We start from the raw sequence: 52,252 nt of genomic DNA, 5'->3' as shown, positions 1-52,252 counted from the left end.
GCCAACAACGCCCACGTGCGGTCACTGATTTCGTCTAATTGATTCACGAACGCAAAGCTAATTGTCCGTACAACCTAAGACATCCTCTGCCAGGCAAGAAAAGCTTGTCCCTGTCAAGCGATGTATGGTACTCAAAGCAGACCGCTGTCCGCGACTATTTGCAATACCAGTGCCGTAGCACCCAAAAGCAAAAACCCCTCAGCCTTGCGACTGAGGGGTTTTTCAATGTGGGGGATGTAGGGTTCGAACCTACGACCCTCTGCTTGTAAGGCATAGGAATTGCCGTTATTGACAATTACCAATATCCCTTAGCAGTAGAAAAAAGGCTGTTTCCTGCATCCTCTGCCTATTACGGCTTATTGTCGTTACCCCCCTTTCTACTACATTTGTTTAAACCAATGTTTAAACCAGCGTTGGAATAACCAGATATGGCAACGACGGAGCACAAGGAAGGTAAGGCCACGGTCAAGGTCGTTTACTACACTTACAAGACGCTGGCCGATGGGTCGCACCCGTTCATGGTGCGTATTACCAAAGACCGGAAGCTGAAGTATCTGGCCACCGGCCTGAGCTTGCACCCGAAGTACTGGAATCCGCTCAAAAAGGAAGTACGCAAAAGCTACCCCGACAAAGAGCGCGAAAAGCTGCTGACGAAACTGGCCGAATGGCAAGCCAAGTACAGCGGGGCCGCCGATACGCTGGCCGAAGCCGACGAGCAACACGACGCCCCGGCCGTAGCTGCCAAAGCCATTGAGGGTCGCAAGGCCACGCGCCGGGTGAAGCTGCTGGCGTATTGCGACGAACTGAGTACGGGCTACCTCAAAACCGGACAGGGAGGAAACTCCATTGTGTATCGCGACCTGCGCAACCAGCTGGCGAAGTTCATAGCAGCGGAGGCCAACGCGCCCGCCCCGCCCACCGGCCGGGGGCAAGCCGACGCCTGGGCTGATTGGCTGAGCAAATACGACATTCCCCTTGACCGGGTAACGGTTGCTTTCTGCCACGAATGGGAGGCCACGCTACGGGCCACGGGTGCCGAGGACACCACCTTATCCAACCGGTTCCGCACCTTGCGGGCCGTGCTGAATCGGGCCATAGCCAACGGCGTCAGCAAAGCAGAGCATTACCCCTTTGCCCGCACCGTGGCCGAAAAGCACAAGTTCAGCATCGGCAAGTTTGATGTGAGCACGGCGAAGCGGGCCGTAAGCCGCGACGAGCTGCGCCGCCTCGAATCGTTGGAGCCGGCCACCGACCGGCACCGGCTGGCAAAAGACGTGTTTCTGTTCTCTTTCTACGGGGGCGGCATCAACTTCGTAGACCTGGCTCAATTGCGTTGGCGCGACCTGAGCGGGGATGCCATAGACACTGGCCACGCCAACCGTTTGCACTACGTGCGGCAAAAGACCGGCGGCAAGTTTTCGCTGCGCCTGTTGGCCCCCGCTGCTGCTATCGTTGCGGCCTATAAGCCCCTCACCTTTGCTACGCCCGATAGCTACGTGTTTCCGGTGCTGGATTCAGCTAAGCACGTCAGCCCGGTTATGGTCAAGAACCGGCTACACAAAGTGCTGGGGCAAGTCAATAAGGACTTGAAAGAGCTGGGGCAACTGGCCGGCATTGCCACCCCGCTCACTACCTACGTAGCCCGGCACACCTTCGCCACCACCCTACGCATGAGTGGAGCCGGCACCGCCGTTATTGCGCAAGCAATGGGCCACAAGTCCGAGGCTGTTACGGCTGTTTATCTGGATTCCTTCGCGTCGGAGTTGGTGGATACAGCCTTTGAGGGGTTGCTGTAGAAACTAGACCCTGTTTATTACCCTTACAAAACCTTGCCCTTTTACCCTTGCAATCCGTGGCACATTTGAATCAACAGCACGAGTTACTTGCAAGTGCTTATAAGCGTGTGGACTATTTTCCGCAGTTGCTGTTAAGGCTAGCTCAGGCGCCCGTTTGGGACATCTTTGAAATCCTAACCAAGAGCTTGGCTAGCTACAAAGTTGGCGAGGGGATAGAACAGGGCCAGAAATTTGTTGGGCGCTTAAGGCACTACTTAGCGCAAATCCAAATGTCTGATGAAAACCGCGAGCAAATAAAAACGTGGGCATTCTGGACATATGAAAAGGAGCGCAAGCTGGTTGACGATACCATGAATCCGGAATGGAAGAAACAAGTTACGGAGGCTGACCGCGCCACTTTGGAGCGCAACCTATTATTCTATAAAGGCACCTTGCGTAGAATTGCAGCAGGCAATAAAGCATCCAATACCGCCGGGTTGTATGCTGCCACTGTAGAAACTGAGGTTGCCCATATCGAAAAGCATTTGGCTGAACTGAATGCCACAGTCCCGCAACTTGATATAACGACGAACGCAATTGAAGAACCGAAGTCGGCAAATGCCGAGGCTTCTACTTTACGTCCCGTCGCAAAAGCAAGAAGTAGAGAACCTAGAATAGCGAAACTAGCTACTGGTATCAGACCGGAAGAAATACGTGCACTGCTAAAAGTCGCGGGAGTGGGCGCGATATATACAAAGCCTGGCGAATGGGCTGCAGCGCTCAGGGCTTTGTTCAGAGCACAGATTTTGGAGGGCAATGCACCCGAAGTAAACCGCTGGGCTATTGAGCAGGGTTATCTTAAAGACTCAAAACGCGAAACAATACAGAAAGCTTGGTCAGGTGATTGGAACGAAGCTGTCCAGTATACGAACAATGACCAAAAATCCGTATTTCGGATTGCAACGAAATTGGCTGATAATTTATTGATTACAAACGGATTAAAGAAGAAGGACAACTGAGATAATTACCCGAAATACCTGAAATACCTTTTAGGTAATAAGCCCTGATAAACCCCGCTAACCTTTGACCTATCACCAACAGATAAGGTCATGTTAGACAACCCCTTTGAAACCATCAATGCCCGGTTAAGCAACTTGGAAGCATTGACGCTGGAAGCCCTGAGCTGCCTGCGCACCACGGCCATCGCCGCGCCCGAAGTGGGCGGCATAGAGTTGGCCCAAGAAATAACCCGCCTGAGCAAGCCGCGCATTTACGCGCTGGTATCGAAGCGGGGCTTGCCCGTAGCTAAGCGGGGTAACAAGTTGTACTTCACCCGCGCCGATTTGGTGGCTTGGGTGAACGCCGGCAAGCGGGGCGAAAACGAAACGGCCGCCAACGCATGAGCACGGGCGACCGCAACGCTTTGAACTTGCTGGGAGAGCAAGCCAAAGATAACACCCCGAACGCCACCAACCGGGTACGCCTTGCGGCCTTGCGCGGCTACCTGCGCGGGCTGCCGAGCCTCAATTTTTCGGAGAAGGGACGCGCCAACATCTGCGCACGGTTCATGCTGAGTGAGGCCGAACTGGGCGCCGCCATCGCCACATTGGAAGCCCGCCCTAGCCGACCCGCCGCCGCGCTGCTGCGCACCATTGGCGCGGCCGTAGCCGCCTCGCACCGCGCCAACGCCACGGGAGGGGCTGACCCATGCTGAGCAATACCTTGGCGACTGGCAGCTACAAGGCCCACCTGCTAGCCGATGCCGACCGCCTGGCTGACGAGCCCACCAACGAGCCCGCCGAACCGGCTACCCGCATCCGCACGGCGTCCCAACGCCTAACCGACGCCCGCAACGCCCCGCCGCTGCGCTCACTGTTTGGCTGCCTGTGGGAGAGCCCCGGCATTGTCATTCTGGCCGGGGACACGGGCGTTGGCAAAAGCGTACTGGCCGTGCATATTGCCCACCTTATTACGTCCGACACGCAGGCGCTGCTGGGCTTGCGCTGCGACGTGCGGGAACGGCTGCTGTACTACGATTTTGAATTGACCGACCGGCAGTTTGAAAAGCGGTTTGCTGGGTTCCCCTTCACCGACGAGCTGCTGACCGGCGACACCAACCCGGCTGCCGTAGACGTGGAAAGCTTCACGTTTGAGCATATCTGTGCCGACCTTGACCGCACCGGGGCGCGGATTGTCGTACTCGACAACATCACGGCCCTTGCCCTGAAAACGACTGCCGACGCCGATGTAAGTATCGGCATCATGAAGGGCCTGAAGCGGCTGCAGCTAGAGCGGGGCGTGTCCAGCCTGGTATTGGCGCACACCCCGAAGCTGCCACCCGGCGCGGCCTTGACCCTGAACCACCTGGCCGGCAGCAAGCACCTGTCCAACTTTGCCGATAGCGTGTTTTTCATTGGCCGGTCGGTGCAAGGCCCCCGCACCCGCTACCTGAAGCAAGTAAAAAACCGCACCGACGAGGAATTGCCCGGCGTGTTGGTCTGCGAACTGAGCGACGAAAGCGGGCACCTGGGCTTTACGCTGCGGGGCACTGACGACGAGGCCCCGCACCTGGCCGTGCCCGCCGATGAAAGCCCGACCACGCCCCGCAAAGCCCCGCTGGCTGACGTGCTGGCCGCGTTGCCAACGTGCCTGGCTCAGCCCCAACCGGCCGGCCAGCTCGAAACGCAACTAGCGGAACAATTCGATACCGACGCCCGCACCATCCGCAAGCGGCTGAAAGAGCTGACGGAACCGGCCGGCTACGTGCCCGACCGGAGCGGCCAGCTGTGCGCCGTGGTCAAAGAGCAACGGGGCCGGGAAGCCTGGTATTCGCTGCGACCGGTGCCCGTGCCTGCCTAATGCTGGAAACTGGAAATTTCCAACGTCAGCCCTTCCAATATCAACCATTCTAACTCCTGCCAACCGAACGTTGGACGTTGGAAATATGGAAAAAGCCCCTACAGGCAGATTTCCACCTTTCCAGTTTCCAACGTTCGCCCGGCGGCCTTTTTCTCCCCTCGCCATGCCAACGCTAACCGCCCACCGCTACACCCTGCAACCCTACGCCGGCCCGAAGTCGCGAACGACGTGCCCGGCCTGTGACAAGCCCCGCTGCTATACCCGCTACCTCGACACTGACACGGGCGAACTGCTACCCGATGCTTACGGCCGCTGCGACCGGGAGGCTAATTGCGGTTACCATCGCAACCCCTACCACACCGAGGGGGGCGGCACCAGCTACGCGCAACAAGTGCGCCTTGATGGCAAGCCGGCATTCTTGGAGCAGTACGTGCCCGCGCGCGCGACCCGCCCCCAGCCGATGCCTGTGCCCGTGCGGAGCATCCCGGCCGATGTGTTCACGGCCACGCTGGTCAGCTACGAGCGCAACACCCTGGCACAACTGCTACGGGGCCACTTCGGGCGGGGCGTTGCCGACGAGCTGTTGCAGCGGTTTCAGGTTGGCACCTCTGCGCACTGGCCGGGGGCCTGCGTGTTCTGGTTGCTCGACACGCACGGCCGGGTGCGGGGCGGCCAAGTGGTGCTGTACGATGCTACCGGCCACACCATAAAAGAGCCGCGCCGCTGCACGACGTGGGCGCACACGGCCCTGGCTCAGCACCACCAACGCCGGGGCCACCCCGCGCCGCCGTGGCTGGCTGACTACGCCCAACACGGCCAGAAAAGCCCGTGCCTGTTTGGCCTGTCTCAGCTCGCCACGGCCCCGGCTGCGCAACCCGTGGCCCTGGTAGAAAGCGCAAAAACGGCCATGCTGGCGACGCCCTACTTTCCCCGCTATGTCTGGTTGGCGACGATGGGCCTGAGCTACCTCACGCCCGACCGGATGGAGCCGCTACGGGGCCGGCGCATTGTCCTGTATCCCGACGCGGGTTGCCTCGCCAACTGGCAAGCCAAAGCCGCTGAGTTACGCCGCCTGGGCTTCAACGTGCAAGTATCCGACGAGCTGGAAAAGCTGGCGACGGATGACGAGCGCCGCGCCGGCCTTGACCTGGCTGACGTGCTGCTGAACGAATGGCCCGGCTACCCGCCCAATTGGGACGAATAACGTCGGCCGTACACTACAATGCTTGACATAATGCCCTACCCTTATTTTTCACTGTAAACAACAACAAAAAACAATCCCATGCCCTACGAATCTGGAACCAGCGACAACCCCATGGGCCGCCCCAAAGGAGCCGCCAACAAAGCCACGGCCGCCGCCCGTGAAACCATTACCGCCGCCCTAGCCGGGGCCGATGCCGTGAAGCTGGCCGCCCAACTCGACACCTTGACCGGCAAAGAGTATATCGATGCCTACGTGAAGCTAGCCGAGTTCGTAACCCCGAAGCTGCAACGCACGGCCCTGGCTGCGGAGGCTGGCACGGCCGGGCCAATACGTGTAACCCTGAACCTGGGACGGCCGGGTGAATCACTTACGCTCCCTGACCGCTTTGAGTAACCACCCTACACTTCCCCCACTATGGCATTTAAGAAAGGCATTTCCGGCAACCCCAACGGGCGCAAGCCGGGCACGGCTAATAAAACCACCCAAACAATCCGGGACAAATTCGCGGAACTACTCGCCTGTTACAGCCTGGAACAAATGAAAGCCGACCTGCTGGCAATCGAAAGCCCGAAAGAGCGGCTGAGCATCCTGGCCGGGTTGGCTGAGTTCGTAACGCCAAAGCTCAGCCGCACGGCCCTGAGCAATGACGCGGAAACCATGCCCTCCGTCGAAGATGCCCGCGCCGCCCTCTTACGCCGGCTGATTGAACAACGCGCCGCTGAATAATTTTGTCGGCTTAATGAAAAAGCCCTGCGTTCCTCAATCGAGGGCGCGGGGCTTTTTGATTTTTAATAAAGTTGCTTAATAAGCCGCCGGGCTCTGCTGCGGTTGTTGCGAAGCGAGTAACTTGAACCACCGTTTCGCTGAACGAGGTACGCCCGCAGGCGGTCGTTCCCCGGCGGGTCGACGAAGGATCGCCCCCCCGACACGAAGGATCGCTACTGCCAAAAGGAGTTATAGGCGAGTTATAGGTATGCCGAAAGGAGTTATAGGCACCTCAAAAGGAATTATAGGCGAGTGATAGGCACGTCGAAAAGAGTTATAGGCGAGTTATAGGTTGCGTTCTAGCCGAATAAGCGCCCCAAAAGCCGTTTTCTACGCAGTCTGGTGGCGTGTGCTCGTGCTTTTTCGCGGCCACTGGGTCACCCCAAGGCGCCCGAGACCGCTTTTCGCTTACTCCACAGTTTCGTTGAACCCGGCTGAGATTCGGATTTTAACCATTCATAGATGCCCTCTTGCGGTCCGCGTCCTTCCAGCGATTCCACGTAGCGGCTTTGCAACCGGACCAAGACGTGCACGCCACGAGTGCGGGGGAGCCCCCTCCCCACGGAAATGGAGGAAAGCGCCCTTAGGGCGCAACCACCCGCCGGCCGCCGGGCGGGGCTTTTTTCGTTAGGGCGTGAGTAGGACCAATGCCGCGCCCAGCACCAGGCACACGAGGAAGGAAACGTAGAGCACCCACTCGGGCTCCCGGGGGGACTCTTCGAAGTAAAAGGCAGTAATCCGTTGGGCATAACAGCGGGGAGAGAGAGGAATACAGCGCAAAACGTCCGAAAAATAAAAATTATTCGTCGATGGAAAAGGGGGTTGGTCGCTTTAAGGGAATAAACCCTCGTATAGAAATACGGCAAGCGTTTATGACACGACCCTTTCGGTGAACGAAAAGCGTAAAGCTTGCTTATCGAAAAACCGATTCATCTTGCGGGCCCCACGGGGGCATCGGTGTCCATGCAAGAAAAACAAGGCGGCCCACCCCGGCCAAGCGCGCGGTCGGCGGGACGGTGCTGTTCCTGGTTACGGCAGCGTGGATGGGGTATAGGCTATTCCCAGACACGGGGGCACATCGACCGGGCGGTGGTCAAGGGAACATTGAGCCCTACGCAGTAACGCGGTGGCGCTCTAGTACGTGCATCCATTGGACCAGTCAACGCATTCTCAGGGCACCGGCAAATCGATGCCGGCCTGGAACGACACCTACAAAGCAACCGCGAGAGGGTTGGGGTAACTTATTTGCGGTCCTCTCCCGACAACACCATCCTGCCCACCTTTGAAGGGGAACGGTCAATGTCCTCCGTGTTGGTCCTGCTGGTTATTGCGACCACCTCTTTTTTTTCATCGTCAAAGGCGACCTGATAAATCCGTTATTGTAACCGAGGCCCTTGCTTTGCGATTCGGACCTTTCAGCTTAATGCTCCGGTATATATCCCCGTTCCCTGTCTACTATTGTACTTGAATGGCGCCTGCGCACAACTCATCATCTAATTTCACCCCTCTTACTCTTGTTTGAACCCTTACATGATAAATGTTACCAAAACTTATCTGCCCCCCTTGGCGGAATATGTAGCTTATCTGGAGGGCATTTGGGAGCGGACTTTGGTAACCAACAACGGCCCGCTGGTGGTTGAATTGGAAGAAAAATTAAAAAGTTACCTAGGCGTCAAGCACTTGTTTTTTGTTGCCAACGGTACCGTTGCCCTGCAAATTGCTTTTAAAGCGTTAGCCCTGCGCGGTGAGGTCATCACGACGCCTTTTTCCTACGTGGCCACCACTTCCAGCATCGCCTGGGAAGGTTGCCAGCCCATTTACGTCGACATCCATCCCCAAACGTTGTGCCTGGATGCGACCCTACTGGAGCGCGCAATTACTGCCGAAACCACCGCCGTTGTGGCCACGCACGTGTATGGCAACCCCTGCGAGGTGGAGGCAATCCAGGTGCTGGCGGACAAGTATGGCCTTCAGGTCATCTACGATGCGGCCCATGCCTTTGGGGTGCAGCACCGCGGGCAGTCAATCTTAAATTTTGGGAACGTATCGGCGTTGAGTTTCCACGCCACCAAATTGTTTCATACCGGCGAGGGTGGCGCTATCGTGACCGACGACGACGAATTGGCGTTCAAGCTGGGGTACATGGTCAATTTTGGGCACAACGGGCCAGAACGCTTCTGGGGCCTCGGCATCAACGGCAAAAACTCTGAACTCCACGCCGCGATGGGCCTTTGCGTACTGCCCAATGTGGCGGAGCTCATCCGATGCCGCCAAGCATTAAGCAACCTCTACGACCAATTGCTGGAAGGACGCGGCTTGGCCAAACCGGTGATAAGTGCTGAAACCACTTACAACTATGCCTATTACCCGGTGCTTTTTCCAGACGAGGAAAAACTGCTCGCGGTGATGACTGCCCTCCGGGAGCAGCAAGTTTTTTCGCGCCGCTATTTCTATCCCGCACTTACGGACCTCCCTTACGTACGGCCCCAACAGGCTCCCGTGGCACAAAGTGTTGCTTCGCGAGTCCTGTGCCTTCCGCTTGCGCACGACTTGGCCCCGGCCACGGTTCAGCAAATAGCCGCCACGGTGATCAACTGCTTGTGAGATGCGCATTGCCGTCATGCAGCCATACATTTTTCCTTACCTCGGCTATTTCCAGCTGATTGCGGCCGTGGACAAGTTTATTCTCTTTGATGACGTGCACTTCATCAACAAAGGCTGGATAAACCGCAACCGCTTACTGCTGAACAACGACATCGTCACGTTTACCATTCCGTTAAGAAAAGCATCCCAGAACAGGCTCATCAAAGACCTGGAAATTTCGCGTGAAATAAAATGGCAGCCCAAGCTGTTAAAAACGATAGAGATGGCGTATGCCAAGGCTCCTTACTTTCGGCAGGTGTTTCCGATTGTAAATCACATATTAACGGCTGACGATACGCATATTTCCCGGCTGGTGCACCGCAGCCTACTGCACGTGTTGGACTACCTTGACGTGGGCACGGAGGTCGTAGCCAGTTCTGCCGGCTATGCCAACGGGCATTTGCGGGGCCAGCATAAAATTCTGGACATTTGCTGCCAAGAGCAGGCCGGCGAATACGTGAACCCCCTGGGCGGGGCCGCGCTTTATGAACGAGCTCTGTTCGACCAACACGGCGTGCATCTGCATTTCCTAGAACCAACCCTTATTGGGTACCCGCAGTTTTCTTCGACCTTTGTGCCCGGGCTTACCATCTTGGATGTGCTGATGCACAATTCCCCTGGGCAAGTTGGCCAAATGCTTCTGCACCCCCGCTTAGTGTAAAGGAATTACTCATGAGCGCCAGCGCATCAACTACGATCAGCCAAGAGCTGATTCCTTTGTCGGAGCCAGAACGGTGGCGGGCGGCACTCATGAACGTGCCGCATGCCTTTGGGCATACTTGGGAGAATTGCCAGGCCATGCACCTTACGACGGGGCATCCCACCAACCTCTACCTGTGGCAACGCGGCGAAGCAAAAGTGGTGTGCCCGCTGGCTGAACGGCTCTTTCTGGGCGCCACGGACGTGGTAACGCCTTATGGCTTTTCCGGATTTGTGGGCACGGCCCCGTTGCCAGATTTTATGGACGACTGGCATCGTTTTGCTGCGCAGACCGGGTACGTATGTGGGTACATTGGGTTGAACCCGGTGCTGTCGAACGGCCTGGTCCTGTGCCGGACGGAGGCATTCACCTCCAGCCGGCTGTACGTAATGGATTTGCAACTCAGCGTTCAGGCGCTTTACCAACAGCTGTCGCAGAACAGAAAAAGGCAGCTAAAGGGGTTTGCAGAACGACAACATCTTTACGCCGTCGAACAAGAAGCGCTAAAGCACTTCTTTATGGCGCAGTATCACACCTTTTTTTCTCAAAAAAACGCTGCGTCTACTTATAATTTTTCGTTGCCAACCCTTGCCTATCTGTTAAGCATCGACGAGGTTGTGCTCGTTGGCTACGCCGAAGCAAACGAAGTGAAAGCCGTAGCCGTGTTTGCTTACACTGATTACATGGGCGAGTATTTGTTTAGCGTATCACTGCCCGGCCACGAACACCACACGACGCCATTACTCTGGTATGGGGCCCTGCAGCTCAAGGAAAAGCAAGTTCGTTACCTGAACCTGGGCGGAGGCGCGAAGCCTGGCGACTCCATTGCGGCTTTTAAGCAACGGTTTGGCGCTTTGGACCTGCCGTTGACAGCCCTGAAACAGGTGTACCAGCAGGAGCAATACGTGGCGCTGTGCGAGCAGGCAGGAGTGGATCCCGCCGCCAAGCAAGGCTACTTCCCCCCCTACCTCCGGGCTGCGCGCACCTAGTGAGTTGAAACACAAGTCGTGGATAGGTTATTGAGTAATATTATCCTCAGAAGACAATGAGTGCGCAGAAAAAATACATGGAAATCGTAGAGCACTACGAAGCCTGCCTGCGCCAGCACGGCGATACGCACTTGGGCGTGGATTGGCCCATAGAAAAGGACACCCATCTCCGGCACCAGGTAATGCTCGACGTTATCCGTGAAAGCGGGGACACCGCCGTATCGCTGCTTGATTTTGGCTGCGGCACCAGCCATTTATACGACTACCTGCAGCGGGGCAATTATCCACGGGTAGAATACATTGGGCTGGATATTTCGGCGGAGTACGTGCGGGTAGCGCAGGCCAAGTACCCGCACCTTGCCTACCATTGCCTTGACGTTTTGGCAGCGGGCACGGCCATTCCCGATGTGGATTACGTCGTAATGAACGGGGTATTCACAGAAAAGCGCGGCTTGTCCTTTGAGGAAATGTGGGCCTATTTTCAGCAAGTGCTGATAGCGGTCTTTCCTCACGTCAGGCGCGGCTTGGCTGTCAATGTGATGTCGAAGCACGTGGACTGGGAGCGCGACGAGTTGTTTCACTTGCCCATGGATGTATTGGCCGCTTTTTTAAAAGAAAAAATCAGCCGGCACTGGGTGCTTCGGCACGAGTACGGGCTTTATGAGTATACGGTTTACCTTTACAAAGCTCCGGGTGGCGCAATTTTCTCATCCTAACCCTACGTTGGCGAGCAGTCAAGCGCATCGCTGCGAGCTTCAGTTGGAGACGGCCCGCATAATTTCACACCTTTCTATCTTGATTTCACGAGTCACATGTTTACGAAAACAGCCGAATACTACGACGCCCTGTATCATTTCAAAGATTACGAGGAAGCCGGGAATGCGCTGCACGCTCTTATTCAGCACCAGGCTCCGCAAGCAGCAAGCTTGCTGGACGTGGCCTGTGGAACGGGAAAGCACCTGGCGTACTTACATAACCGGTACGCCTGTGCTGGGTTGGACCTGAACCCTGAATTGCTGGCCGTGGCACAAAAGCGCTGCCTGACCGTGCCGTTCCACCACGCCGACATGACGGATTTTCAATTGCCCGAGACGTTTGATGTGGTGGCGTGCTTGTTTAGCTCGATAGGCTACGTGCAGACCGTGGAAAACCTGCGTAAAGCCGTGGCGTGCTTCACGCGGCACCTGAACCCTGGCGGCCTGTTGGTGATCGAGCCGTGGATCACGCCGGAGAACTATTGGATCGACAAAATCACGGCTAACTTCGTCGATCAGCCAAACCTGAAAATCGCTTGGATGTACACCAGCCAGCTGCACGGACTCACGTCGGTGTTCGACATCAACTACCTAGTGGGCACAGCCGAGGGCGTGACCAGTTTCACGGAGAGTCACATAATGGGCTTATGGACCGATGCCGAGTACCGGGAGGCCATCGAAGCCGCGGGCGTGGCGGTGAACTATGACCCTAAGGGCCTATTTGGTCGAGGCATGTATTACGGCACAAAGGCCTAATTGCGTTAGCTCAGGGTATTAAATAACTACTAATATTATGCAAGGGCATGGTTGACATAAGTGTATGGATTACCACCTTCAACCATGAGCAATTCATTGCCGAAGCCATTGAGAGCGTCTTGATGCAGCAGACCACTTTCACTTATGAGATAGTCATTGGGGAAGACTGTTCGACCGATGGCACCCGGGACATAGTACTCGAATATAAGTCCAAGTATCCTGAAAGGATTCGACTGTTACTACCTGAAAAAAACTTGGGAATGATTCCTATGACCTGGGCCTCATATAGCTACTGTGCAGGCAGATATGTGGCTTGGCTGGATGGGGATGATTACTGGACTGATCCTTTCAAACTTCAGAAGCAAGTAAGTTTTTTAGAGGACAACCCCGCATTCTCATTCTGTTTTCACAGGGTCCAAATTAAAGGTTCTAGATATTCATATATTTCTAAAGATCCGTCAATGAGCAACACTGATGACACGCTAGCTGCCATAGACTTTACACAAATTCGTAATCCTGCACATTCGTTGTCTGTTGTTCATCGAAGAATTCCAATAGCAGATTTGCCAGCGTGGGTTTTTAATTTACCCTTTCCAGATTTGGGGCTTCACTTTGTCTTTTGCAAATACGGGAAAGCGAAATACTTTAGGGACGTAATGGGAACCTACCGAATTCATGACTCAGGAGCACACTCAGGACAATCGGATTACTATAATTTTACCAAGGTTGTCGAGTTCTTTAAAATATTAAAGGCTGCAGATGGCAAAGAATACGCAGCTAATATTGATAAAATCCTAAAATACCACCATTATAGGCTAATAAAGCGTGGCTTCATGAGTGCTAAAGCCGTAAAATCAGTTTTATCAAAATTAAGATTTGTATATTTATATTTCAAAAAGTATAGCTAATTAAATTTATTATTTTTAACAATTAATATTTAAATCGACAACGGCCTTTAAATGCTTTGCTCATGGCAATAGGTCCGGCACCAAATTGATGCCAATGCCGAACCTAAGCCCCGCTTATGCCGTGCTGCCGATTTTCTCTGCCTGCATCCGGAGACCCTGCGAGTGGTTTGCATCGCGCATACTTTTCGACTTACTCTGCGGCCCTATTCGGTTAGTTGCGCCCATCGATCATGAATTCGCAATGGAAGTATACCGGCTGGCGGCGGAGAACAGATCCACGGCAAAATTAGTTATAACGAATGCGCTTGCGACAGCGCCTGATATTGCCCCTGGAGCCTTTGGAAGCAGAAGGTTGCACAGTCAGGACGAAGCCAGCGCGTCTACCTACGCCCCAAGCACACTTCGCTATCGCTTTTTCTTTTTACGGTGTGCTTAACGTGCAACTTTTTCCGGATGCCCGGACGGCAATCTGTCCTTACTTGCTTTTGGCACTGACGAAGGCTGCCCTATCGTCAGCGCCGAAACAGCGGATGCCGTTGACGTGCTGCTGCTGGGTCGAGGTTCACTTTGTTTTCCAGCTCATGATTGAGCGGCTTGTGCGCGGGCCCTGCTAACAGAACTTCAGCAGCCGGCTCAGGTGCGTGAGTTGAACAGCCTAACCAACCGCAGCCCTAGTGCAGAAGCGACACAGCCCGCGTGAAGAGTCATACCAATTCGAAGGGATTTTGGACTACATAACGTCTGCTAATGCCCAATTGGTGACTATTTCGATTTAAGACGCCCGTAGCTGTTGCAGAACTGTTAGACGTGCGTCCCAGCAGGGTAGCCAAAAGGTTAGCTCAACAAATCGGCATACTGGTGCTCAGCTACAAGCTTGCCGTTGCGCAATTCATAGATTCGGTCGCACTGTTGCAGCGTTGTAATCCGGTGCGCAATGATGAAGATGGTAATGTTTGTGTGGGAAAGTTTGCTTATGGCTTCGCTGACTTCCCGTTCGGTTTCGTTATCGAGGGCACTGGTTGCTTCGTCCAACACCAATACTTCGGCTCGTTTGTAAAGAGCGCGTGCTATGCCGACGCGCTGGCGCTGCCCCCCCGACAACCGGGAGCCCCGCTCGCCAATGGGTGTGTTCAGCCCTTCAGGCAAGCTTGCCACAAAATCGGTTAAAGAGGCCTGTTCCAGTGCGTAATGCATGCGCTGCGTGTCTACTTGTTCGTCCCGCAGCGTGATGTTGTCCTGAATAGAGGCCTCCATCAGGAACGTATCCTGCTTCACATAGCCAACTATATTATACCAGGCATCCAATGTTTCTTCTGACAGCGGCACTCCATCAACTTTGATGTTGCCTATGCTCTCCATATAGAAACGCAACAAGACATTCATTAGCGTGGTTTTACCCGAGCCGGAACTGCCAATAATACCTATTTTTTCCCCTTTCCTCACAGTGAATGATATATCCTTCAGTACTAGATCCTCACTATTCGGAAATGCAAACGAAATGTGGTCAAACGAAATTGTTTTTTCAAACTTTATTGCTTGCTGCGCTGGTCGGGGACGAGTTAAGTATTCGCGCATTGTGAGCAGATCATCCACCACGTACTGGTTTTGTTTCATGGTGACCAATGTCGTAAGCAGCCTGTTGATGGAGGGCATCAGCCGATAAGCAGAGGCTGCAAATAAGCCAACAATAGTAACTAAGCCAGTAGGGTTATCCGAAAATAATAATGAGTAAAGGAAAATAATTACTACCGCCGCAATGGCAACCATTTCGATGAGGCGGACAGGAATAAGAGAATATAAATAAGATTTTGCTTCCAGCGCCTGATATTTTTCTTCGTTATTAAGCAAACGCTGCATAAACTTGGTTTGTTTGCCGGCCAATCTCAATTCGATAAAGCCAACAAATGATTCTGACAGCGCGCTGAGAGATATTGGCCGAAGGCTAGAAAGTGTAGTGCCCAGATTCTCCACCCTATTCCGTAACCCCCAATATATGAAAGACATGGTAGGAACCAAAACGAGGCCTAAAATCAGAAATAGAATAGGCTGGTATAACAACATACCAATCACTACCAAAATGACAATTATTAGCTCAGAAAAGAAAATAAATAATGGACGAATGATTCCATATACGTAATCATTAGAAACATTCAGCGTACTATTTATTAGATTAGAAGAACCAACTTCATTAAAAAGAAGAAATGGCAAGTTAATGTGCTTTTGAAACTGCCGGTCTATGACTTTTAAGGCAATATGAGCAGTAAACCTAGTCTGTTGGTAATTAATAAATGTGGAAAATAAATTCTTAACCAAGAAAAAAAGGAGTATGTTTAGTATTATAAATATTAAAAAATTTACTTCTGTGTTGAATCCTAATTTATTATACAGCCACAACGCATGTTCATTTTGTAAAATAGAACCGGGCCGTGAGGCAGCGATAATGACTGGAACAAGCGAGGCGAGACCAAACACATCAAGCACCGATGAAATAAGCAATAAGGCAAACATAACGATGGCTTTACGCTTGTCCTGCGGCGTTAGATAATATCTTATGCTATTTAAAGACCTTAGTACAACCCCTTCTTTCATATACCTTTACTCAATTTAACTATTGATTAGTCTTGCAAACACATGCATTTGCAAACCCTTCTGAGACATTCCACCAAGCCACCATCCATCGAAGTGCTAATTATTAATCGCTAACGCACTAAGTGAATATTTTTGTTTGCGTCTTCAGAGTTAAATCCGGAGTTATAAAGATAGTCAACCGAGGTGGGCTAGTTGAAAAAGACAGTATGAGGTCTTACATCTCGCTGCCCATGAACACAAAACCATGTCTTTGTGGACTGCCCTCCACCCGCAAGAGATGCACGCCCGTCTTCAAGGACAAGTGCGCGCGCCCAGTGGCTACCGGTGAGGGGGACCAGCTAAGCCAGACACAATTGAGACGTGGTTTGGAACTGGGATTCGAAGTAGTTGGGGTTAAATAGCCCAGGGCCGATTGGCAGCGTTCGGCAGGTTCTCGTGACAACGGGGCCAAAAATTACGGTCAGTACCCCTCCCGGTTCAGCCGTGTGGCTGCTTGGCCGTCAGCGACCAACCCGGTGCTGGTATTTTTCGAGCGTCTTCTAGATATTGTACATCGCCTGCTCGCCGGCCGCGGTGGAATAGCTGGTATTTAACACCAGCACCCGGCCGATGCCGGAGTTAAGGTCAAAAAACAACAGCGTGGCCACGCCGGGGTCGCCCCCGGTATGACCGATGAAGCCGGTGTAGCGGAAGCCCATGAACACGCCCACGTTGTAAAATTTGCTTTACGGGTTGCGCTCGTTGCGGTCCTCAAAATGGCCGGCTGCCAGCGCGGGCCGAAACAATTCGCGGTAACTCGCGGGCCGGAGCACCGTGCCCCGTCCCTGGTAGCCCCGAATCAGTTCGCGCAGTTATTTACTTAGGTCCGCGATGGACGACCGAACCCCCCCGTCGGGGTACGTGGCCTGTTCGTAATAAGGGAGGGGTACGGCGGGGGATGCATAGAGCCGCGCGTGTCGAACGAACGCCACGTCGGCGAAGCGCCAGCCCGAAGCGCGCATGTGCAACGGTCGGGTGAGGTACCGGGCCTTAAATGTGGGAAACGGCTGCTTGCTCGCTAGTTCTACCACATAGGCCGCCAGCGACGTGCCCACGTTGGAATAGTCGTAGAGCGCGCCGGGCCGGCGGGCGAGAAACCCCTTCGCCTGGTACCACTTGCCCGTTGGGGTCAGCACATTGTGCAGGAACACGGCCAGGCTCACCACCGAATCCGCCGGAATAAACGTCTGCATGTCCTCAAAAGCCAGCGACCCCTGCACGTCCTGGCCGGGCCGCAGGTAATAGTTTTTGCTCAGGTAAAAGTCGTTGTCGCGGATGCCGGACGTGTGGGTGGCCAAGTGGCGAAGCGTAATCGGCACGTCGGGAAACGCGGGGTTGACGACGGGGAACAGCAGGTACTTATTCACGGGGGCGTCCAGGTTGAGCAGGCCTAGCTCCTGCGCCTTGAGCAGGGCCAGGCCCACCACCGTTTTGGAAACCGACGCGATGGGTTGAATGGTGTGGGTGTCTTAGGCTTTTTGGGACTGCACCTCGGCCAACCCAAACCCGTGCTGGTAGCGGACGCCCTGTAGGCCCACGATGGCCACCCCAAACCCGTTGCAATGGCCTTGGCGGAGGATGGATTCCAACTCCGCCGTCAGCGAATCCTGCGCGGTCCGGTGCCGGGCACGCTGAGCGCTTGCCCGCGTGAAGGGGCCGAGCGCGAGGCAGAGGAAGAAGGTCAACAGCAGGGTCCGCATGCGTTAAGTTTAACCAGGAGAACAAACGGGGCCGCGGGCCGGCGCAGGGGAAAAGAAAGGCTCCTTTTGCTGAACCACTAAACCAACAGCGGCCGGAGCTCCTCATGTAGCGGAAACGGGCCTTCCTCGTCATTGTCGAGTTTAAGAAACTCGTCTACGATTCAAAGTTTACGGAACTCGGAAAGTAGATGAGTTTCGTAAACTCCATTCCGGCTTGTTTTGGACAGCTACTGTTTGCTGTAAACAACCTAAAAGCCCCGCGCCCTCAATTGAGGAACGCGGGGCTTTTGCGTAAAACATACCTGTGCCCAGCAGGCGGGCCTATGCTTGTTTAAACCATCGTTTAAACCAAAAGCAAAACAGCCACTTAGTATTGCTACTAAGTGGCTGTTAATCAATAGTGGGGGATGTAGGGTTCGAACCTACGACCCTCTGCTTGTAAGGCAGATGCTCTGAACCAGCTGAGCTAATCCCCCGTGGGTGTTTCCGTTTGGGATTGCAAAGATGGGGGGTGTTTTTGGAAGCACCAAATAAATTCTGGTTTTTATCGGTCAGCTTCTAGCGTTGCGAGGGTCAAATCGACAGCAACAATTTCATTTTCAGCGCCAGAAAAATTCTTTTCGCCTGCAAAAAAAATCGAATTCAGGAGCATCGGTTCGCCAAGCAACGTATTCCAACGGCCTGCGTTAAGCACGTCAAGTCCTTTTCCTCCCATTTCAACGTCCATTCTTTCTCATGGAAACCACCCTCCTTCAAAATTATTCTGAAGCTGAAAAAACTGCCTACTTAAGCGCTATCGCCAGCTTGGCCAGTGCCGACCGCCAAGCCTCCGGCCCGGAAATCGAGTTCCTGCAAGCGTTGACTCAACAAGCAGGGTTATCTGCTGGGGCGGCCCAGCAGGTGCTGTCCGCTGCCCAGGACCCCTCCAATCAAGGCATTCAGCAAAGCCTCGACGCCCTTAAGAAGAGCGACCTGCGCTACTCGCTGATTACGGACCTCATCAGCTTTGCCCGCGCCGATGGAGCATACTCCAACGACGAGGAAGCCATGATTACTAAAATGTCGCAGTACCTCGGCATCAATCAGCAGCAGCAGAAGACTCTGGAAACAGTGGTCGACCAGGCCGAAACCGTGGCTCACGACCCCCAGGACCCTGCCAAAACCGGTTTCTTTGACCGCGTTGGCGACAAGCTCTCCAGCGCCGGCATTCCCAAGCAGGCCCTTATGGCTGGCTTGCTGGGCGTAGTAGCTCCCATGGTTATTTCCCGGGTGATGGGCGGGGGCAACCGCTCCCAAGGCTACGGCAACCGGGGAGGCGGCATGATGAGCAGCGGCATGGGCGGCCTGCTCGGCGGGGCCGCACAAAGCGGCATGGGCGGTTTGCTGGGCGGCCTACTCGGTGGCGGCATGCTGGGCGGCGGCTCATCAGCGGGTATGTCTCAGCGTGGCGCGGGCATTGGCAATGGCGGCCTGGGGTCGATGATGTCCATTCTCGGTGGCCTGGGCGGGCGGCCCAACACGCAGCCAGCCCATGCAGGTGGCGGCGGCCTGGGCTCGCTGCTGGGCGGTGGCGGCATGGGTGGCCTGCTTGGCGGCCTGCTCGGCGGCCGATAATGTCTGACCCGCGGCTTCCGGCGGATTTTCCGGATTCCACGAATTTTTTAGTCGGTGCAATTGGATTTACATCCAATTATAAGCGCCGATAGGATGCAATGAAAAGGCTACTCACGCGAGTGGCCTTTTCTTATTTTAGCGATAGAATGAACCCCTTTTGAAATCCCAAAAGTGCGCCGAACGCTGTGGTTCAAGGCTTTTCGCGCACCACGGCAAATACGCCCCCGTGCTGCTCTACCACTTCCACCAAGCGGTAGTTCAGGTCTTCTTTCACATTGATGTATTCATCGTAGCTGGTCGTGTCTACGAAGTACTGCACGTTTACTTCCTTGCCCATGAGGGTAAGCGCACTGAACTTGATTTGCACGTCCTGGCTCACAAGCGGATGCGCTTGCATGGCGGCCAGCGAGTCGGTGATAATGTCGTGCAGCTGGGCGCTGGTGGTCTTTTGGTCGAAGGTGAGCGTAAAGCCTACGCGGCGGGAAGTGCGGAGCGAGAGGTTGTCCAGCGGCTTGTCAATCATGCTTTTGTTGGGCACGGTGAGGTAGCTTTTCTCGGCGGTGCGAAGGCGGGTGCTGCGGAAACCGATTTTTTCGACGGTGCCGCTCACGGGGCCGGCCGTCACCAAGTCGCCCACTCCGAAGGGCTGGTCGAGGAAGATGGTGAAGGAGGCAATGAGGTTTTCGAGGCTCTCTTTGGCAGCAAAAGCCACGGCCAGGCCGCCTATGCCAAGGCCACCCACCAGCGCCGTCACGTTCACCTCAAATACCTTCCCCAGCGCTACGAGAGTGGCGACGATGATGAAAAAAACCTTTAGCAGGTCTTTGGCAAAGGGCAGAAACTGGTTGTCAAGGCGAGTTGGGCTGTGGGCTACCCGAATCGCGGCGCGGCGCGAAATCACCAGCAGGGCAAAGTCGATAAGGCGCAAGGCCACCTGCGCAGCGGCCACGATAAACGCCAGCGAAAGCAAACGCAGCAGCAACACCTCGTGCCAGGGTAATTGCCCCGAGACCGGGGCGTTGGGGCCATGCGGATAGGTAAGGGTGGCGCCGGCTAGCTGCAGCGTCACCACCAGAAGCAGCGTGGAAAGCGGTTGAATAAGCAGCCCGTGCAGTTCTTCCTCGCTCACGCCACCGGTGTAGCGCCTGGTTAGGGAAAAGAGCATCTTGCTGAGGAGCCGCGAGAAAACCCGCCGCAACGCGCTGCCTACCACCAGAATCAGGACGGCTATCAAGTATTGCCCCAGGGTATTACCCAGAAATTCGTAGTATAAAAAGGAGGGTAATTTCATGCAAATTGTGTCGCCAGACCTCAGCCGGACGGGTAGTTGGTAAATGAATTAAGTTTCGATGATTAGGACTGCTGTGGGCCCTGATTGTGCCAGCTAGTTATTGCTGCCCAACGACTCGCTTGCGCTGCCCGGCGCTATTCGCTATTTGGCCCGAATAGCGATAACCGGGTCCAGGTTGGCAGCCAGCACAGCCGGCACAATGCCCGCAATGACCCCAATGCCCACCGAAATCAGCAAGCCCAGCAGGATGCGGGTGGCCGACATGCTGAGCGGCAGCGCGTCCTGCGGCACCAGCGTCACAAACCACACCAGCAGTATGCCCGCTAAGCCACCAATGAGGCACAGGAAAATTGCTTCAAACAGGAACTGGAACAGAATGAAGAAATTCTTGGCCCCCAGCGACTTCTGAATGCCGATGATGTTGGTCCGCTCCCGCACCGACACAAACATGATGTTGGCAATGCCGAAGCCGCCCACCAGAATGGCAAACGAGCCAATAATGCCGCCCACAATGCCAATCACGCCAAATAGCTTGCCTACGGCGGCAGCTACCATCTCGGGGCGGTTCAGGGCGAAGTTGTCTTCCTGCCGGGGCTTGAGGCCACGGATGTTGCGCATCACGCCGCGCATCTCGTACTCGAGGTCGAGCAGGCCGGGGTCTTCGTCGCGTCCCTTTACGGCCAGCGTGGCGCTGGGGCCGCCCCCAAAGCCATTGTTGAGGGTAAATATTTTGGTGAACATGCCGAAGGGAATGATGCAGTTGGCGTCGTTGCTGGAGATGGTGAGCAGCTTTTTGCCTTCCTTCTCCATCACCCCGATAACGGTGAGGGTCTGGCCACGGGCTTTGAACTGCTTGCCAAGGGCGTTGCCGTCGGGAAAGAGGTTTTCGGCGATGGTGGCCCCGATGATGGCTACGGGCCGGGCCGCGTCCATTTCCTGTGAGGTAAAGTAGCGGCCTTCTTTCACAGGCACGTTGCTCACGGCCCGGAAGTCGTAGCTCACCCCCTGCAGCACGCAATCGGACACGGAGTTGGAGCCCGCCTTGAGGTTGTTGCCGTTGCTGGCGGCGAATATGGCAATGCCTTTGTTGTTGGGTCCCAGCTGCCTGCGAAGCTGCTGAAACTCGCGCGGCGTGGGAACGGGCCGCTGAAAATACTTCCACCAAGGAAAATCTGGTCTAAAATCTAATGGCCACTTCGAGACGTAAATCACCTTATCGCCGGCAAAATCGAGGCTGCTCCGGATGTTGGCCTCCAGTGAATCGACGATGGTGAAGACCGAGATAATGGAGAAGATGCCGACCGTGACGCCCAACAACGATAAGATGGTGCGCAACAAGTTGGATTTAAGCGCATCCCAGGCAAAGCGAAAACTTTCTAAGGTGAGGCGAAGGGCAAGCATATACGAGAACGGGTGGAGGATGCAGAAAGAAGGAATGGAATAAGAAAGGCACCACAGGGCGCCTAAGACCGAGTTTGGGGAGCCCGGTGCCTCGCTGCGACGGCAGCAAAGGGTTGGCACCGGGTAGCAAAAGACGGAAGACTGTGGGGAAGTTGCTGAGCCATACAGGTCGCACGCGCAACTCTGCCGGGCACAAAAACGGATACTAAGAGAAAAAGCCGTACTTTTGCCTCCCCAAATTTCCGTAAATTCCCCCAAATACTGCCCATGGCGATGAAATTGCATGAGTTCAAGTTCGAGCTCCCCGAGGAACTGGTTGCTCTGCATCCGGCCCGCAACCGCGACGAAAGCCGCCTGATGGTGGTGCACCGCGCCACCGGCCAGATTGAACACCGCACCTTCAAAGATATCCTCGATTACTTCAACGAAGGCGACGTAATGGTGCTCAACGACACCAAGGTTTTTCCGGCCCGCCTCTACGGCAACAAAGAAAAAACCGGTGCCAAGATTGAAGTGTTCCTGCTGCGCGAACTGAACAAGGAGCTCCGGCTCTGGGACGTGCTGGTGGACCCTGCGCGCAAAATCCGTGTCGGCAACAAACTCTATTTCGGCGAGTCCGATATGGTGGCCGAGGTAATCGACAACACCACTTCGCGTGGCCGTACCATCAAGTTCCTGTTTGATGGCACCGACGAGGAGTTCCGCAAGGCGCTGTACGAGCTGGGCGAAACCCCCATCCCGAAAGAAGTCCTCAACCGGGAAACCGAACCGGCCGACAAAGAGCGTTACCAGACCATCTACGCCGAGAACATTGGCGCGGTAGCCGCCCCCTCGGCTGGCCTGCACTTCACCCGTGAGGTGATGAAGCGCATGGAAATTAAGGGCGTCGACCCGGCTTTCGTGACGCTGCACGTGGGTCTGGGCACCTTCCGCACGGTAGACGTGGAAGACCTGACCAAGCACAAGATGGACTCCGAGAACTTCATCGTCACGGCCCCGGCCTGCGAGGTAGTGAACAAGGCCTTGGACGCCAAGAAGAAAGTGTGCGCCGTGGGCACCACCACCATCCGCGCCATGGAGGCGTCGGTGTCGGCCAATGCCCGCATGAAGCCCACCCAGGGCTGGATTGACCGGTTCATCTTCCCGCCCCACGATTTCAAAATCGCCAACTGCCTGCTCACCAACTTCCACATGCCGGAGAGCACGCTCATCATGCTGGCCGCCGCCTTTGCCGGCTACCCCCTGCTGATGGAGGCCTACAAGGAAGCCATCAAGGAGAAGTATAAGTTCTTCAGCTACGGCGACGCCATGCTGATTCTGTAAGCGAATCAACCATTACCTGAATGAGTGAAGGCTCGGCTGTGTTTGCGGCCGGGCCTTTTGCTTTGCTGAGTACTTTCCTGCTGAAAACGCCTAATGTTTATGGCCCCCTCCCCTTCTTCCCCGCTTCCGTCTTCCCGCACTGCGCGCTTCGCCATTCTGGTGGCCGGGGGCACTGGCTCGCGCATGGCCGCCGACCGGCCCAAGCAGTTTTTGCTGCTGCGCGGCGAGCCGGTGCTGCTGCACACCCTGCGCCGCTTTGCCGACCCGGCCCTGAGCGTGATTGAAATAATTGTAGTGCTGCCCGCCGACCAGCTCGAAACCTGGCGGGAGCTGTGCCGGGCCCACCAAGTGGCTATTGCGCACACGCTGGTGCCGGGCGGAGCCAGCCGCTGGGCATCGGTGAAAGCCGGTTTGGCGGCGCTGGGGGAGCATCAGGAGGGTTTGGTGGCGGTGCACGACGGCGTGCGGCCACTGGTGTCTCACTTAGTGGTGGAGCGTACATATGTGGCAGCGGCTACTCACGCGGCAGCCGCGGCGGCCGTGATGCCCAAAGACTCGGTGCGACTGCTGTCGCAGCACGGCTCAGCGGCCCAAAACCGCAGCCGCCTGCGTCTTATGCAGACGCCCCAGACATTTGAGATTGACTTGCTGCGCCGGGCGTATGCCATGCCTGAGCTTCCGGCCTTTACCGATGATGCCACCGTAGTAGACGACTTGTGCCGCGTGCAGCTGGTAGAAGGCGACTACCGCAACTTAAAAATCACGACCCCTGAAGACCTGATAATAGCAGAAGCGCTGGTAGGACAAGGAGCTTAGGGGCTTTCCGAGATTTATTTGCCCGTCATGCTTAGACAAGCTCAGCATGACGGCCTTTTTGCGGGAAAAATGTTTTTTGGATAGGCTCCTAGTTCGGGATGAGGGAACGGCTGACTCGGAACTAAGGGAAGGGACTTCCTTTGCATAGCTTATAAAAAGCCAGCAAGAGCGAGAAACGCGGCCTGCCGTTATTTGCAGAACTCTGCTTTCCCTTCACTCATTCAGACATTCACCCATTATCTAATGGAATACACCAGCCTGCTTTACGACGTGCGCCCCGATGGCGTGGCCACTATTACTCTCAACCGCCCGGAGGTATTTAATGCCTTCAACGACCCGCTGAGCTACGAGCTGCAGGACGCCCTGAAGCAAGTGACGCGCGATGTGGCGGTGCGGGCAGTGGTGCTCACAGGTGCCGGCCGCGCCTTCTGCTCGGGCCAGGACCTGAAAGCGGCCCGGGGTGCGGAGAAACGCTCGTTCTACGACTCGCTGCACAAACGTTACAATCCTATTATCCGGGCCATGCGGGCCTTACCTAAGCCCATTATTGGGCGCATCAACGGGGTGGCAGCAGGAGCCGGCTGCTCACTAGCACTGGCCTGCGACGCGCTGGTGGCCAGCACCGAAGCTTCGCTAATTGAGGTATTCATCAACATTGGGCTGGTGCCGGATTCGGGCTCTTCGTGGTTTTTGCCGCGGCTGGTGGGCACCCTCAAAGCTTTTGAGCTATGCAGCCTGGGCACGAAAGTGCCCGCCGAGGAAGCCTTGCGCCTGGGCCTGGTGAACCAAGTAGTACCCCCTGACCAGCTGGACGAAGCCACCTACGCCCTGGCCGCCCGCTACGCAGCCGCCCCGACCAAGTCCATCGGCCTGATTAAGCAGATGCTCAACAAAGCTGGTGCCGCCACCCTGGACGAAATGCTGGACTACGAAGCCCATTGCCAGCAGATTGCCGGGGAAACCGACGACTACTTTGAGGGGGTAAAGGCCTTTAGCGAGAAACGCAAACCATTGTTTAAAGGCGCCTAAGGGCTACTCCCACTAGGACACAACAAGAGTCCCAGCGGGGCTGCCATCGGGAAGCAACAGGCTCTTCACTGAGTCATTTGCTTCCCGACGGCAGCCCCGCTGGGACTTTTTTTTGTGTCCATCCACTACTGCAAGCCTTGCTGTTGGCAGCTGGTGGCCAACAAGCAGGAAGTGTGGTGGGTGCAGAATGCCAATTACTATGGGCTGGCCAGCCGGTGACGGGTTTTGCAATCATTCAAGAACGACGCAGACTCAGCAAAATAACTCCGCCAGGGCTTCGCTGGGATGTATATCTCCCCCAGTTTCGGTCAGGAAACAAAACACCCTGCAGACCCTGGTTTACAAACTCCACTTGTTGGCCATTATAGCGTTTAGCTTGAATGCACAAACATATATAAATAAAACGAGCAACATCAACTATTAGTATTAAACAAATATAAATTGTGGTTATAATAAAAAATATAAACCCGCATGACATACCGCCTCTACTTATCGGCTGCCTATGATAATGGCCCCTTTATCTAATTCTGAGCTCTGGCTTTTGCGCAAGCCTCTGCTCGCTTCATAGGCTGCAGGGCTTGGTCATTTCTGATTGCTTTGGTAGGCACGCTTGCGTGCCTGCCTTTTTCTGATGCCACTTCCACCACATTCTTTCTGAGCTATGATGAATCCTTTCCACAACCTCAACAGAATAATTGCCCGGCGCCGTGCCAGCGGAAATCGATACCTACACCTTCTGGTGCTGTGCGTACTGGTCATATTTACTGGCACTTCTGGCGCCACAGCGCAAAGCCGGGGAGCAGCCGACCTCGACCAAATTCACAATGGCTCGGCCAGCCGGCCGCTGAACTTGCCCGATTGGGTGAATGGCAACGCCAACGCGCAACACGCCCATTTTCTGGAAGGCCACTCCATGGCTTATCGCTTGGTGCTGACAAAGCTGACACCCGGGTCTCACACCCTCGTGATTGGCTGGGACACCCGCGACCAGAGCAAACATGCGTTTGACTTTATCACGCATTATCAGAACCTGGAACCTCATGCCCAGTTTGGCCACCCGTCCGAAACGGTGACTCCGCTGCGCGGCCTCGCCCTGAGCAACGCGCCGATGACCACAGCAGCCATTCCCATGCCAGCGCAGCTGAATGCGCAGGCGGCGGCTACTTTTTCCGGCTTGCAAGCCGCTGGCAAAGCAGCAATGACCATGTTTAATGGTACGGCCATCACCGATGTACACTACGTGGTGCAGGGCGACCGCGGCGCGGCGCGGGCCGAAACGCGGCTGGCCATCACCTTCACGACTGCCAACAGCACGGTGGTTTTTGCCTGGGGTGGTCACATCGCAAGCCAGAAGGACTGGGGCGTGAAAAATTCGGCGAGCAGCATCAACGGCTCGCCTTACCACACGCGCCTGATTTCACTGGATGGCCGCGGCGGCAACCAAGACCGCTCGATGGCCGCTGCCGCCGTAAGTGCACCACCGACCCCGTGTGCTGTTACGACCAGCCTGGCGGCCGGTCCGGCCATTGCCTGCAACGGCGGCACCACCACGCTCACCGCCACGGCCACGGGAGGCACGGCACCTTATCAATACGCAATCAACGGCGGAGCCTTCGAGAGTACGAACAGCTTTACGGTGGGAGCCGGCACGTACTCGGTGGTGGCGCGCGATGCCCGCGGCTGCACCTCGGCTGCCGCCTCCCAAACCATTACCGCGCCCGCCCCGCTGGTGATTGAAGTGGGCAATGGCACCATTTTTTGCAATGGCGGCGTCACGCTGCTACGAGTGCTGAGCATTACGGGCGGCTCGCCGGACTACGAGCCCAGGGGCTACGAATTCTCATTTGACGGCGGGCGCACTTATAGCGGAAGCGTTGTTCAGGCGGTGCGGGCCGGTACCTACACCGTGATTGTGCGGAACATCGACACGGGCTGCACTTCCGTGCCCGTGGTGCGGGTAATTCCCGAACCCGCTCCGCTGGTGGCTACCCTTACGGCTCCGCCCATTGCCTGCGGCAACGGCACCACCACGCTCACCGCCATGGCTATGGGGGGCCGGGCGCCCTACTACTATTCGTTTGGCAGTGAGTTTCCCAACAGCACCACGAATACCTCAACGGTGGGCCCGGGCACGTACAGCGTCACCGTGCGTGACGCCAACAATTGCTTCTCTACAGCTACAGTCACGGTGCCACAGGCGCCTGCGCTGGTGCTTACTATTTCGGAGCCTGTGCCCATTCGCTGCTACGGGGCCATGACCTCGCTGCGCGCAGAGGCCACCGGCGGCACGGCCCCCTACAGGTATAGCTGGAGCCCCGAGGGGCAAACGGCCGCCACCATCATGGCCCGGGCGGGCGTCAACTACACGGTGACCGTGACCGACGCCAGCGGCTGCACGTCTTCGGCTTCGCGCTCGCTCGCGCAGCCCAGTGCGCCGCTGCGGGTGGCCACGGCCATCACCAATGAGACCTGCACCGGGGCCGACGGCACCGCCACGCTGCGGCCAACCGGCGGCACGGCTCCCTACACTTACGAGTGGAACCCAGCAGGGCCCACGGGCGCCACGGCCACCAACCTAACGGCCCGTACCTACTACGTCACCATCACCGATGCCAACGGCTGCCGCACCACGGCGGATGTAAGGGTGGGCAAAGTCAACGACTGCCTGGTACAGCACTGCACGCTCACGCAAGGCGGCTATGGCAATAGCAACGGCCGCTACTGCGGCGGCACACGACGTACGGATTTAATAACGGGGCTGCTTGCAAGCGGCGGCAACCTGGTGGTGGGCTCAGGCGCCCGCACGCTTGCGTTCACCAGCGCCAACGCTGCACAACAGGCCGCTTGCATTATTGCTGCCTTGCCGGCCGGTGGCCCGCCAACTGCGCTCCCGGCCACGGGCGGGCCAGCCACGGGCTGCTCGGCGCCCGCGTCGCTGCTCCGCAATGGCCGGTTCAACAACGTGCTGCTGGGTCAAACCATTGCTCTGAGCCTGAACGTGCGCCTCGATGCTTCCCTGGGTAGCATGGTGCTTCCGGCTTTTGTGGCGGGCACCAGCCGATACTCCCTTGCCTCTTATCCCGGCGCCAGCTGCACAGCTTCAGGGCCTTCCTCCACGAGTGCTGCTGCGGCCCTTAGTGTTACGCTGCCGGTATCGGTAGTGCGCTACCTGAGCCAGCTGGGCCAAAGCAATACGGTAGCGGGACTGCTGGCCCTGGCCAACCAAGCCCTGGGTGGTTCCACCGCCTCTCTGCCCAGCCTTGCGGACATCAACGAAGCTGTGTCGGCCATCAACGAGCTGTTTGTGGAGTGCCGCTGGCTGTTGGCACCAGTCACAGCTGCGCCAGTATCCAGCAGCATAGCGCCGGCCTCCACTGAGCAACTCCGGGCGCCCGAACAGCTCATCTCGCTGGCCGCCCTGCCTAATCCGGGCAACGAGCAGGTCTCCGTCGAGTTCCGGCTGACGACGGACAGCCCGGCCACCGTGACGGTGCACTCGGCGCTGGGCGCTAAGGTGGCTACCCTTTTCGATGGTCCGGCCACGGCAGGGCAGTTGTACCGATTGCCTCTTAAGACCAGCGTGCTGGCAAGTGGGGTATATTTCTATCGCATCAGCCTTCCAACTGGCTTCCAGACCAAGCGCCTGCTGTTGGTGCACTAACCTCCGGCTACCAGCGGCACGCTAAAAGCCCCTCCGTTTCCGGAGGGGCTTTTTTAGTACTAAAACGCATGCAGCTTTACCTCCCAAGCAGCGGATTTACGCTGCTAGTAGCCCCCATAGTGGCCTCTGTATGCACTCGACCTGGATATGCCTGGAAAACAGTCTCGCGACCAAGATGAGCAGTGGTGAAGAGCAAGCAGGTATACACCGTGCTTTATCATAATGTCCTGTTTGTAAAAAAGGCATCTCCTTTTCAGTGTGAGCTAATGAGTTTGGCCACGCAGACTATTCACACATCTGCTTGGTTCGATAATCCTAATGGGAGCTTGTCGCGAAAAGTGGACACCCAATCCTGATAGCTTCATTATCACCTCAACCATACATGCATTGGCTATTTATATAAATACAATATTGTTTAATTTGACTATTTTAATAAAATATCCATAATAACTTGACTCATAAGTGCATGTAAATTATAATTCGCGAGCTAATTATTTATTTAAAATATAAATATTACAATTATATATTATACCGATTTATTGTGTAACATATATTCGTTCAAATCTAAATCAGTTTATCACAAAAACCCACCATTCATGAAAGCACTTTACAAAATCATTCCAGCTAGCTTCCTGGCAACTGTGCTGCTTTTTACTGCCTGCGACAAGCAGAAAGAGAACGTTGGTCCAAGCGCTGTCAGCCAAAGTCAAGATGGCAAATCGCAACCCAATGGTGACTACTCAGTAAGCTACGTGGGCAAAGTGTACGCCCCAGTGGTTGGTTCCACCGGCTATACAACATTTACCTACCGAGTAACCCCCACCAGCAGCAGCCGCGATATCAGTCATTTTATACTGACATTGCCCTGCAAGAAAGATGACGGGAGCTACCGCTACGGCGCCAGCAACATCTACGACGTTGCCATCTCCTCGGGCGGCTTGGCCTGCACCACTACCAACATTAGTGCCACCGAAGGCTCGAGCACGGGCTGTGCGATGGACTCTGACGACAACTTCTTCAAAATTGACGGATTTGCTTGCACCAGCCGCAGCGCCAGCAGCCCCTACACCATCTCCTTCAAGAAGCTTGGCAACGTAGGCATTACAGATGGCAAGGCATGGGTAAAATTCAGCACTAATTGCACTACGCAAAATGTCCAAGTTCCTGGCTGCCCCGAAGCAACTGACAACGGCTGCTCGATGTCGCAGGGATTCTATTTCGCTAAACCTAACGTGGAATAGCCTGCAGCTACGGTTACCATTGGCGGCACTACGGCCAATAAGACAGAAGGACAGGCTTTGTGGGATGCGCACCCCGGCGGAAGCAATATCTACACCGCGGCTTTCTACCAGGCATCGGCCATCGAGCTGAGCATGGCGGCTAAGACCTACGACCCGCTTTCCATTGGAAATGTAAATACCCAGGTAGCAGAAATCAAGAATTTGCTCACTGGCATCGACCTGCTTGAGCGCGTGCCTACCGAAGGCAGCAATGCTGCGAAGGAAGCCGCGCTAAGGCAGTTGGCCAGCGAGATTGGCAATTGGATTGACGATAATCACTGCGTTACGGGCGCTAATTAATCATACTGACTCGCGCAAGCGGCGTCTGCCCCATAAAAAAAATCCGACTGCATGCAGCCGGATTTTTTTTATGGGGCAGACGCCGCCTTCTAGCGCAGCGTAATGGTTTTGGTGCGGCCGTTCACCGTCACCGATGCGATTCTATCGCAGTCCTGCGTCCCAGTGGGGTCGTAATTCAGCAGCATGACCTGGGCCTTGGCGTTGGTGATACTTATGGTGCCGGCCACGAAGTACTTAAAGCAGTCGCCGCGCTTGATAAGCGGGGTTTGGACGACGGTGGTGTAGGCTACACCGCGGCGGTTAGTGCCGTTGGCCGAACCCGTTACACTATATGCATCGTCGGAAACCTGGGGCGTGCCGTAGCCGGCCGTGCGGGTAAAGGTCCAGTTGGCAGACCAGGAATGGGCGCCCCCGTTGTTGGCCCGGATGATGCTGGCATCGGTCACGTCGACCGAAAAAGAGCCCAGTCCGAGGTCAGTAAAGGTACGGGTGGCAGTGTGCTGGTTGTCGTTCACGAAAAAATTGTCGCGGGTGACCACGGCGCCCGCGCGGCGCGTGAGCACATCGGTGGTGAAGCGCACGCGAATCTTGCCGCGGCGGTAGCGGCCATCGGGGCAGAGGCAGTTGCTGGGCCCGAAGTCGATGGTGAGCGTGCGGGCAGCGAAGTCGTAGCTGCGGGTGGCGCAAGCGCCGAACCGGATGCGAAACTCTGCGTCGGTGGTGAGGTAGGCCGAGCCTTGCACGCTGGGGTCGGCGGGACCAGCAGAATGCATGGCGTCGGAGCTAATGGCCGTTTCGACGTTGTCTTCGCTGCGGTCTTCGGCCGACGTGATGTCATCGGGTTCGGCGATGGAGTCGCGTTGGCAGCCGGTGGCAAAAAGCAAGCCGCTGGCCAGGCAGGCCAAAGCCAGGGAACGAAGAGCAGAGGTACGCATGAAATGTTGTGAAAGAGTTGGTGAAAGAATGAGAGATACTTGATACCGGTTGGACGCCGCCGAACTGTCAAGGTTTAAAGCCGCTGCTTAAAACTTGAGACCGCCCACAAAAGAACTCCGCTTCGGGGCAAACGTATAGCTGAAAATCTATACAATCAGGCTTTTTACTAATTCATTTTGTGTATGCATTGCTTCCTGCTTTTATCCCGCCCCTCGCGTCAGCTGTTTTTAAGGCTTGCCGTGGTGCTGCCTTTGCTAAGTGCTTGTTCGGGCAGCAACAGCAACGACGCCGTAGATGCTGCCAAATCCCAGAACCGTGACAAAATCAGCGAAGCCAATGTGACGAAAAAGCAGGAGGCCGACGCTGATTTCCTGGTGAAAGCCACCAGCAACGCGTTATTGCAAGTGGAGCTAGGCAAGCTGGCCCAGGCACGCGCCACCACGCCCGCAGTGCGCAACTATGGCAACCGATTGGTGAAAAGCCGCCTCGACCTCCTTGCCTCCCTGCGCAACGTAGCCGCCAGCAAGCAGCTGGCCGTGCCAGCCACCCTAGGCGGCGATGAGCAGGCCGCCTACCACGAGGTAAGCACCCAAACCGGCTCCGAAATCGACAAGCAGGTGATGAAACTTATCCTGAAAACGCAAAAGCAGGACGAGGACGCCTTCGACGACATGAAAGAAGACGCATATGACGGCGACATTCGCGCTTTTGCTGCCAAGTACTACCGCCCCGTAAAGGAGGAGCTGGCCATGGCCGAGGAAATTGACGAGACAATCGAGGACCTGCCCTAGCGCCGTTGGGTCCGGGGCTCATTTCGCACCGGCCTCCTGCCCTGGGTTTGTTCTTACGCGGCCCACTACTATGCTTGCCATCTGGTGAGGCAGGCCCGGGAATTATCTATGCCTCAACCAGCGTCCAGCTTAATGGAAATCAACGGTTCAGGTTAGGCAGCGGCGGCCGATAAAATACGGTCGAGCATGCAACATATTGCCCTTTACTGCCCGTACTAGCTGTGCTACCAGCAGCTTGGCAGTTTGCTAAACCCGTCTGTAGCTACGGTCTAACCTCATTCCTTTCCACAAAACCCTTTCCCTTTATGAAACGCTCCTTCATTCCCTTGTTGGCCACTGGCCTGCTTGCTCTAGCCTCTTGCGGCGACGCCAATAAGTCTACTTCTGCCGAAGGCGGCAACGCCAGCGACAACACCATGACCAGCTCGGCCACCAGTGGCGACACGGTGTCGGCCAACATGCCAGCCGGCTCTGAAAACCCCGAAAATCAACCTCAGAATGCGGGTACCATTCAAGGCACGACCGGCAACGGTGCAGCCCGCGGCGTCGATGGTGCCGGAGCCAGCACCATGGGCGGCACTGGCAGCGCCAAAGGCGATCCCAACGGCCCCACCGCTCCACACAAGGACGATGCCGAGTTCATGAAGTCGGCGGCCCACAGCGACCAGAACGAGATTCAGCAAAGCAAAATGGCTCTGCAGAAGGGCGTGACCGGTATGGCTAAAGAAATGGCCAACAAAATGATTGCCGACCACACCAAGTCGACCACTGAGTTGAAAGCCATTGCTGCTAAAAAAGGCGTGAAACTGCCGACCGACATGGATGCCGAGCACAAAGCCCTCGCCCCCACCATGCAGAAGCTTTCGGGCAAAGCCTTTGAGCAGCGCTACATGGCTCAAATGCTGACCGACCACCAGAAGACGGCCAACACCATGCGTGCCCACGAGCAAATGACACAGGATGCTGACCTGAAAGCCTTCATCGGCAAAACGGTGCCCGTAGTAGAGCAACACTTGGGCATGGCCCAGCAGCACAGCGGCCACAGCAATATGTAATTGTGGCTGTTGAAGCGCATATTTTAGATTAGTCAAGCATTTCTGGTTTTGGGGACGACGCATCCGCAACTGAAGCCGCTATTCTACCCTACATCAACCAACAAAAAAGGCCACTCTAACGAGTGGCCTTTTTTGTTTTAACACTTGCTTTAATCGTCCTCAAAATTCGAGTAATGCACGAAAGTCTAAGCCTCGGTGTATTTACTAATCTTCAATTCCTCGGCCAGGAAACGTGCCGTGTGGCCTTTATCCGATTTGGCCACCTGCTCAGGCGTGCCTTGGGCCACGATGGTGCCACCGCCCGCGCCACCTTCGGGGCCGATGTCGATGACGTGGTCGGCCACCTTAATCAGGTCAAGATTGTGCTCGATGATGAGGACGGTGTTGCCCTTGTCGGCTAGCTTCTGGAGCACATCGGCCAGGTGGTTGATGTCTTCGAAGTGCAGACCCGTTGTTGGTTCGTCGAGGATGTAGAAGGTTTTGCCAGTGTCCTTTTTGCTTAGCTCGGTGGCGAGCTTCACGCGCTGGGCTTCGCCGCCGGAGAGCGTGGTGGCCTGTTGACCCAGGGTGAGGTAGCCCAGGCCCACATCGTTCAGCGTTTTGATTTTGCGCAGAATGCGGGGCTGGAATTCGAAGAACTCCACTGCCTTCTCTACCGTCATATCCAGAATGTCGGTAATGGACTTGCCTTTGAAGCGCACTTCCAGCGTTTCACGGTTGTAGCGGCGGCCTTTGCAAGTTTCGCAGGGCACGTGCACGTCGGGCAAGAAGTTCATCTCGATAGTGCGGATGCCGGCGCCCTCGCAGGTTTCGCAGCGCCCGCCCTTCACGTTAAAGGAGAAGCGGCCCGGGCCGTAGCCGCGGATTTTAGCCTCTGCCATTTCGCCAAACAACTGGCGAATTTCGGTGAACACGCCTGTATAGGTGGCCGGGTTGGAACGCGGCGTTCGGCCAATCGGCGATTGGTCGACCTCAATTACCTTATCAACCAGGTCCAGTCCTTCAATGCTGCCGTAAGTCAGCGGCTCACGCTTAGCGTTGAAGAAATGCTGGTTCAGTATCGGGTACAGCGTGTCGTGAATGAGCGTTGATTTGCCCGAGCCCGAGACGCCCGTCACGGCCACCAGCTTACCCAGCGGCACTTTCAGAGTCACGTTTTTGAGGTTGTTGCCCTTGGCGCCCTTCAGCACCAGCTCGGCGCCTTCGCCCTTGCGCTTCTTCTTGCGCATTTCGATGTGCTTCTGCCCGCTCAGGTACTGCGAGGTGAGCGAGCCGGAGCTCAGAATCTCCTGCGGCGTGCCCGAGGCCACGATGTGGCCGCCGTGAATGCCCGCGCCGGGGCCAATGTCGAGCACGTGGTCGGCGTGCAGAATCATGTCCTTGTCGTGCTCCACCACAATCACCGAGTTGCCGATATCCCGCAGGTGCTGCAGGGCCTTGATGAGCCGCTCGTTGTCGCGCTGGTGCAGGCCGATGCTGGGCTCGTCCATGATGTAGAGCACGCCCACGAGCTGGGTGCCAATCTGGGTGGCGAGGCGGATGCGCTGGCTTTCACCGCCCGAAAGTGTGCGCACCGGACGGTGCAGGTTCAGGTAGTCGAGGCCCACCTCCAGTAGGAAGCCGATGCGCTTACGAATTTCCTTCAGCAGCTCGCGGGCAATCACGTTCTGGCGCTCGGTGAGGCGGTCCTCCAAGCCTTCAAACCAGCCGGCTAGGTCGTTCAAGTCCATCACCGAAAGCTCGCCGATGTGCTTGTCGGCCATGCGGAAGTGCAGGCTTTCTTTTTTGAGGCGGTAGCCTTCGCACTCGGGGCAGGTTTGGGCCTGAGCGTACTGCGAAATCCACTCCCGAATGTTGTCCGACTCCGAGTCCATCTGCCGACGCAGAAAGGGAATAAGTCCTTCGAATGCCTCGGTGTACTGGGTTTTGCTGTCGTCGGCCTCGTCCTCCGTAATGCCGTGGAGCAGGCGCTTGAGCAAGTCCTCCGAGAGCTTCTCGATGGGCGTATTCAGGGTGGCCTTGTGCTTTTTGAGGATAACCGAGAGCTGCTGGAAAATCCAGATGTCGCGGTAGTCGCCCAGGGGCGCGATGCCGCCGCGCGCAATGCTCAGCTTGCGGTCGGGCATCACGCTGTCTTCCGTGATTTCCTGCACCTCGCCCAAGCCATTGCAGGTGGGGCAGGCGCCGTAGGGCGAGTTGAAGCTGAAGGTGTTGGGTGCCGGGTCGTCGTAGGCGATGCCGGTGGTGGGGTCCATCAGGAAGCGCGAGAAGAACTGCGGCTTGGCCTTGTCGCCCTTGCCGTCAGGGTCGAGCACCAGCATGGTGCCTTTGCCGTGCACCAGCGCATTCTGCACCGAGCCGCTGAGGCGGAACCGGTCTTCCTCCTTCACCACGAGCCGGTCAATCACGATTTCGATGTCGTGAATCTTGTAGCGGTCCACCTGCATCTTGGGCGTGATGTCGAGAATTTCGCCGTCGACGCGCACTTTGGCAAAGCCCAGCTTGGCAATTTTCTGGAAGTCTTCGCGGTAATGTCCTTTGCGGCCCTTCACCACCGGCGCCAGCACCACCAGCTTCTTCCCGTCAAAATGCTTGAGGATGTAGTTGATAATCTGGTCATCGCTCTGCCGAATCATCTTCTTGCCTGTGGCGTAGCTGAAGGCTTCAGCCGTGCGGGCGTACAACAGGCGTAGAAAGTCGTAAATCTCCGTGATGGTGCCCACCGTGGAGCGCGGGTTGCGCGAGGTCGTCTTCTGCTCGATGCTGATAACCGGCGACAGGCCCTCAATCTTGTCTACGTCGGGCCGTTCCAAGCCGCCCATGAAGGACCGGGCGTAGGCCGAGAACGTCTCCATGTAGCGGCGCTGGCCCTCGGCGTAAATGGTATCGAAGGCCAAGCTCGATTTGCCCGAGCCCGAAATTCCCGTGAACACCACCAGCCGGTTGCGCGGAATCTTCACCGACACGTTCTTGAGGTTATGCTCGCGGGCACCGTACACTTCAATGTAGGGCGCTTCGAGGGGCTGCGAGGCGGGGCTGTGGCCGTTGAGTTGGCCGTGGGTGTGGCCCGCAGCCGGGAGCTCGGTCATGGTGCGCACAGTGGCAGCCGTTTCGGCGGCGCCTTCTTTAGCTGTGTTTTTCAGCGCGGTGGCTTTGGCTTTGGGGGCTTTAGTAACCGGGGTATCGGTGGATTTTTTGGCCATTCAGAAACGCAGCAGATAAGTGCGCAAAGGTACGAAAAAGGGGACCCAAAGGCTAATGGAAAAGCACTATTTACCAGTTGCATTAGCCAATTTGGTCGGGTACGTTGGTGTACAACAGCAAGCCGCCCCGGTTTGTGCCCGCACATCGCAGATGATTACCCAAACTGTTCCAGCAGAAGTTTTAAGCCCACTAATCAAGTTGGCACCGTACTTGCAATTGATTAATTATATTCTTCTGCACTCCTTAAATACCCTATCATGTACAAGCTCCCCAAAATCTCCTATACCCTCGTGCTTGGCCTGTTGGTTTGGACCACAGCAGCAGTTCAGGCCCAAACCGCCAATCTCCCGCCGTGGATGCAAAAGAGAACGGGAACACCTGCTCCGCAGCCCACCAGCACGCCGGCTCCGGCACCCGGTGAAGTATTTCCGGAGATATTCGGCCGTACTCCCACCAACAACGACAACGACAGGCGAGACACCCGCTACCGCAAAGGCCACCCCCACGGCATGCCCCCCGGCCAAGCCAAAAAACGCGGCTACCGCGCTAACCCCAGCAATGGCGGCCTGCCTCCCGGACAAGTCCGGCCAGTAGATAATCGCCGCTACGACGACCACGACCGGGATTACCGCCGCTATGACGACCGCGACCGGAACTACCGCCGCGATGACGAAGACCGGTACAAAAACGACCGCCGCGACGACGATGACCGCAGAAAAGGCGGCAAAGGAAAAGGCAAGGGCAAAGGCCGCGACTAAGGCCTTGGCAATGTCACCAACAAAAAGGGCCCCGCATGGGGCCCTTTTTGTTGGTATTAAAACGCCGCGTTCTTGGGGTAGCGCGGGAAGGGAATAACGTCACGGATGTTGCTCATGCCCGTCACGAACAGCACCAGGCGCTCGAAGCCCAGGCCGAAGCCAGCGTGCGGAGCGGTGCCGAAGCGGCGGGTGTCGAGGTACCAGTCCAGCTCATCGGTGGGCACGTGCATTTCGGCCATGCGAGTGGTAAGCTTTTCGTAATCCTCCTCGCGCTGCGAACCGCCGATGATTTCGCCGATGCCGGGAAACAGCACGTCCATGGCGCGCACGGTGCGGCCGTCCTCGTCCAGCTTCATGTAGAAGGCTTTGATTTCCTTCGGGTAGTTGGTGAGAATAACGGGCTTTTTGAAGTGCTTCTCCACTAGGTAGCGCTCGTGCTCGCTCTGCAGGTCGGTGCCCCAGTCCACAGGGAACTCAAATTTCTGCTTGGCCGATTTCAGGATTTCCACGGCCTCGGTGTAGGTGAGGCGCTGGAAAGCGTTGTCGACCACAAAATGCAGGCGGCCCAGCAGTTCCTTGTCGTATTGCTCGTTGAGGAATTGCAGGTCGTCGGCACAGTGCTCCAGGGCGTAGCGCACTAGGCTTTGAAGAAAATCCTCGGCCAGGTCCATGTTCTCTTCGAGCTCGTTGAACGCCACTTCGGGCTCAATCATCCAGAACTCGGCGAGGTGGCGGGCGGTGTTGGAGTTTTCGGCCCGGAAGGTGGGGCCAAAGGTGTATATGCTGCCCAGCGCCATGGCCGCCAGCTCCCCTTCGAGCTGGCCCGATACGGTGAGGTTGGTTTGCTTACCGAAGAAGTCTTCGGAGAAGTCTACTGAGCCGTCGGCGGTGCGGGGCGGGTGCTCGGGCGGCAGCGTCGTCACGCGGAACATCTGGCCTGCCCCCTCGGCATCGGAACCGGTGATGATGGGCGTGTGAACGTAGAAGAAGCCGTTTCTATTGAAATAGTCGTGAATGGCGAACGCCAACGCATGCCGCACGCGCAACACCGCCCCAAACGTGTTGGTGCGGGGGCGCAGGTGAGCAATTTCACGGAGATGCTCCAGCGACGTAGCCTTCTTTTGCAGGGGGTACGCTTCGGGGTCGGATTTGCCCAGCACCGTGATTTCGGCGGCCTGAACTTCTACGGTCTGGCCCTTGCCTTGCGAAGCCACCAGCTTGCCCCGAACGGCCACGCACGACCCCGTGGTGACGTCCTTCAGCGCTTCTTCGGGAAATTTCTCCGCATCGGCTACTACCTGGATGTTGTGGAGGATGGAACCGTCGTTGACAGCGATAAACTGGACGTATTTGTTGCCGCGGCGGGTGCGAACCCAGCCTTTGACGAGAACTTCGCGGTCGAGCTCCTGGCTCGACAGAAGTTGCTGCACGGTGGACCGTTTGAGGGACATAACTTGCGGATAAGCGGGTTGTAAGAGGGCAAAGGTAGTTGCGAGGCCCTGCCGTTGTTACGCGTCAGCCCTCACCACCCGGCACAACAACGGCAAGGCCTGCGGTGCAGGACAGGCTGTGCGCCCCAGCTACCGCCTCTTGCCTTCAACTTTTCGTGCCGAATTCTAGTAAAAATGGCCGTCGGCCCGCCCTTTTCGTATTTTCGTTCCTATGCAACGCCTCGACCTTAAACAGCTCCTCTCCCAAAAGCTTAGCCCGCAGCAGATTCAGTTTATTAAGCTGCTGCAGATTCCTACGGCCGAGCTGGAAACCCGCATCAAAGAGGAGATGGAGGTAAACCCGGCGCTGGAAGAAGACGAAGCCGACGAGCCCGAGGAAATGGAGCGCGACGATGACGACAGCGACGACGCGGAAGACCCTGATGCCTCACTCGACAACGACGAAAACACGCTGGACGAAGATTTCGACGACCGCGGCGCCGCCGACCAGGAAATGGCCGACGAAATGCCGGAACCCGAAATCCTGCCTAAGGAAGACAGCCCCGCCGACGACGTCCCCGATAACCAGGACCTCGACCTGAGCGACTACCTCAACGATGACGAGATAGCCGGCTACAAGATGCAGGGCGACGGCCCCGGCGAGGAAGAAGAGCGCGACACGCCCCTGGCCGACACCAGCGGCTCGCTCATGGACTCGCTGCTGGATCAGCTGCACTTTGCCGACCTCGACGAACGCCAGGAGGCCATCGGCCAGCAGCTCATCGGCTCGATAGACGGCGACGGCTACATCCGGCGTGACCTTTCGGCCATTGCCAACGACCTAGCTTTTTCGCAAAACCTGGAAGTAACCGTGCCCGAGATTGAGGCCGTGCTGCGCGTCATTCAGGGGTTCGACCCGCCCGGCATTGGCGCGCGCGACTTGCCCGAGTGCCTGCTGCTGCAACTGGAGCGCCGCCCCCAGGACGAGGCCACCACCAACGCCGAGCGCATCCTCACCGAAACGTTTGACGAGTTCAGCAAGAAGCACTACCCGCGCATTCAGCAGAAGCTGGACCTAGAAGACGACGAGCTGAAAGAAGCCATCAACGTTATTCTGAAGCTGAACCCCAAGCCGGGTGGCAGCGGCCCCAGCGGCCTGGGCAAGACGCAGTACCTGATGCCCGACTTCATTCTGACGAATGACAACGGCGTTTTCAACCTGACCCTGAACGCTCGCAACGCCCCTGAGCTGCGCGTGAGCCCGGCCTACACCGAGATGTTCCGGACCTACGACAAGGCGGCCAAGAAGGACGCCAAGATGAAGGAGGCCGTCACGTTTGTGAAGCAGAAACTGGACTCGGCCAAGTGGTTTATCGATGCTATTCGGCAGCGTCAAAACACGCTGCTGCGCACCATGAACGCCATTGTGGAGCTGCAGCGCGACTTCTTTGCCGAAGGCGACGAAGGCAAGCTCAAGCCCATGATTTTGAAGGACATTGCCCAGCGCATCGGCATGGACATTTCGACGGTAAGCCGGGTGGCCAACTCGAAGTCCATTCAAACCGAGTTTGGCATTTACCCTCTTAAGTATTTTTTCTCTGAAGGCATCGCCACCGACTCGGGCGAAGACGCGTCGAGCCGCGAGGTAAAGAGCATTTTGAAAGACCTCATCGGCAACGAAAGCAAAGAGCGGCCGCTGAGCGATGACAAGCTGGAAAAAATGCTGAACGCCCGCGGCTACAACATTGCCCGCCGTACGGTGGCCAAGTACCGCGAGCAATTGAACATTCCGGTGGCACGGCTGCGCAAGGAGCTCTAGCACCTGCTGGGGGCAAGGCAGGCCGAGGCGGGCGGTGCTTTTTTGTCCCCTCACTTGCAAAGCGTTCCACCCAATGTCAGGCATATTTGCAGGATGAAGAGTGTCGACGATACCCTGCTCCTATCGGACAATCCAGCTGAACTCCACGCCTTGCTCGCGGCCGAACGCCAGCGCCGCAAGCAGGCAGAGGCCGATTTGGCGGCCATGCGCGTCGCCAGCCGCATTCCTCACCTGAATCCCAATCCGATTATTCGGTTGAGCAGCACCGGCGAGCTGCTGTTTGCCAACCCGGCCGCTGCCCGGCTAGCCGATGAGCTGCTGGCTACCGGCCCCTCGAGGGTGCGCCCGCAACTGGTGCAGGCTGCCCTGCAAACCCTGCGCACGGGCGAGCCGCTGCAGCGCGAGCTGCAAGCCAACGGCCAGCACTTTTTGCTGTTTGCGGTGCCGGTGCTGGAGGAGGGCTTTGCCCTGCTGTACCTCACCGATGTGACGGCCCGCTGGCAGGCCGAGCAGGAAACCCGGGAGCAGCGCAAGTTATACGAAACCATTCTGGCTCATTTGCCAGCTGTTGTGACGGTGCTCGACGCGGACCAGCGCTACAGTTACATCAACACCTACGCCGGCGACAGCGAAACCGAGCGCCAGGCCCGGTTGGGCACCAACTTCGCCGACCGTTGCGCTGCCAAAGGCTTGCCTGCTGCCTTAGCGGCGCGGCGCCGTCGCTTGTTTGAGCGGGCCGTGAGCAGCCGCCTGCCCGTGAGCTGGGAAGAGCACTGGCCCGGATGCTCCGATGCGGCCGCCTGTTATTGGCTGTGTTCCTACCATCCGGTGTTTGGGGCCGGAGGGGAGCTGCAAATGGTGCTGAATTACGGCTTTGACATTACCTCGCGCCGCGAAGCCGAGGAACGCACCCGCCAGAGCGAGGGCCAGGTGCAGGCCCAGCAGGCCTTCACCAACCTGGTGCTCGACCTCAACCCCAACCTTATTTGGGTGCGCGACGCCGAAGGCAACACCAAGTTTGAGAATGCCGAGATGAAGGCCATGCGCGAGCGCATCCGGCACCTGGCTGGTACCGCCACCATGGAAGCCGCCCTCGACATAGAGGTGCTGAAAACATCGGCGCTCACCGATTTGGACGTACTCAAATCCGGCAAGCAAAACATCAACATTGCCTCGGTGAAGCTTGGCAACGGGGAGGTGCGCTGGTTTCAGACGGTGCGCTGCCCCATGGTGCTGGCCAACGGCACTACCCAGGTGCTAGGCGTGAGCACCGACATCACCGCGCTCAAGCAAGCCCAACAGGAAGCCGAAGCAGCCGCCCTCGCCCGCGAAAATTTCCTGGCCAACATGAGCCACGAAATTCGCACGCCGCTCAATGGCGTGCTGGGCATGACGAGCCTGCTGGCCAAAACCACGCTCAACGAGCAGCAGCGCAGCTACACGGCCATCATCCAGCACTCGGGCCGGCACCTGCTAAACGTGGTGAACGACGTGCTCGACATGGCCAAAATCACCTCGGGCAAGCTGGAGCTGGAACAGTCTGTCTTCAACCTCTGCGACTCCATGGGCAAAGCGGCGCACCCCTTGGTGATGCAGGCCCAGGAAAAAGGCATTCGGGTGGTGGGCACACTGTTGCGCGACTCCTGCCCCCTGCCGTGGGTAGTCGGCGACTCGTACCGCCTCAATCAGGTGCTGATTAACCTGCTCTCGAACGCCATCAAGTTCACCCCGGCTGGGGGCACGGTGGCGGTGGGCGGCTACTTTGTGAGCGAAACCGAAGACACACTCACCACCGAGTTTCGGGTGACGGACAGCGGCATTGGCATCGCGCCCGACAAGCTGGAGAACATCTTTCAGGAATTCACGCAGGCCTACGCCGATACCACGCGGCAATTTGGCGGTACGGGCCTGGGGTTGAGCATCAGCCGGGCCCTGGTGGCCCAGATGGGCGGGCGGCTCACGGTGCAAAGCCAGCCGGGCCAGGGCAGCTCCTTCTCCTTCGTGACCACGCTGCCCAAGGCCAGCGCCGAAGCACGGCAAAAAGCCATGGAGCCAGTGGCGCTGGTACAGGAAGCCTCGGTACGCGGCCGCCGTGTGCTGCTGGTAGAAGACAACGCTGTGAACCGCGAAGTAGCCCAGCTGCTGCTGGAGGGCCATGGCGTGGTAGTTGATGAAGCCGCCAGCGGCCTTGAAGCCCTCGAGCTGTTTGAAGAATGCCGCTACGACGCCGTTCTCATGGACATTCAGATGCCCGGCATGAACGGCTTAGAAGCCACGGCTCGCATTCGGACGCACTACGACCCCGTAAAGGCTGCCACCCCCATCCTGGCCCTAACAGCCAATGCCTTCCGCGCCGATGCTGAGAAGTACGCCGCGGCTGGCATGAACGATACCCTGCCCAAGCCCTTCGACGAGGCCGAGCTGCTCGGCAAGCTGGCCGCTCTTATGGCTGGCGGCGCCCCTCTCACAGCAGCCAGCCCCGCTCTAGCAGCTACCAGCGAACCAGCCGCAACCGCTACTGCGCCGCATGCTGAGCCAGCGCCTGAGGCCACCGAAGACGCTGCCCCGCTCTATGACTTGGTATTACTCAGCCAAACTGCCCACGGCAGCACGGCGTTTATGAACCGCATTCTGACTTCCTTTCACAGCAATACTCCCGGTAGTGTGGGCGACCTGCGGGCGGCCCAAACCATGGCCGACTGGCCGGCGGCTGCGGCAGTGGCCCATAAGTTGCGGCCGTCGCTGCGCCTGCTTGGGGCGGCCAGTCTGCTGCCCTGCATGGCCGTGCTCGAATCCGAAAGCTCTTCTGAGTTAGAGCGGCAAACAGCTGCACTGGAACTGGCGGCAGGACTAGAAGCATTGCTAAGGGTGCTGCCCCAAAAACTCGATTCTTAATTGCGTTGGTGTTACCCGCTTTAAAGCCCATTAAACTGTTGCTCCGGTCTGCACCACCACAAACACCGAAATCTTAACGCTGTCAACACGTCGCCCCCTGGTACGGCAGCAAGCCAAATCCAAGCCCAAAAGTGCCGGAAACCACCAAATTATCACATGTAAATTGTCCTGATTTTTAAGCTTCGCGATGCCAAATCAGGAAGGCAACATGTGGCGCGGCACGGGCTGGGAAATAGTTTTTCATTAGGTTAGCTGTAAATAAAGCCGCTTGGGCCCGCTACTGTGCTTCTGCTATGGTCCGCGCGTGCCTGTGGTTTTACTTTTTCTGCTATTAGTGCTATGTCTGAATCATTTGTATCCCGTCTACTGACCTTGGTGTCGGTGGCTTTGCTACTGTTATTTTCTACCAATTCTCAAGCCCAGCGGGTGCTGTGGGCGGCTCGCGTCGTGGGTGTTTCTTCCCAGAAAGCCGAGGGCAAAGAGCCGTTTGCCCCTTCGCAGGTTTTGGGCACGCCCAACGCCTTGCCGCTGGGCCAAATCAGCAACGACGCGTGGATTCCCAAGAAGGAAGGCTCCAACGAATTTATTGAGGTGCGCTTTGGCCGCTCCATTGCGGCCCAACAGGTAACAATAATTGAAAACTTCAACCCGGGCTCCATCACCAAAGTAGAGCTGGTGGATACCAAGGGCGAGAAACACGAGGTGTACACCAACACCAACCCCGGCCCCCTGCCCGAGCCTTTCCGCACCCTGGAAGTGCGGTTTCCCGTTGCCCAGTACCGCACCATCGGCGTCATTGTCCGGATGAACACAGGCAAAGTGGAGGGCGTAAACCAGATTGATGCCATCGGTATCGCCGACGTGGCTTCTACCATGGTGAAGCAGGCCTTCGATGCGCCCAAGGGGCCCGATGCGGTGGCCTCTACCCAGTTCGACTCCTCGCTCGTCAACCTGGGGCCGAACGTGAACTCGCGCTACGTCGACACCCACCCCGTTATTTCACCCGATGGGCGCACGCTGTATTTTGCCCGCCAAAGCCACCCCGGCAACGTGGGCGGCTCGCGCGACCCGCAGGACATCTGGATTTCCAAGCTGGTATCGGGCAAAAACAAAACCTGGGGCCCGGCCCGGAACATGGGCGAGCCCAGCAACACCCCCGAAGACCCCAACGGCCTGGCCTCGGTGTCGGCCAACGGTCAAACGGCCCTGCTCATTGGCGTGTACGTCGACGGCCTTATGGAACCCAAGGGCTTCAGCATGAGCCGCCGCTCGGCCGGCGGCTGGAGCAAGCCCGTGAAAGTGGAGATTGACGACTACTATAACAAAGACCCGGAGCACATCGACGCCTGCCTGGCCACCTCGGGCAAGGCCCTGCTCATGGCTGTGGAACGCAACGACGGCATCGGCGGCCAGGACATCTACGTGAGCTTTCCGAAGCCCGACAAGCTGCCCGGCGCTATGGCCGACCCCAAAAAGCAGGTGGAGTGGACCAAGCCCCTGAACCTGGGCCCGAACGTGAACACGGCCAAAGCCGACTTCGCTCCCTTCCTGGCTGCCGATGAGAAGACCCTGTATTTTGCCAGCGAAGGCCGGGGCGGCTACGGCAAATCCGACATTTTCTACTGCAAGCGCCTCGATGATACCTGGACCAATTGGAGCCCGCCCCGCAACCTGGGCCCCGTGGTGAACTCGCCGGACTTCGACGCTTACTACACCGTGTCGGCCGCCGGCCAGGATGCCTACCTTGTGTCGTCGCGCAACGGCACCGACGGCTCCAAAGACATTTTCCGCATCTCTCTTGCACCCGCTTTCCAGCCTGAAGTGGTGACGCTGGTGACCGGCCGCGTGCTCGACGTGAATACCGGCAAGCCCATCCGGGCCATCATTCACTACGAAAACCTGCTTACGGGTGAAGAAATCGGGGTGACTGAAACCGACCCGCGCGACGGCTCATACACCATTGTGCTGCCCAGCGGCGTGCAGTACGGCTATCGTGCCGAAGCCGTCGGCTACCTTGCTGAAAACGCCAGCCTCGACGTGACGGCCAAGGATAAGTACTCCGAACAGCAGCAAGACCTGTTCCTAGTGCCCTTCAACGTGGGCCAGACCGTGAAGCTGAACAACATCTTCTTCCAGCAAAGCCGCTACTACCTCAACACCAACTCCTACCCCGAGCTGGCCCGCCTCATCCGCATCATGAAAGACTACCCTTCGGTAGAAATCAAGATTTCTGGCCATACCGACAACCAAGGCGACCCCGCCCTCAACCTCAAGCTTAGCCAGGACCGGGTGAACGAGGTGAAAAAGTACCTCAGCAGCCACGGTGTCAACGGCAACCGCATCACCACCGAAGGCTTTGGCGGCACCAAGCCCATCGCCAGCAACGACCAGGAAGAGACCCGCGCCAAGAACCGCCGTGTGGAGTTCACGATTACCAAGAAGTAACACAGCGCGCCCTCCGCAAACAGGCCGCGCTGCCCTCTCTCCCTCTACTGCACAAAGAAAAAGCCTGACCGTTTGGTCAGGCTTTTTCTTTGTGAAAACAGCCGGTAGCCGGCAATTTCCTTGGTATTAACGCACTTGCCCGCGGATTTCGCCGCTGGGCACTGCGGTAGAATGCACATTGGTGTAAATACGACCTGCCTCCATGGCTGCTATCAATCCCGACAAGGTGGTCTGACCGGCCAATGGTCCTTTTAGCGACGCACTGGTAATAATACCCTCAGCAATCACACCCTGGGGGCTTGGCCCCGTGCGGCCCACCAAATCCACGACCACCGGCCCATTGGCGCCGCGCTCGCCCAGATGCAGATGCCCGAAAATCACCGTTGTGCTAATATTGGCTACAATTAATTTGTACGACAGCGATTTTCCGTCTTTACTCAGCTTGAAGATGGCTTGTCCGGTGGCGTTTGTCGCCACGGCGGGCACCTCTTCATCGCCTGTAAGATGGGCGGTAAAGTTCCTGTTTTCCGCCTTCGCATCCGTTGTTTGGGTGCTGGCTAAAGCCGGTTGTGGCTCAACAGATTCTTTTTGGCAGCCGCTTAGCAGCAGGCCGCTCAGGAACAAAGAACTTAGTAAGCTTTTCATAATGAGTGGGCTTTGGTTAGTTAATGAATAACTAACCAACCGCGACCTTCCCATGTAGTTAGCTTGGTTTAATGAAATGACAAAATATTATATTACCATTGGCTATAGGCTATGATTCTAAGGCCAACAAAAATGCCTGCTGTAGCTACAGCAGGCATTTTTGTTAACAAAGTAGCATAATACTGGAAAGAGGCTCAGTCCCTGCTGAATGAAGGGACTGGGCCCGGCAGGCATGGCTTAGGAGCTCAGGTTGCTCGAGCCGGGCTTCACGTTGCCGCTGCCGCCGGGGTTGGCAATGGAGTCGCGCATATCTGTATCGGCCTGCACGTTGCGCATTTTGTAATAGTCCATAATGCCAAGGTTGCCGTTACGGAAGGCTTCGGCCATGGCTTTGGGAATTTCGGCTTCGGCATCAACCACACGGGCTTTGGCCTCCTGGGTTTTGGCGCGGTTTTCCTGTTCCACGGCCACGGCCATGGCGCGGCGCTCTTCGGCGCGAGCCTCGGCTACGCGGAGGTCGGCAGCGGCCTGATCCATTTGAAGCTTAGCGCCGATATTTTCTCCAATGTCAACGTCGGCAATGTCAATGGACAGGATTTCGAACGCAGTGCCTGCATCGAGGCCCTTAGACAGTACGAGCTTGGAAATCTTATCGGGGTTTTCCAGCACTTCTTTATGCGACTTCGACGAGCCAATGGTGCTCACAATGCCTTCGCCCACCCGTGCCAGGATGGTTTCTTCGCCGGCGCCGCCCACCAGCTGCGAGATGTTGGCCCGCACCGTGACACGGGCAATGACGATGAGCTGAATACCATCCTGCGATACTGCGGCCACGTTGGGCGTGTTAATCACCTTGGGGTTAACGCTGGTGGTCACGGCTTCAAACACGTTGCGGCCGGCCAAGTCGATGGCCGTGGCCTGCTTGAAGGTGAGCGGAATGTTGGCCTTATCGGCCGAAATTAGCGCCTTAATAACACTTGGCACGTTGCCCCCCGCCAGGAAGTGGGTTTCCAAGTCGTCGGCCGTCAACTGCAGGCCCGCCTTGGTGGAAGTAATCAAGGAATTGACAATCAGGGAAGGTGGCACTTTGCGCACCCGCATAAAAGCCAGCTGGAATAAACTCACTCGCACCCCCGAGAATACAGCAGTAACCCACAGGCTAATGGGGAAGAAATACAGGAACACCAGCAGAACTATGCCTGCTATGGCCAGCGGAAATATGGGAAAATTCATGCTGTAAGGTAGTAACGAATTGGGTAGCGGCCCTGAAGGGCACTACCGAAGGCTCAAGAAGTTTAACCAATAAGGACCGTTCCCGGAGGTTAGGCCGTCGCCACCACAATGCGATTTTGCTCGATGGCGAGCACGCGCACGGCGCTACCCGAGGCCACAAACTCGCCCCGCGTCACGACTTCCCGCCGCTCCGTGCCAAAGAGCACCGTGCCCGAAGGCCGCAGCGCCGACAGGGTGTGGCCCACCGTGCCCGGGGCCACATCGGCCCGGCGCGCATCGTCCACCGTGGTATCGTGAATGCTCGTAAGAGCCAGCCGCGACAGGTTTTTGGGCCGCAACCCCACGTACAAGATTACACCGGCCAGCAGGGCCACCCCCACCAGCGCATAATGCCCCAGGGGCGTTCCCAGGTCGCGGTACCCCATCCAGATTCCCACGGCCAGCAGTGCAAACCCCACAAAGCCCACCACAGTAGTGCCGGGAATGAAAATAACTTCGGCCGCCAGAAACAGCAGGCCAAACAAGAGCAGCATTGCAACAGAAAGCCAAGGCATGGGCGTACAGAAATATGTTTCTTAAAGATACGCAGCGGCCAGCTTAAAGGCTACCCATGTGGTTTGGGTGCCTAGCGCCTGGCCGACGCAGGCTTTTTCTCCACGAAGGCACTCAGCAGGCCTTCGGAGTTTTCCACTCCCACTATTTCCAGCAAATCCTGGTAGTAGATGGCCAGGTCCTGGCGCTCTTCCACCTTCTTCACGAGCGGGTGAAGCTGGGTTAGGCTGGCATCAAGGGTTTGCAAATAGGCTTCCTTGGTGGGGCTGGTTGAGGTAATGGCCAAAAACTCGTTGGTGGACTGCACCAAAATGCGGTTGAGGGCAGGCCGCGCTTCTACGGGCAAAGAAGCTGGGCGCTTGTCGGTTACTACCCTGTTAAGTGTCTTTTTGAGAAGCTTCTCAAGCTTAACCGCAGCCCTGTTGGGTACTGCTACGGGGGTGGGGGTTTGGGCGTGGCCAGCAACAGATGTTGCCATCATCAGAGAGAGTAAGAGTGCACGCATAGCAAGTAAGAAAAGTAGGGCTGCGCAGGTGCGCAGCCCATTTGCTTGCCAAGGCAGCAGTATACCTTAATATTTATGCATTAATCTCGCTTATCTAATTAATCGCACTTTTAATAGGCTCGAGCGAAGTAGGCGCGACGCGGACTTGGATTTCCGGTTACCATGCAGATGCCTTCCTCATCGGGTTCATTCAGCGCCAGGCAGCGTACGGTGGCTTTCGTTTCGGTTTTGATACGCTCTTCGGTTTCGGAAGTGCCGTCGTAGTGTGCCAGTACAAAGCCAGCATCGGTGTCGAGCACACGCTTAAACTCGTCGTAGCTGTCAACCCGGGTCATGTGGGTTTCGCGGAATTTCTTGGCCTTCTCGTAGATGTTCTGCTGAATGTCGGTCAGCAGTTGGTCAACACTGGCTACAATGTTGGCTAGGGGCAGGCTCATTTTCTCCTTGGTGTCGCGGCGGGCCACTTCCACAGTGCCGGCGTCGAGGTCGCGCGCACCAATGGCCAGGCGCACAGGCACGCCCTTCATCTCCCACTCGGCAAACTTGAAGCCGGGGCGCTCGGTGTCGCGGCTGTCCACCTTCACAGCAATGCCTCGTGCAATGAGGCCCTGCTGAATGGGCCGGATGCGCTCAAGCAGCGCGTCGAGTTCACCCGTTTTGTAAATGGGTACAATGACCACCTGGATTGGAGCCAGCTTGGGCGGCAGCACTAGGCCTTCGTCGTCGGAGTGGGCCATTACCAGGGCCCCCATCAGGCGGGTGCTTACGCCCCAGCTGGTGCCCCACACGTGCTCGAGGCCGCCTTCTTTGGTGGCAAAGGTCACGTCAAAGGCCTTGGCAAAGTTCTGGCCCAGGAAGTGGCTGGTGCCCGCTTGCAGCGCCTTGCCGTCCTGCATTAGCGCCTCAATGCAATAGGTGTCCTCGGCGCCGGCAAACCGTTCGTTGGGCGTTTTCACGCCTTTCACAACCGGCAGCGCCATGTGCTCCTCGGCAAACTCGGCGTACACGTCGAGCATCTGGCGAGTTTCGGCTACGGCTTCCTCGGCGGTGGCGTGGGCGGTGTGGCCTTCCTGCCACAGGAACTCGGCCGTGCGCAAAAACAGGCGAGTACGCATTTCCCAGCGCACCACGTTGGCCCACTGGTTGATGAGCAGCGGCAAGTCGCGGTAGCTCTGCACCCAGTTTTTGTAGGTGCTCCAAATGATGGCCTCCGAGGTAGGGCGCACCACCAGTTCTTCTTCCAGCTTGGCGGCGGGGTCTACGCGCAGCTTGCCGGGGTTGTCGGGGTCGGTCTGGAGGCGGTAGTGGGTTACCACGGCGCATTCTTTGGCAAAGCCCTCGGCGTTTTTTTCTTCAGCCTCGAAAAGGCTTTTGGGGATGAAGATGGGGAAATACGCATTTTCATGGCCGGTGCGCTTGAACATGTCGTCCAGTTGGCGCTGCATTTTTTCCCAAATGGCGTAGCCATAGGGCTTGATAACCATGCAGCCGCGCACGGCCGAATTCTCGGCCAGTCCTGCACGCTTCACTAACTCATTGTACCAAAGCGAATAATCTTCTTGGCGGGTAGGCAACTTTTTGCTCATGGGGGGCATCTAAGATTTAATTGAAAAAGCTTCCAAGTATGGTACAAGATTTGACCTAACGAAAGGCACCGTTTCTGGGTCAAATTACGTTATTAATGCGCGGACCTCGTATTAGTGAGTAATTGGCCTTTGGGCTGCACTATACGAGCATGGGCCGCATTCTTTTAGCGTTATCATTGTTTAGCTACCATTGAGTATCAACAGCATTAGCCGGCTTGCTTGGTTTGTGTTGTTATTTTACGGTACCCTCACCTTCTTTCTTTTTCAATCATGAAAAACTTGCTCACCGCCTATTTGCCCGCTTTGGCTTTGCTCGCGTTGAGCGGTTGTGCGAGCACTGCTGGCCTGGCCACCTCGGAAGACGACGGCGTCTACTATTCTTCTAAAGACCGCACCACGGCCATTGTGCGCACGGCTCCTGAACAGGCGCCGGCCAGCACCGAAGAAGCTGCCAACCCCGACTATAATGGCAGCACGGCCCGCTCCTCAACCCGCCAAAACCAGAACAGTGGCTCGGACGAGTACTACGATGACACCTACACTTACATGCGTGGGGTGCCCGGCTATGGCCCAGGCGTAAGTTATTACATGCCTTACAGTCCTTACACCAACCTCAACTATGCCGGGGCATGGGGCATGGGTGCCTTTGGCATGCCGCCTCTTGGTTTTTACGACCCCTTCTTTAGCCCCTTTTACAGCCCCTTCTACGGCTATGGCCCGGGGCTAAGCATGAGCATGGGCTTTGGAAATCCTTGGGGCTACGGCGGCTTGGGATATGGCCGTCGTATGGGCATGGGCATGGGTTACGGCGCTGGCTTCTATGACCCCTTCTTCCACGGTGGACCCTTCTATAGCGGGTTCTATGGTCGGGGCGGGTATTACGGCAATGCTTTCTATGGCAATAACTTCGGCTATGGCAACCGCTCCTACGGCAACGAAAACGTTCGTCCCAACCGCACCTATGGCCCCCGCAATAACCGGGTGATGGACGGCCGCTACTCGGCTGGTGGCGGCAACGCCAGCCCCAACGGCACGGTGCGCTCCTCTGGTGCCACCACTCCTGGCCGGGCCCGCAGCGAAGAGCGTGGTACGCCGGGCATTCCGCAGCCCCAGACCTCTAACCCTGGTGCAACGGGTATCCAGACGCGTTCGGAAGCAGTTTCGGCTACGCCGACGGAGGATTCCCGCAACGATGGCTACAACCGCCCCCGCCACCAGATGCGCGGCGAACAGCCCGTGTACCGCGACATGTCGCAGCCCTCGGAGGGTGGTGGCCGCATTGCCCGGGATGAGAACGGCGAACGCCCCCGCAATGCGGACGCAGCGCCCCAGCGGGAGCAGAATGCTGCTCCGCAGGAGGGCCAACGCCGTCGGGGTGGCTTCTTCCAAAACATCGTTAATCCCAGCAGCAACACAGCGGGTCAAACGGCCGACCAGCCCCAGCCCGCTCGTCAGCGCACGTATGACCAGCCTCGCCAGCAGCGCACCTATGAGCAGCCCCGCCAGCAGTCTTACGAATCGCAACGCTCCAGCCAGCCCTCCTATTCGGCACCGTCGTACAATAGCGGTGGTGGTGGCGGCGGAGGTGGTGGCAGCCGTGGCCGTAGCCGCGACTAAGTGCTGAGCTATTGATTTCTGCAAATACTCCCTCAGTGAGCCGGCCCAACGGCCGGCTCCTTTTCTTCCTACCCCTTCCTATGAAAAAACGGATAATTTGGCTTAGCCTGGCCTTGGTTGCAGGGTCGGCCAGCCACGCCTTTGCCCAATTTGCCAGCGATGCCCTTCGCCATTCCCGCCTGCAGTTTGGTGGCCCTGCCCGCACCCTAGGCATTGCTGGAGCCAACGTGGCACTAGGAGCCGATTTTGGCAACCTGACCAGCAACCCGGCTGGCCTGGGTATGTATCAAAAATCTGAGCTGCACTTCACCCCGGGCGTTGGCTTCGGCCAGAGCAATGGCCGCATCGAAGGCAACTCGGCGGCAGCCCAGGAAGCGACCCAGA

44 protein-coding genes and 1 tRNA gene (1 of these 45 cut by a window edge) are annotated in these 52,252 nt (G+C 56.9%); 29 read left to right on the top strand and 16 right to left on the bottom strand.

What is annotated here, in order from left to right; translation table 11 throughout:
* The first annotated feature begins 428 nt into the window (after positions 1 to 428).
* The 14 genes from ACP7AJ_RS12945 to ACP7AJ_RS12880 all read left to right on the top strand — a co-directional run bounded on the left by ACP7AJ_RS12945 (position 429) and on the right by ACP7AJ_RS12880 (position 13,354).
* Positions 429 to 1,796, top strand: a complete 1,368-nt coding sequence (locus tag ACP7AJ_RS12945; protein WP_426060628.1) for a site-specific integrase — start codon at positions 429 to 431, stop codon at positions 1,794 to 1,796.
* 56 nt (positions 1,797 to 1,852) lie between these two features.
* Positions 1,853 to 2,794 (top strand): hypothetical protein, encoded by a 942-nt coding sequence (locus ACP7AJ_RS12940; RefSeq protein ID WP_426060627.1) that lies wholly within the window; start codon positions 1,853 to 1,855, stop codon positions 2,792 to 2,794.
* Positions 2,795 to 2,884: 90 nt separating this feature from the next.
* Positions 2,885 to 3,178 carry a helix-turn-helix domain-containing protein gene (locus ACP7AJ_RS12935; RefSeq protein ID WP_426060626.1) on the top strand — a complete coding sequence of 98 codons (294 nt, stop codon included), beginning with the start codon at positions 2,885 to 2,887 and terminating at the stop codon, positions 3,176 to 3,178.
* Positions 3,175 to 3,489 (top strand): hypothetical protein, encoded by a 315-nt coding sequence (locus ACP7AJ_RS12930; RefSeq protein WP_426060625.1) that lies wholly within the window; start codon positions 3,175 to 3,177, stop codon positions 3,487 to 3,489. The genes ACP7AJ_RS12935 and ACP7AJ_RS12930 overlap by 4 nt, the downstream gene beginning before the upstream one ends.
* A complete protein-coding gene (locus ACP7AJ_RS12925; RefSeq protein WP_426060624.1) occupies positions 3,483 to 4,634 on the top strand; it encodes an AAA family ATPase in 1,152 nt (383 codons plus the stop codon). The genes ACP7AJ_RS12930 and ACP7AJ_RS12925 overlap by 7 nt, the downstream gene beginning before the upstream one ends.
* A 163-nt stretch (positions 4,635 to 4,797) precedes the next feature.
* Positions 4,798 to 5,838, top strand: a complete 1,041-nt coding sequence (locus ACP7AJ_RS12920; RefSeq protein WP_426060623.1) for a DUF6371 domain-containing protein — start codon at positions 4,798 to 4,800, stop codon at positions 5,836 to 5,838.
* 78 nt (positions 5,839 to 5,916) lie between these two features.
* A complete protein-coding gene (locus ACP7AJ_RS12915) occupies positions 5,917 to 6,231 on the top strand; it encodes a hypothetical protein (RefSeq protein ID WP_426060622.1) in 315 nt (104 codons plus the stop codon).
* Positions 6,232 to 6,252: 21 nt separating this feature from the next.
* The gene (locus ACP7AJ_RS12910) at positions 6,253 to 6,564 is read left to right on the top strand and encodes a DUF5681 domain-containing protein (RefSeq protein ID WP_426060621.1); all 312 of its coding nucleotides are present in this window, start codon (positions 6,253 to 6,255) and stop codon (positions 6,562 to 6,564) included.
* 1,569 nt (positions 6,565 to 8,133) lie between these two features.
* On the top strand, positions 8,134 to 9,207 hold the full coding sequence (locus ACP7AJ_RS12905) for a DegT/DnrJ/EryC1/StrS family aminotransferase (RefSeq protein WP_426060620.1): 1,074 nt from the start codon (positions 8,134 to 8,136) through the stop codon (positions 9,205 to 9,207).
* Between the two features lie 16 nt (positions 9,208 to 9,223).
* Entirely contained in the window at positions 9,224 to 9,907 is a 684-nt protein-coding gene (locus tag ACP7AJ_RS12900) for a WbqC family protein (RefSeq protein WP_426060619.1), read from the top strand.
* 11 nt (positions 9,908 to 9,918) lie between these two features.
* Entirely contained in the window at positions 9,919 to 10,935 is a 1,017-nt protein-coding gene (locus ACP7AJ_RS12895; RefSeq protein WP_426060618.1) for a hypothetical protein, read from the top strand.
* Between the two features lie 56 nt (positions 10,936 to 10,991).
* On the top strand, positions 10,992 to 11,651 hold the full coding sequence (locus ACP7AJ_RS12890; protein ID WP_426060617.1) for a class I SAM-dependent methyltransferase: 660 nt from the start codon (positions 10,992 to 10,994) through the stop codon (positions 11,649 to 11,651).
* Between the two features lie 96 nt (positions 11,652 to 11,747).
* Entirely contained in the window at positions 11,748 to 12,446 is a 699-nt protein-coding gene (locus ACP7AJ_RS12885) for a class I SAM-dependent DNA methyltransferase (protein ID WP_426060616.1), read from the top strand.
* 47 nt (positions 12,447 to 12,493) lie between these two features.
* Positions 12,494 to 13,354 carry a glycosyltransferase family 2 protein gene (locus ACP7AJ_RS12880; RefSeq protein ID WP_426060615.1) on the top strand — a complete coding sequence of 287 codons (861 nt, stop codon included), beginning with the start codon at positions 12,494 to 12,496 and terminating at the stop codon, positions 13,352 to 13,354.
* A gap of 834 nt (positions 13,355 to 14,188) precedes the next feature.
* Here the strand turns inward: ACP7AJ_RS12880 and ACP7AJ_RS12875 are convergent.
* The 6 genes from ACP7AJ_RS12875 to ACP7AJ_RS12850 all read right to left on the bottom strand — a co-directional run bounded on the left by ACP7AJ_RS12875 (position 14,189) and on the right by ACP7AJ_RS12850 (position 18,409).
* A complete protein-coding gene (locus ACP7AJ_RS12875) occupies positions 14,189 to 15,943 on the bottom strand; it encodes an ABC transporter ATP-binding protein (RefSeq protein ID WP_426060614.1) in 1,755 nt (584 codons plus the stop codon).
* Positions 15,944 to 16,482: 539 nt separating this feature from the next.
* Positions 16,483 to 16,653, bottom strand: a complete 171-nt coding sequence (locus ACP7AJ_RS12870) for a hypothetical protein (RefSeq protein ID WP_426060613.1) — start codon at positions 16,651 to 16,653, stop codon at positions 16,483 to 16,485.
* 141 nt (positions 16,654 to 16,794) lie between these two features.
* On the bottom strand, positions 16,795 to 17,439 hold the full coding sequence (locus tag ACP7AJ_RS12865) for a serine hydrolase domain-containing protein (protein ID WP_426060630.1): 645 nt from the start codon (positions 17,437 to 17,439) through the stop codon (positions 16,795 to 16,797).
* Positions 17,440 to 17,451: 12 nt separating this feature from the next.
* Entirely contained in the window at positions 17,452 to 17,667 is a 216-nt protein-coding gene (locus tag ACP7AJ_RS12860) for a hypothetical protein (protein ID WP_426060612.1), read from the bottom strand.
* Between the two features lie 416 nt (positions 17,668 to 18,083).
* Positions 18,084 to 18,158: transfer RNA gene (locus ACP7AJ_RS12855), tRNA-Val, on the bottom strand.
* Between the two features lie 68 nt (positions 18,159 to 18,226).
* Positions 18,227 to 18,409, bottom strand: coding sequence for a hypothetical protein (locus tag ACP7AJ_RS12850; protein WP_426060611.1), 183 nt, complete (start codon positions 18,407 to 18,409; stop codon positions 18,227 to 18,229).
* A gap of 8 nt (positions 18,410 to 18,417) precedes the next feature.
* Between ACP7AJ_RS12850 and ACP7AJ_RS12845 the strand changes: the two genes are divergently transcribed.
* Positions 18,418 to 19,296, top strand: a complete 879-nt coding sequence (locus ACP7AJ_RS12845; protein WP_426060610.1) for a TerB family tellurite resistance protein — start codon at positions 18,418 to 18,420, stop codon at positions 19,294 to 19,296.
* A 190-nt stretch (positions 19,297 to 19,486) separates the two neighbouring features.
* On the opposite strand, the gene ACP7AJ_RS12840 is transcribed toward ACP7AJ_RS12845, so the two are convergent.
* Positions 19,487 to 20,587: a mechanosensitive ion channel family protein gene (locus ACP7AJ_RS12840; protein ID WP_426060609.1), complete on the bottom strand. Its 1,101-nt coding sequence runs from the start codon at positions 20,585 to 20,587 to the stop codon at positions 19,487 to 19,489.
* Positions 20,588 to 20,728: 141 nt separating this feature from the next.
* Positions 20,729 to 21,988, bottom strand: coding sequence for an ABC transporter permease (locus ACP7AJ_RS12835; protein WP_426060608.1), 1,260 nt, complete (start codon positions 21,986 to 21,988; stop codon positions 20,729 to 20,731).
* A gap of 273 nt (positions 21,989 to 22,261) precedes the next feature.
* On the opposite strand from ACP7AJ_RS12835, the gene queA reads away from it, so the two are divergent.
* The 6 genes from queA (at position 22,262) to ACP7AJ_RS12805 (ending at position 30,397) form a co-directional block, all read left to right on the top strand.
* Positions 22,262 to 23,311: a tRNA preQ1(34) S-adenosylmethionine ribosyltransferase-isomerase QueA gene (gene queA, locus ACP7AJ_RS12830; RefSeq protein WP_426060607.1), complete on the top strand. Its 1,050-nt coding sequence runs from the start codon at positions 22,262 to 22,264 to the stop codon at positions 23,309 to 23,311.
* A gap of 99 nt (positions 23,312 to 23,410) precedes the next feature.
* Positions 23,411 to 24,127 (top strand): 2-C-methyl-D-erythritol 4-phosphate cytidylyltransferase, encoded by a 717-nt coding sequence (locus tag ACP7AJ_RS12825; RefSeq protein WP_426060606.1) that lies wholly within the window; start codon positions 23,411 to 23,413, stop codon positions 24,125 to 24,127.
* 243 nt (positions 24,128 to 24,370) lie between these two features.
* Positions 24,371 to 25,156, top strand: coding sequence for an enoyl-CoA hydratase-related protein (locus ACP7AJ_RS12820; protein WP_426060605.1), 786 nt, complete (start codon positions 24,371 to 24,373; stop codon positions 25,154 to 25,156).
* Positions 25,157 to 25,817: 661 nt separating this feature from the next.
* Complete coding sequence (locus tag ACP7AJ_RS12815; protein ID WP_426060604.1) at positions 25,818 to 28,817, top strand: T9SS type A sorting domain-containing protein; 3,000 nt, start codon at positions 25,818 to 25,820, stop codon at positions 28,815 to 28,817.
* Between the two features lie 596 nt (positions 28,818 to 29,413).
* Positions 29,414 to 30,058 (top strand): hypothetical protein, encoded by a 645-nt coding sequence (locus ACP7AJ_RS12810; protein WP_426060603.1) that lies wholly within the window; start codon positions 29,414 to 29,416, stop codon positions 30,056 to 30,058.
* 57 nt (positions 30,059 to 30,115) lie between these two features.
* Complete coding sequence (locus tag ACP7AJ_RS12805; RefSeq protein WP_426060602.1) at positions 30,116 to 30,397, top strand: hypothetical protein; 282 nt, start codon at positions 30,116 to 30,118, stop codon at positions 30,395 to 30,397.
* Positions 30,398 to 30,486: 89 nt separating this feature from the next.
* Here the strand turns inward: ACP7AJ_RS12805 and ACP7AJ_RS12800 are convergent, their stop codons facing one another.
* Positions 30,487 to 31,332, bottom strand: a complete 846-nt coding sequence (locus ACP7AJ_RS12800; RefSeq protein WP_426060601.1) for a hypothetical protein — start codon at positions 31,330 to 31,332, stop codon at positions 30,487 to 30,489.
* A 240-nt stretch (positions 31,333 to 31,572) separates the two neighbouring features.
* On the opposite strand from ACP7AJ_RS12800, the gene ACP7AJ_RS12795 reads away from it, so the two are divergent.
* Both ACP7AJ_RS12795 and ACP7AJ_RS12790 read left to right on the top strand, forming a co-directional pair.
* Positions 31,573 to 32,124 carry a DUF4142 domain-containing protein gene (locus ACP7AJ_RS12795; RefSeq protein WP_426060600.1) on the top strand — a complete coding sequence of 184 codons (552 nt, stop codon included), beginning with the start codon at positions 31,573 to 31,575 and terminating at the stop codon, positions 32,122 to 32,124.
* A 305-nt stretch (positions 32,125 to 32,429) separates the two neighbouring features.
* Complete coding sequence (locus ACP7AJ_RS12790; protein WP_426060599.1) at positions 32,430 to 33,179, top strand: DUF4142 domain-containing protein; 750 nt, start codon at positions 32,430 to 32,432, stop codon at positions 33,177 to 33,179.
* Between the two features lie 185 nt (positions 33,180 to 33,364).
* On the opposite strand, the gene uvrA is transcribed toward ACP7AJ_RS12790, so the two are convergent.
* On the bottom strand, positions 33,365 to 36,382 hold the full coding sequence (uvrA, locus tag ACP7AJ_RS12785) for an excinuclease ABC subunit UvrA (RefSeq protein WP_426060598.1): 3,018 nt from the start codon (positions 36,380 to 36,382) through the stop codon (positions 33,365 to 33,367).
* A 258-nt stretch (positions 36,383 to 36,640) separates the two neighbouring features.
* Here uvrA and ACP7AJ_RS12780 point away from each other — a divergent pair, with 258 nt between their 5' ends.
* Positions 36,641 to 37,141: a hypothetical protein gene (locus tag ACP7AJ_RS12780; RefSeq protein WP_426060597.1), complete on the top strand. Its 501-nt coding sequence runs from the start codon at positions 36,641 to 36,643 to the stop codon at positions 37,139 to 37,141.
* Positions 37,142 to 37,197: 56 nt separating this feature from the next.
* On the opposite strand, the gene asnS is transcribed toward ACP7AJ_RS12780, so the two are convergent.
* Positions 37,198 to 38,592 carry an asparagine--tRNA ligase gene (gene asnS, locus ACP7AJ_RS12775; RefSeq protein ID WP_426060596.1) on the bottom strand — a complete coding sequence of 465 codons (1,395 nt, stop codon included), beginning with the start codon at positions 38,590 to 38,592 and terminating at the stop codon, positions 37,198 to 37,200.
* Positions 38,593 to 38,803: 211 nt separating this feature from the next.
* On the opposite strand from asnS, the gene rpoN reads away from it, so the two are divergent.
* From rpoN to ACP7AJ_RS12760, 3 genes are all read left to right on the top strand, one after another.
* Positions 38,804 to 40,390, top strand: coding sequence for an RNA polymerase factor sigma-54 (rpoN, locus tag ACP7AJ_RS12770; RefSeq protein ID WP_426060595.1), 1,587 nt, complete (start codon positions 38,804 to 38,806; stop codon positions 40,388 to 40,390).
* 93 nt (positions 40,391 to 40,483) lie between these two features.
* A complete protein-coding gene (locus tag ACP7AJ_RS12765) occupies positions 40,484 to 43,285 on the top strand; it encodes a response regulator (RefSeq protein WP_426060594.1) in 2,802 nt (933 codons plus the stop codon).
* A gap of 339 nt (positions 43,286 to 43,624) precedes the next feature.
* Positions 43,625 to 45,730 (top strand): OmpA family protein, encoded by a 2,106-nt coding sequence (locus ACP7AJ_RS12760; protein WP_426060593.1) that lies wholly within the window; start codon positions 43,625 to 43,627, stop codon positions 45,728 to 45,730.
* Positions 45,731 to 45,856: 126 nt separating this feature from the next.
* On the opposite strand, the gene ACP7AJ_RS12755 is transcribed toward ACP7AJ_RS12760, so the two are convergent.
* The 5 genes from ACP7AJ_RS12755 to proS form a co-directional block, all read right to left on the bottom strand.
* Complete coding sequence (locus ACP7AJ_RS12755) at positions 45,857 to 46,375, bottom strand: CHRD domain-containing protein (RefSeq protein WP_426060592.1); 519 nt, start codon at positions 46,373 to 46,375, stop codon at positions 45,857 to 45,859.
* Between the two features lie 237 nt (positions 46,376 to 46,612).
* Positions 46,613 to 47,608 carry a flotillin-like protein FloA gene (floA, locus tag ACP7AJ_RS12750; protein WP_426060591.1) on the bottom strand — a complete coding sequence of 332 codons (996 nt, stop codon included), beginning with the start codon at positions 47,606 to 47,608 and terminating at the stop codon, positions 46,613 to 46,615.
* An 89-nt stretch (positions 47,609 to 47,697) separates the two neighbouring features.
* Complete coding sequence (locus tag ACP7AJ_RS12745; protein WP_426060590.1) at positions 47,698 to 48,162, bottom strand: NfeD family protein; 465 nt, start codon at positions 48,160 to 48,162, stop codon at positions 47,698 to 47,700.
* A 71-nt stretch (positions 48,163 to 48,233) separates the two neighbouring features.
* The gene (locus tag ACP7AJ_RS12740) at positions 48,234 to 48,665 is read right to left on the bottom strand and encodes a hypothetical protein (RefSeq protein ID WP_426060589.1); all 432 of its coding nucleotides are present in this window, start codon (positions 48,663 to 48,665) and stop codon (positions 48,234 to 48,236) included.
* 110 nt (positions 48,666 to 48,775) lie between these two features.
* A complete protein-coding gene (proS, locus tag ACP7AJ_RS12735; protein ID WP_426060588.1) occupies positions 48,776 to 50,251 on the bottom strand; it encodes a proline--tRNA ligase in 1,476 nt (491 codons plus the stop codon).
* A 270-nt stretch (positions 50,252 to 50,521) separates the two neighbouring features.
* Here proS and ACP7AJ_RS12730 point away from each other — a divergent pair, with 270 nt between their 5' ends.
* Complete coding sequence (locus ACP7AJ_RS12730) at positions 50,522 to 51,868, top strand: hypothetical protein (protein ID WP_426060587.1); 1,347 nt, start codon at positions 50,522 to 50,524, stop codon at positions 51,866 to 51,868.
* An 80-nt stretch (positions 51,869 to 51,948) separates the two neighbouring features.
* Positions 51,949 to 52,252, top strand: the start of a protein-coding gene (locus ACP7AJ_RS12725; protein WP_426060586.1) for an OmpP1/FadL family transporter. Its footprint extends 1,259 nt past the window's final position; 304 of the gene's 1,563 nt are visible here — the first part of the coding sequence; its start codon is at positions 51,949 to 51,951; the stop codon falls past the right edge of the window.

Source organism: Hymenobacter sp. B1770, assembly GCF_049896385.1.
Lineage (GTDB): Bacteria > Bacteroidota > Bacteroidia > Cytophagales > Hymenobacteraceae > Hymenobacter.
The sequence above is the reverse complement of the archived record's forward strand: the minus strand, read 5'-3'. Positions and strand labels throughout refer to the sequence as shown.

Bases quoted from the DNA above. Each gene is read 5' to 3' on its own strand.
- ACP7AJ_RS12945 (WP_426060628.1), top strand. From the start codon at position 429: ATGGCAACGACGGAGCACAAGGAAGGTAAGGCCACGGTCAAGGTCGTT.
- ACP7AJ_RS12935 (WP_426060626.1), top strand. From the start codon at position 2,885: ATGTTAGACAACCCCTTTGAAACCATCAATGCCCGGTTAAGCAACTTG.
- ACP7AJ_RS12930 (WP_426060625.1), top strand. From the start codon at position 3,175: ATGAGCACGGGCGACCGCAACGCTTTGAACTTGCTGGGAGAGCAAGCC.
- ACP7AJ_RS12925 (WP_426060624.1), top strand. From the start codon at position 3,483: ATGCTGAGCAATACCTTGGCGACTGGCAGCTACAAGGCCCACCTGCTA.
- ACP7AJ_RS12920 (WP_426060623.1), top strand. From the start codon at position 4,798: ATGCCAACGCTAACCGCCCACCGCTACACCCTGCAACCCTACGCCGGC.
- ACP7AJ_RS12915 (WP_426060622.1), top strand. From the start codon at position 5,917: ATGCCCTACGAATCTGGAACCAGCGACAACCCCATGGGCCGCCCCAAA.
- ACP7AJ_RS12910 (WP_426060621.1), top strand. From the start codon at position 6,253: ATGGCATTTAAGAAAGGCATTTCCGGCAACCCCAACGGGCGCAAGCCG.
- ACP7AJ_RS12905 (WP_426060620.1), top strand. From the start codon at position 8,134: ATGATAAATGTTACCAAAACTTATCTGCCCCCCTTGGCGGAATATGTA.
- ACP7AJ_RS12900 (WP_426060619.1), top strand. From the start codon at position 9,224: ATGCAGCCATACATTTTTCCTTACCTCGGCTATTTCCAGCTGATTGCG.
- ACP7AJ_RS12895 (WP_426060618.1), top strand. From the start codon at position 9,919: ATGAGCGCCAGCGCATCAACTACGATCAGCCAAGAGCTGATTCCTTTG.
- ACP7AJ_RS12890 (WP_426060617.1), top strand. From the start codon at position 10,992: ATGAGTGCGCAGAAAAAATACATGGAAATCGTAGAGCACTACGAAGCC.
- ACP7AJ_RS12885 (WP_426060616.1), top strand. From the start codon at position 11,748: ATGTTTACGAAAACAGCCGAATACTACGACGCCCTGTATCATTTCAAA.
- ACP7AJ_RS12880 (WP_426060615.1), top strand. From the start codon at position 12,494: ATGGTTGACATAAGTGTATGGATTACCACCTTCAACCATGAGCAATTC.
- ACP7AJ_RS12875 (WP_426060614.1), bottom strand. From the start codon at position 15,943: ATGAAAGAAGGGGTTGTACTAAGGTCTTTAAATAGCATAAGATATTAT.
- ACP7AJ_RS12850 (WP_426060611.1), bottom strand. From the start codon at position 18,409: ATGGACGTTGAAATGGGAGGAAAAGGACTTGACGTGCTTAACGCAGGC.
- ACP7AJ_RS12845 (WP_426060610.1), top strand. From the start codon at position 18,418: ATGGAAACCACCCTCCTTCAAAATTATTCTGAAGCTGAAAAAACTGCC.
- ACP7AJ_RS12840 (WP_426060609.1), bottom strand. From the start codon at position 20,587: ATGAAATTACCCTCCTTTTTATACTACGAATTTCTGGGTAATACCCTG.
- ACP7AJ_RS12835 (WP_426060608.1), bottom strand. From the start codon at position 21,988: ATGCTTGCCCTTCGCCTCACCTTAGAAAGTTTTCGCTTTGCCTGGGAT.
- queA (WP_426060607.1), top strand. From the start codon at position 22,262: ATGAAATTGCATGAGTTCAAGTTCGAGCTCCCCGAGGAACTGGTTGCT.
- ACP7AJ_RS12825 (WP_426060606.1), top strand. From the start codon at position 23,411: ATGGCCCCCTCCCCTTCTTCCCCGCTTCCGTCTTCCCGCACTGCGCGC.
- ACP7AJ_RS12820 (WP_426060605.1), top strand. From the start codon at position 24,371: ATGGAATACACCAGCCTGCTTTACGACGTGCGCCCCGATGGCGTGGCC.
- ACP7AJ_RS12815 (WP_426060604.1), top strand. From the start codon at position 25,818: ATGATGAATCCTTTCCACAACCTCAACAGAATAATTGCCCGGCGCCGT.
- ACP7AJ_RS12810 (WP_426060603.1), top strand. From the start codon at position 29,414: ATGAAAGCACTTTACAAAATCATTCCAGCTAGCTTCCTGGCAACTGTG.
- ACP7AJ_RS12800 (WP_426060601.1), bottom strand. From the start codon at position 31,332: ATGCGTACCTCTGCTCTTCGTTCCCTGGCTTTGGCCTGCCTGGCCAGC.
- ACP7AJ_RS12790 (WP_426060599.1), top strand. From the start codon at position 32,430: ATGAAACGCTCCTTCATTCCCTTGTTGGCCACTGGCCTGCTTGCTCTA.
- uvrA (WP_426060598.1), bottom strand. From the start codon at position 36,382: ATGGCCAAAAAATCCACCGATACCCCGGTTACTAAAGCCCCCAAAGCC.
- ACP7AJ_RS12780 (WP_426060597.1), top strand. From the start codon at position 36,641: ATGTACAAGCTCCCCAAAATCTCCTATACCCTCGTGCTTGGCCTGTTG.
- asnS (WP_426060596.1), bottom strand. From the start codon at position 38,592: ATGTCCCTCAAACGGTCCACCGTGCAGCAACTTCTGTCGAGCCAGGAG.
- rpoN (WP_426060595.1), top strand. From the start codon at position 38,804: ATGCAACGCCTCGACCTTAAACAGCTCCTCTCCCAAAAGCTTAGCCCG.
- ACP7AJ_RS12765 (WP_426060594.1), top strand. From the start codon at position 40,484: ATGAAGAGTGTCGACGATACCCTGCTCCTATCGGACAATCCAGCTGAA.
- ACP7AJ_RS12760 (WP_426060593.1), top strand. From the start codon at position 43,625: ATGTCTGAATCATTTGTATCCCGTCTACTGACCTTGGTGTCGGTGGCT.
- ACP7AJ_RS12755 (WP_426060592.1), bottom strand. From the start codon at position 46,375: ATGAAAAGCTTACTAAGTTCTTTGTTCCTGAGCGGCCTGCTGCTAAGC.
- floA (WP_426060591.1), bottom strand. From the start codon at position 47,608: ATGAATTTTCCCATATTTCCGCTGGCCATAGCAGGCATAGTTCTGCTG.
- ACP7AJ_RS12745 (WP_426060590.1), bottom strand. From the start codon at position 48,162: ATGCCTTGGCTTTCTGTTGCAATGCTGCTCTTGTTTGGCCTGCTGTTT.
- ACP7AJ_RS12740 (WP_426060589.1), bottom strand. From the start codon at position 48,665: ATGCGTGCACTCTTACTCTCTCTGATGATGGCAACATCTGTTGCTGGC.
- proS (WP_426060588.1), bottom strand. From the start codon at position 50,251: ATGAGCAAAAAGTTGCCTACCCGCCAAGAAGATTATTCGCTTTGGTAC.
- ACP7AJ_RS12730 (WP_426060587.1), top strand. From the start codon at position 50,522: ATGAAAAACTTGCTCACCGCCTATTTGCCCGCTTTGGCTTTGCTCGCG.